33 protein-coding genes are annotated in these 40,448 nt (G+C 69.1%); 18 read left to right on the top strand and 15 right to left on the bottom strand.

Going from position 1 to position 40,448, the window contains the following annotated elements; genetic code table 11:
- Both AC1DWT_RS28755 and AC1DWT_RS28760 read right to left on the bottom strand, forming a co-directional pair.
- Positions 1-519 (bottom strand): carboxylesterase family protein (locus AC1DWT_RS28755; protein WP_477923234.1); only part of this gene is annotated, 519 nt, incomplete at its 3' end.
- Between the two features lie 63 nt (positions 520-582).
- Positions 583-2,016, bottom strand: a complete 1,434-nt coding sequence (locus AC1DWT_RS28760) for a dihydrolipoyl dehydrogenase family protein (protein WP_387485265.1) — start codon at positions 2,014-2,016, stop codon at positions 583-585.
- Between the two features lie 88 nt (positions 2,017-2,104).
- On the opposite strand from AC1DWT_RS28760, the gene AC1DWT_RS28765 reads away from it, so the two are divergent.
- Positions 2,105-2,857 carry an SDR family oxidoreductase gene (locus AC1DWT_RS28765; RefSeq protein WP_477923235.1) on the top strand — a complete coding sequence of 251 codons (753 nt, stop codon included), beginning with the start codon at positions 2,105-2,107 and terminating at the stop codon, positions 2,855-2,857.
- Positions 2,858-2,866: 9 nt separating this feature from the next.
- Positions 2,867-4,231, top strand: a complete 1,365-nt coding sequence (locus tag AC1DWT_RS28770) for an NAD(P)/FAD-dependent oxidoreductase (protein WP_072937333.1) — start codon at positions 2,867-2,869, stop codon at positions 4,229-4,231.
- Positions 4,232-4,234: 3 nt separating this feature from the next.
- On the opposite strand, the gene AC1DWT_RS28775 is transcribed toward AC1DWT_RS28770, so the two are convergent.
- Positions 4,235-5,494, bottom strand: a complete 1,260-nt coding sequence (locus AC1DWT_RS28775; RefSeq protein ID WP_477923236.1) for a hypothetical protein — start codon at positions 5,492-5,494, stop codon at positions 4,235-4,237.
- A gap of 104 nt (positions 5,495-5,598) precedes the next feature.
- Between AC1DWT_RS28775 and AC1DWT_RS28780 the strand changes: the two genes are divergently transcribed.
- Positions 5,599-6,378: an FAD:protein FMN transferase gene (locus tag AC1DWT_RS28780; protein WP_072937332.1), complete on the top strand. Its 780-nt coding sequence runs from the start codon at positions 5,599-5,601 to the stop codon at positions 6,376-6,378.
- 1 nt (position 6,379) lies between these two features.
- On the opposite strand, the gene pgi is transcribed toward AC1DWT_RS28780, so the two are convergent.
- Positions 6,380-8,032, bottom strand: coding sequence for a glucose-6-phosphate isomerase (gene pgi / locus AC1DWT_RS28785; RefSeq protein ID WP_477923237.1), 1,653 nt, complete (start codon positions 8,030-8,032; stop codon positions 6,380-6,382).
- A gap of 69 nt (positions 8,033-8,101) precedes the next feature.
- On the opposite strand from pgi, the gene AC1DWT_RS28790 reads away from it, so the two are divergent.
- Complete coding sequence (locus AC1DWT_RS28790; protein WP_179377546.1) at positions 8,102-9,556, top strand: NAD-dependent succinate-semialdehyde dehydrogenase; 1,455 nt, start codon at positions 8,102-8,104, stop codon at positions 9,554-9,556.
- Between the two features lie 30 nt (positions 9,557-9,586).
- On the opposite strand, the gene AC1DWT_RS28795 is transcribed toward AC1DWT_RS28790, so the two are convergent.
- Entirely contained in the window at positions 9,587-9,883 is a 297-nt protein-coding gene (locus AC1DWT_RS28795; RefSeq protein WP_005238528.1) for a chorismate mutase, read from the bottom strand.
- Positions 9,884-10,156: 273 nt separating this feature from the next.
- Between AC1DWT_RS28795 and pcrA the strand changes: the two genes are divergently transcribed.
- Positions 10,157-12,640: a DNA helicase PcrA gene (gene pcrA / locus AC1DWT_RS28800; RefSeq protein WP_477923239.1), complete on the top strand. Its 2,484-nt coding sequence runs from the start codon at positions 10,157-10,159 to the stop codon at positions 12,638-12,640.
- Between the two features lie 75 nt (positions 12,641-12,715).
- Here pcrA and AC1DWT_RS28805 read toward each other — a convergent pair whose 3' ends face one another.
- Entirely contained in the window at positions 12,716-13,777 is a 1,062-nt protein-coding gene (locus AC1DWT_RS28805) for a M23 family metallopeptidase (RefSeq protein ID WP_072937328.1), read from the bottom strand.
- A 231-nt stretch (positions 13,778-14,008) separates the two neighbouring features.
- On the opposite strand from AC1DWT_RS28805, the gene AC1DWT_RS28810 reads away from it, so the two are divergent.
- From AC1DWT_RS28810 to sucD, 3 genes are all read left to right on the top strand, one after another.
- Positions 14,009-15,958, top strand: coding sequence for a hypothetical protein (locus AC1DWT_RS28810; RefSeq protein ID WP_095861253.1), 1,950 nt, complete (start codon positions 14,009-14,011; stop codon positions 15,956-15,958).
- 169 nt (positions 15,959-16,127) lie between these two features.
- Entirely contained in the window at positions 16,128-17,297 is a 1,170-nt protein-coding gene (sucC, locus tag AC1DWT_RS28815) for an ADP-forming succinate--CoA ligase subunit beta (RefSeq protein WP_072937326.1), read from the top strand.
- 15 nt (positions 17,298-17,312) lie between these two features.
- A complete protein-coding gene (sucD, locus tag AC1DWT_RS28820; RefSeq protein ID WP_005238543.1) occupies positions 17,313-18,215 on the top strand; it encodes a succinate--CoA ligase subunit alpha in 903 nt (300 codons plus the stop codon).
- Positions 18,216-18,275: 60 nt separating this feature from the next.
- Here the strand turns inward: sucD and AC1DWT_RS28825 are convergent, their stop codons facing one another.
- Positions 18,276-18,902: an IMPACT family protein gene (locus tag AC1DWT_RS28825; RefSeq protein WP_477923243.1), complete on the bottom strand. Its 627-nt coding sequence runs from the start codon at positions 18,900-18,902 to the stop codon at positions 18,276-18,278.
- A gap of 636 nt (positions 18,903-19,538) precedes the next feature.
- Here AC1DWT_RS28825 and AC1DWT_RS28830 point away from each other — a divergent pair.
- The 5 genes from AC1DWT_RS28830 to purH all read left to right on the top strand — a co-directional run bounded on the left by AC1DWT_RS28830 (position 19,539) and on the right by purH (position 26,392).
- The gene (locus AC1DWT_RS28830) at positions 19,539-21,344 is read left to right on the top strand and encodes a zinc ribbon domain-containing protein (protein ID WP_072937324.1); all 1,806 of its coding nucleotides are present in this window, start codon (positions 19,539-19,541) and stop codon (positions 21,342-21,344) included.
- A 51-nt stretch (positions 21,345-21,395) separates the two neighbouring features.
- Positions 21,396-22,457 (top strand): DUF5336 domain-containing protein, encoded by a 1,062-nt coding sequence (locus AC1DWT_RS28835; protein ID WP_072937323.1) that lies wholly within the window; start codon positions 21,396-21,398, stop codon positions 22,455-22,457.
- 111 nt (positions 22,458-22,568) lie between these two features.
- Positions 22,569-24,107, top strand: a complete 1,539-nt coding sequence (locus AC1DWT_RS28840; RefSeq protein WP_477923254.1) for a cell division protein PerM — start codon at positions 22,569-22,571, stop codon at positions 24,105-24,107.
- 55 nt (positions 24,108-24,162) lie between these two features.
- Positions 24,163-24,843: a phosphoribosylglycinamide formyltransferase gene (purN, locus tag AC1DWT_RS28845; RefSeq protein WP_083395586.1), complete on the top strand. Its 681-nt coding sequence runs from the start codon at positions 24,163-24,165 to the stop codon at positions 24,841-24,843.
- Positions 24,836-26,392, top strand: a complete 1,557-nt coding sequence (gene purH, locus AC1DWT_RS28850; protein WP_072937321.1) for a bifunctional phosphoribosylaminoimidazolecarboxamide formyltransferase/IMP cyclohydrolase — start codon at positions 24,836-24,838, stop codon at positions 26,390-26,392. Before purN ends, purH begins: the two co-directional genes overlap by 8 nt.
- A 55-nt stretch (positions 26,393-26,447) precedes the next feature.
- On the opposite strand, the gene AC1DWT_RS28855 is transcribed toward purH, so the two are convergent.
- Positions 26,448-26,681, bottom strand: a complete 234-nt coding sequence (locus tag AC1DWT_RS28855; RefSeq protein WP_477923245.1) for a hypothetical protein — start codon at positions 26,679-26,681, stop codon at positions 26,448-26,450.
- 546 nt (positions 26,682-27,227) lie between these two features.
- Between AC1DWT_RS28855 and AC1DWT_RS28860 the strand changes: the two genes are divergently transcribed.
- Positions 27,228-28,322, top strand: coding sequence for an N-acetylmuramoyl-L-alanine amidase (locus AC1DWT_RS28860; protein ID WP_477923247.1), 1,095 nt, complete (start codon positions 27,228-27,230; stop codon positions 28,320-28,322).
- On the opposite strand, the gene AC1DWT_RS28865 is transcribed toward AC1DWT_RS28860, so the two are convergent.
- Both AC1DWT_RS28865 and AC1DWT_RS28870 read right to left on the bottom strand, forming a co-directional pair.
- A complete protein-coding gene (locus tag AC1DWT_RS28865) occupies positions 28,323-29,288 on the bottom strand; it encodes an alpha/beta hydrolase family protein (RefSeq protein ID WP_072937318.1) in 966 nt (321 codons plus the stop codon).
- A gap of 17 nt (positions 29,289-29,305) precedes the next feature.
- On the bottom strand, positions 29,306-29,878 hold the full coding sequence (locus tag AC1DWT_RS28870) for a DUF4126 domain-containing protein (protein ID WP_072937317.1): 573 nt from the start codon (positions 29,876-29,878) through the stop codon (positions 29,306-29,308).
- 165 nt (positions 29,879-30,043) lie between these two features.
- On the opposite strand from AC1DWT_RS28870, the gene AC1DWT_RS28875 reads away from it, so the two are divergent.
- The 3 genes from AC1DWT_RS28875 to AC1DWT_RS28885 all read left to right on the top strand — a co-directional run bounded on the left by AC1DWT_RS28875 (position 30,044) and on the right by AC1DWT_RS28885 (position 33,787).
- Complete coding sequence (locus tag AC1DWT_RS28875) at positions 30,044-30,355, top strand: hypothetical protein (RefSeq protein ID WP_072937316.1); 312 nt, start codon at positions 30,044-30,046, stop codon at positions 30,353-30,355.
- A 73-nt stretch (positions 30,356-30,428) separates the two neighbouring features.
- Positions 30,429-31,814 (top strand): ATP-binding protein, encoded by a 1,386-nt coding sequence (locus tag AC1DWT_RS28880; RefSeq protein WP_015889399.1) that lies wholly within the window; start codon positions 30,429-30,431, stop codon positions 31,812-31,814.
- Positions 31,814-33,787, top strand: coding sequence for a vWA domain-containing protein (locus AC1DWT_RS28885; protein WP_095861249.1), 1,974 nt, complete (start codon positions 31,814-31,816; stop codon positions 33,785-33,787). Before AC1DWT_RS28880 ends, AC1DWT_RS28885 begins: the two co-directional genes overlap by 1 nt.
- Before the next feature lie 50 nt (positions 33,788-33,837).
- Here AC1DWT_RS28885 and AC1DWT_RS28890 read toward each other — a convergent pair whose 3' ends face one another.
- Complete coding sequence (locus AC1DWT_RS28890) at positions 33,838-34,860, bottom strand: agmatine deiminase family protein (RefSeq protein WP_072937314.1); 1,023 nt, start codon at positions 34,858-34,860, stop codon at positions 33,838-33,840.
- Positions 34,860-35,840 carry a nitrilase-related carbon-nitrogen hydrolase gene (locus AC1DWT_RS28895; protein WP_095861248.1) on the bottom strand — a complete coding sequence of 327 codons (981 nt, stop codon included), beginning with the start codon at positions 35,838-35,840 and terminating at the stop codon, positions 34,860-34,862. Before AC1DWT_RS28895 ends, AC1DWT_RS28890 begins: the two co-directional genes overlap by 1 nt.
- Positions 35,841-36,002: 162 nt before the next feature.
- Here AC1DWT_RS28895 and AC1DWT_RS28900 point away from each other — a divergent pair, with 162 nt between their 5' ends.
- Positions 36,003-36,614: a TetR/AcrR family transcriptional regulator gene (locus AC1DWT_RS28900; RefSeq protein WP_072937312.1), complete on the top strand. Its 612-nt coding sequence runs from the start codon at positions 36,003-36,005 to the stop codon at positions 36,612-36,614.
- Here the strand turns inward: AC1DWT_RS28900 and AC1DWT_RS28905 are convergent.
- The 3 genes from AC1DWT_RS28905 to AC1DWT_RS28915 form a co-directional block, all read right to left on the bottom strand.
- The gene (locus AC1DWT_RS28905) at positions 36,574-38,154 is read right to left on the bottom strand and encodes an APC family permease (protein ID WP_072937311.1); all 1,581 of its coding nucleotides are present in this window, start codon (positions 38,152-38,154) and stop codon (positions 36,574-36,576) included. The genes AC1DWT_RS28900 and AC1DWT_RS28905 overlap by 41 nt on opposite strands.
- A 55-nt stretch (positions 38,155-38,209) precedes the next feature.
- Positions 38,210-39,100 (bottom strand): universal stress protein, encoded by an 891-nt coding sequence (locus AC1DWT_RS28910; RefSeq protein WP_072937310.1) that lies wholly within the window; start codon positions 39,098-39,100, stop codon positions 38,210-38,212.
- A gap of 34 nt (positions 39,101-39,134) precedes the next feature.
- Positions 39,135-40,448: NAD-dependent succinate-semialdehyde dehydrogenase (locus AC1DWT_RS28915; RefSeq protein WP_477923252.1), on the bottom strand; the 1,314-nt coding region annotated here is incomplete at its 5' end.

Here is a 40,448-nt window from a genome sequence, read left to right on the forward strand (position 1 = left end):
GGCCACCTGGTCGCGGAGGCCGAGGTTGGAGTCGAAAGATCTTTCGGGGGTGGAGAACTGGGTGAAGTCGAGGTATCCGAGCGATCCGAGGCGGTAGTTGATCGACACGTACACGATGTCGCCGCGGCGGACCAGCGACTGGCCGCCGTAGAGCGCGGTGGCCGACATGCCCAGCGTGTACGCGCCGCCGTGGATGAACACCATCACCGGTCGCGCCCCGGACGTGCCGGGCGTGGCCAGCACGTTGAGCGTCAGGCAGTTCTCGCTGCTCGGCTGATACTTGCCCGGCCGCAGCGCGGTGAACTTCTTGTGCTGCACGGCGGCGTCGCCGAACTCGGTGGCGTCGAGCTCACCGGACCACGGCGTGACCGGCCGCGGTGCGCGCAACCGCAGCGGACCCACCGGGGGAGCGGCGTAGGGAATTCCCCGCCACGCGACCAGGTCGCCGACGCGCCGGCCACGGACCACCCCTGCGGTCGTCCTCACCAGCGTGTCGGTCGTGAGAGTGTCAGACGCCATGTCGGCGACTATACGGAGACCGCCTGGGGAGACGCTGTCATCGCCCGCGGTGCTCCGTTCGGGTCAGCGCCGAGCCTCCAGCAGCCGCAGCCACACCTCGCTCACGGTCGGGTACGACGGGACCGCGTGCCACAGCGTGTCGAGCGGCACCTTCCCGACCAGCGCGATGGTGGCGGCGTGGACGAGCTCGGCGACGTCGGTGCCCGCGAACGTCGCTCCGACCAGGGTGTCGGTGGCCCGATCGACCACGAGTTTCGCGTGACCGCTGAAATCGTCGCGGGACAGAGACGAGCCGGCGACGGCGATGTCGACCTCCACGGTCTCGACGTCCACGCCGGCGTCGCGTGCCTCCTGCTCGGTGATCCCGACGGCCGAGACCTCCGGATCGGCGAACACCACCTGGGGGATCTGCCCGTGGTCGGCGGTGGCCCGGAATCGGGACCCGTCCAGCGGCCTGCCCTCGGCGCGGGCGGCGATCACGTCTCCGCACACGCGACCCTGGTACTTGCCCATGTGGGTGAGCAGCGCGCGGCCGTTGGCGTCGCCGACCGCGTACAACCACTCGTCGGCCGTCGTCAGATGGTCGTCGGTGGTGAGGTATCCGCGGGAGTTCAGCAGTCGCGCGTCGAGGCCGAGCGACGACGTTGCCGGTGTGCGCCCGGTCGCGACGACGATCTCGTCGACGACGAGCGGGTCCTGGCCCGCGACATCCAGGGTCACCGGGCCCCCGTGGATGCGGCCGATCCCGGTGTCCCGGGCGTCGGCCCGTTCGACGCCGCGAAGGTCCGCCCCGAACAGGATCCGCGCACCCTTCTTCTCCAGCGTGCGGGCCACCCGCTCACCGGCGAACGGTTCGTTCTTCGGGAGCAGCGCCCGGCCGCGGACCACCATCGTCAGTTCTTCGACACCCAGGTCCAGCAGCCACGTCGCGCTCTCACAGGCCACGACGCCGCCGCCGACGACGGCGACCCGGCGGGGAACCTCCCTCAGGTTGGTGGCGTCCCGCGAGATCCACGGCAACGCCGCCCGCAGGCCGGGGGTGTCCGGGACCGTGGCGGTCGTCCCGGTGGCGACCACGACGGCGTGCCGGGCGCGCAGCTCGCGGGAATCGCCGACCGTCACCGTGCGGTCCCCGGTGATGCGTGCCGATCCCCGGATGACGTCGATCCCCGCCGCGTCGGCCCACATCACCTGCGACGAGTCGTCGTGGTTGTTGGTGAACGAGTCGCGGCGCGCCAGCACGGCGTCCACGTCTAGCGGACCGGCGGACACCCCGGGCATGTTGCGGGCCGCGCCGAGGACCTCACCCGGGCGCAGCAGCGCCTTGCTGGGCATGCAGGCCCAGTAGGAGCATTCCCCGCCGACGAGTTCGTGCTCGATCAGCGCCGCGGTGCGGTCGCTGCCGGCGATGGCGTAACTCGCCGCGTTCTCACCGGCGGGACCGCCGCCGATCACGATGACATCGAACTCTTCCGCGCCGCTACCGGAGTCAGTCATACCTGTAACCGTAAGCCGGTCGGTGCGCGATGTCAGACGTTCCGGCGGGCCTCCCGCGTTGTTACCGCCGAGTAGATACTGTGTCGGGATGACACGGCAGAAGATTCTGATCACGGGGGCGAGCTCCGGGCTCGGCGAGGAGATGGCCCGCCGGTTCGCGGCCCAGGGACGAGACCTCGCGCTGTGCGCACGACGCGTCGAACGACTCGAGGCCCTCCGGGACGAATTGCAGGCATCGCATCCCGGGATCGCCGTCGCCGTCCGCGCACTCGACGTCACCGACCACGACGCCGTGATCCGGGTGTTCGGCGAACTGCGCGACGAACTCGGCGGACTCGACCGCGTCGTCGTCAACGCCGGACTCGGCAAGGGAGCCAGGATCGGAACGGGCCGGGCCGACGCCAATCTCGCCACCGCCCGCACCAACTTCGTCGGCGCCCTGTCGCAGTGCGAGGCGGCGCTCGGCATCTTCCGCAAGCAGAACTCAGGACATCTGGTGCTCGTGTCCTCGATCAGCGCCGACCGCGGCCTGCCCGGCCCGAAGGCGGCGTACTCGGCGAGCAAGGCGGGGGTCTCGGCACTCGGCGAGGCGCTGACCGCGGAACTGGCGAAGAGCCCGATCGCGGTGACCACCCTGCTCCCCGGATACATCGCCACCGACATGTCGAGCAAGGCCGGCGACAGTTCCGCGCTGACGGCAACCCTCGACGACGGCGTCGACGCGATGGTGTCGGCCATCGAGAAGGAAACGAACCGCGCTGCGCTGCCGGGCATCAAGTGGCGGGGAATCGACGTCGCGTTGCGGTTCCTTCCTCATGCGTGGACATCCCGGTTCGTGTAGGACTGACCTATGACGACCGCCCAGGAATCCTCGTCCCTCGGCTTGCAGCGTTCGCGACCGCGGGTCGTCATCATCGGGGGAGGGTTCGGCGGCATCTACGCGGCCCGCCGGCTGCGCGACGTCGACGTGGACGTCACCCTGCTCGACCGCGGAACCAGCCACGTCTTCCAGCCGCTGCTGTACCAGTGCGCGACGGGCCTGCTGTCCGAGGGGGAGATCAGCAGCCCGCTGCGCCACCTGCTGCGCGGGGTCCGCAACGTGCACGTCGCCCTCGGCGAGGCGCAGGGAATCGACGCGGTCCGCCGGGTCCTGACCGCCAGCCGCTTCGACGGCTCCACGTTCGAACTTCCCTACGACTACCTGATCGTCGCGGCCGGCATGCGGCAGGCGTACCACGGGCACGACGAGTACATCCAGTGGGCGCCGGGGATGAAGACCCTCGACGACGCCCTCGCCATTCGCCGAAAACTGATCTGCGCCTTCGAGATGGCCGAATCGCTGCCCACCGCGGAGGAACGCAGGCCGTGGCTGACGTTCGCCGTCGCGGGCGGTGGACCCACCGGAGTCGAACTCGCGGGCCAGATCCGGGAACTCGCCGTGCACGCCCTGGCCAACGAATTCCAGTCCATCGACCCCTGCGAGGCCCGGGTGCTGCTGTTCCACGGCGGCGACCGCGTTCTCCCGTCGTTCAACCGCAAACTGTCCGCGGCGGCGCAGCGGACGCTCGACAAGGTCGGCGTCGAAACGCACCTCGGTGTGCACGTCACCGACGTCTGCGAGACCAGCATCGAGACCACGGCCAAGAACGCCGCCCGCACCAAGAAGCGCTACGGAGCCCGCACCGTCCTGTGGACCGCGGGCGTCGAGGCCGTGCCGTTCGCCGCCGCTCTCGCGAATGCGCTCGGCGTGAAGCAGATTCAGGGCGGGCGCATCGCCGTCGAACCCGACCTCACGGTGCCCCGGCATCCGAACGTCTGGGTGATCGGCGACCTGATGTCGCTGAACGACCTCCCCGGGGTGGCCGAGGTGGCGATGCAGGGCGGCAGGCACGTCGGAGGGTGCATCGCCCGCACGATCGAAGGCGGAACACAAGACCGCAAACCCTTCAAATACCGCGACCTCGGCAGCGCCGCCTACATCGCCCGCAGGCATGCACTGCTCCAGGCAGGCCCGATCCGGATGTCCGGGTTCCTGGGCTGGGTGTCCTGGGGTGCCATCCACATCGCGTTCCTCGCCGGGTACCGCAACCGGTTCGGCACCCTGCTCAACTGGGCCGTCACGCTGGCGTCGCGGACGCGACGGGAGCGGGCGATCACGTACGGCGATCCGGAGTCGGCGCGGCAGCCGTACACCGATCTCAGGACCGAGTCGTAGCCTTCACCAGGCCCGCGCGGTGAGTTCGTGCCGAGCCAGGACCTCGCCCGCCCGCTGGCGGAGCGCTGCGCGGTCCGGGCTGTCCAGCGACTCGAGCGCGAGGCTGTAGCTGCCGCCGAAGCGGCTGAGGTAGGCGGACAGCCGGGTGCGGCTGGTCACGACACCCGGATGCACGGCGCGGGTGGCGATGCCGGTGGCCCGGTGGCCGTCGATCGTGGCGAGCGCGTCGGGCAGCGGTCCGATGTTGGAACACAGCACGTCCCGCTCGCCGGGATTGCCGGTCAGGGCGTGCGCCACGCGGTCGGGCACCAGTTGCAGCATCTCCTCCGGGAAACCGGCCGGGCTGGTCATCGCCGGCGCGGCGAACGCGGCGCGGCTCGCCGCCCGCACGTCCGCGACGGTGTCCTGCGGGGTCACGTCCACCTCGACCACGGCGACGGAGTTCGCGGTCCCCGTCGGGTCGCCCTGGCCGCGCAAATCCATCGGCACACTGATCGTCAGCGGCCGGGTCTCGCCGTCCCGCCGCGCCAACTCGGCCACCACGGTCAGGAACAGGCTGTTCGGGGTGCCGCCCGCCTGCTCCGCGACGGCGTCCCACCGCTCGGCGTCCACGTCCAGCACCGCCCCCACAGGTGAGTGGCAAAGTGTGCCGGGCGACGCTTTGCCACTCACGTGCAGGAAACGGCGCAGTTCCGCGCGACGGGACCCGCTCACCACCAGACCGGCGACTGCGCGGGCCGTCCCCTCGGTCACCCGGCGGGCGAGCCGGGTGGCGTCCCACATGTCCGCGACAGCGCCTCCCGCACCAACCGCGTCCGACGGCGGCGCGCCCTGCAGGGCGGCCGCGATGGCGGCCGCCAGTCCGCGCGCGTCCGCGATCACGTGGGAACACACCAGTGACAGCACCGTTCCCCCGCCGGCCGGTCGCGCGCAGGCCAGCCGCCAGCCGGGACCACGTTCGGGGTCCACCGGCAACGAGGCCTGCTCGTCCGCCCACGCCAGGACCGCCCCTGGCTCGATCTCCGCGTGTTCGACGGGAAAGGCGTCCGCGCTCGGCTCGAACCGGGGCCGCGCGCCGGGAACCCGCGGGCGCACCACCCGCCTGCCCAGCGGTCCCCGCGCGAGGTCGGCGATCAGGGAATCGAGCGTCGCGGTGTCCACCCGGCCGTCGGTGCGCCACAGTCCCTGCATCACGATCGGCGTTCCCCACCCCCGATGGGTGCGCAGGAACATCTCGTCGACGACGCTCAATCGGGCGCTCACCAGCGAAGTGTACGACCGGTCGCGTCGGTCGCCGGAGGTCGGCCTCTGGACAACCGGCGCATACTGGAAGTGCAGCGCTGTACGGACCGCACACGGAGAACACCATGGTTAGCGTCGAGAAATGGAAGGTGTGGGGTTCCGTCGTGGAGGTCGACGTCACCGAAGGCGCCGCCCTTCCCGAGGCCGCAGCGCTGATCGCGGCCGTCATCGACGAGGCCGAATCGGTCTGCGACATCCACCGCGGCGACGCCGAGATCCACGCCGTCAACCTGTCCCAGGGTGCGCCGGTCAAGGTCAGCAGGCGGATGTCCGCACTGCTGCGTTCAGCGCTGTGGGCTGCCCGGATGACCGACGGGGTGGTGAACCCGCTCGCCACCGAATCCCCCGACGAGGACCTGATCCCCACCGTGCATCCGGAACCCAGTTTCCTCGACGTCCAGATCGACGACGATGTCGTGTTCGCGCCGTGGGGCGCCTCGTTCGACATCACCGACACCGCCAAGGCCGACACGGTGGATCGGGCGGCGGAACTGGTCGCCCGCCAACTCGAGTGCGGGGCCGCCGTCCGCATCGGCGACGTCATCGCGACGGCCGGGCACTGTCCCGCCGGCGGCTGGCAGATCCCGGTGCCCGGCGACGGCGAGGTCGAACTGGTGAACGGGACGGCGATGGCGACGGCAGTCGCGCCGCCGGTCACCGAACCACCCACCACCACCGAATGGGAGACGGTGACGGTGATCGCCGACGACGCACTCTGGGCGTACGCGGCCAGCGTCGCCGCCCTCGCCCGCGGCATCGGCGCGATCCGGTGGATCGAACAGCACGAACTGCGTGCCCGGCTGGTGGACCGCTCCGGCCGGGTCTACACCACCGAGAGCTGGTGAATCAGGCCCGTCCGCGCTGACGGCGGTACCAGCGCACCAGGCTGTCCGTCGACGAATCACTCTGCGCGGCCGGTTCTTCCGCGGCGGTGAGCACCGGCTGCAGCTCGACGGCCTGGGTCTTGCCGAGTTCGACACCCCACTGGTCGAACGAGTCGATGCCCCACACCACACCCTCGACGAACACCTGGTGCTCGTACAGGGCGATCAGCTGGCCGATCACTGACGGCGTGAGCTTCGGCGCGAGGATCGTCGTCGACGGCCGGTTGCCCGGCATGACCTTGTGCGGCACCAGATCTTCGGGGGTGCCCTCGGCCGCGATCTCCTCGGCCGTCTTGCCGAACGCCAAGACCTTCGTCTGGGCGAAGAAGTTGCTCATCAGCAGGTCGTGCATGCTGCCGGTGCCGTCCGCGGTCGGCAGGTCGTCGGTAGGCTCGCCGAAACCGATGAAATCGGACGGCACGAGCCGCGTGCCCTGGTGCAGGAGCTGGTAGAAGGCGTGCTGCCCGTTGGTTCCGGGTTCGCCCCAGAAGATCTCACCGGTGGACGCGGGGACGGGGGAGCCGTCGGCGCGCACCGACTTGCCGTTGGATTCCATCGTCAACTGCTGCAGATAGGCCGGGAACCGCACGAGGTCGTTGGAATACGGCAGCACGGCACGGGATTCGGCGCCGAAGAAGTTCGAGTACCAGAGTCCGATCAAACCGAGCAGGACCGGCGCGTTCTCCTCGAGCGGCGCCGTCCGGAAGTGCTCGTCCACGGCGTGGAATCCGGCGAGGAACTCCGCGAAACGTTCCTTGCCGATCGCCGCCATCACCGACAGTCCGATGGCGGAATCGACCGAGTACCGGCCGCCGACCCAATCCCAGAATCCGAACATGTTGTCCGTGTCGATGCCGAACTCCGCCACCCGGTCTGCGTGTGTCGACACGGCGACGAAATGCTTTGCGACCGCTTCGTTTCCGAGGCCCAGGCCACCGAGCAGCCACCGCCGGGCGGCCGTGGCGTTGGTGAGCGTCTCGAGGGTCGAGAACGTCTTGGACGCCACGATGAACAGGGTGGTGGCCGGGTCGAGGCCGTTCAGGCTGCGCACCAGGTCGGCGGGGTCGACGTTGGAGATGAACCGGACACTGATGCCGACGTCGGCGTAGTGCCGCAGCGCGCGGTACACCATCACCGGACCCAGATCCGATCCGCCGATGCCGATGTTGACGAYGGTCTTGATTCGCTCGCCCGTCGCGCCGCGCCACTCGCCGGAGCGCACCCGATCGGTGAAATCGCCCATGCGATCGAGGACGTCGTGGACGTCGGCCACGACGTCCTGGCCGTCGACGACGAGTGTGGCGTCGGCGGGCAGCCTCAGCGCGGTGTGGAGGACGGCGCGGTCCTCGGACGTGTTGATGTGCTCGCCCGCGAACATCGCGTCACGGCGGGCCYCCAGGTCGACGCTGCGCGCCAACTCGAGGAGCAACCCGATCGTGTCGCGGTCGATGCGGTGCTTGCTGTAGTCGATGTACAGATCGCCGGCCGAGACGGTGAGTTCCTGACCGCGTGCCGGGTCCTTCTCGAAGAACTCTCGAAGATGGACGGTCTGAATCTGAGCGTGATGATCACGCAATTTCTGCCAGGCAGCGGTTCCGGTGATGTCTGAGCTCACGAGATTTGAGCTTAATGCCCGCGCGTCGAAACTTCCGTGCGAACTTCGGTGCGGCGCATGATGGACGTCATGGATGCTGTCGAACTCATGCGAACCGTTCCCACGACCCTCTTCCTCGGCGGCGAGAAGCGCGACGCCGAGAACGGTGCCACGTTCACCGTTTTCGACCCGGCTACCGGCGACGCCCTCACCGAGGTGGCGGACGCCAGCCCGGGCGACGCGATGAAGGCCCTCGACGCCGCGGTGGCGGTGCAGCGGGAGTGGGCGGCCACCCCGGCACGGCAGCGTGGGGAACTCCTGCGCGCGGTGTTCGAGAAGATCACCGCCCGGGCCGACGACTTCGCGCTGCTGATGACGCTCGAGATGGGCAAGGCGCTGCCGGAGAGCGCGGCCGAGGTCAAGTACGGCGCCGAGTTCTTCCGGTGGTTCAGCGAGGAAGCCGTGCGTATCGCCGGTCGCTACACCCCGGCGCCCGCGGGGAACGGGCGCATTCTGGTGACCAAGCAGCCCGTCGGGCCCTGTCTGGCGATCACGCCGTGGAACTTCCCGCTCGCGATGGGCACCCGCAAGATCGGACCCGCCCTGGCCGCCGGCTGCACGATGATCGTCAAACCCGCCTCCGAGACGCCGCTGACGATGCTGCTGCTCGCCGAGATCATGGCCGACGCGGGGCTGCCGAAGGGCGTGCTGTCCGTGCTGCCGACGTCGAAGTCGGGCGAGGTGACCGGTCCGCTGATCGACGACCCGCGACTGCGGAAGCTCACGTTCACGGGCTCGACCGGGGTCGGACGGATGCTCGTCGAGAAGTCCGCGAAGGGGCTGCTGCGCACCTCGATGGAACTCGGCGGGAACGCGCCCTTCGTGGTCTTCGACGACGCGGACGTCGACAAGGCGGTGGCGGGCGCCCTCCTCGCCAAGATGCGCAACGGCGGCGAGGCCTGCACCGCGGCCAATCGCTTCCACGTCGCGAACAGTGTGCGGGAGGAATTCACCGCGAAACTCGTCGACAAGCTGTCCTCGTACAAGCTCGGCCCCGGCACCGATCCCGACACGACACTCGGCCCGCTGATCAACGCGGACCAGCTCGAGAAGGTCGGGGAACTGGTGCAGGACGCTGTCGGCGCGGGCGCCCGGGTGCGGCTCGGCGGCGTCGCCCCGGAAGGCTCTGGCTACTTCTACCCGGCGACGGTGCTGGACGAGATTCCCGCCCAGGCTCGGATCCTGAAGGAGGAGGTGTTCGGACCGGTGGCCGCGATCGCCGGGTTCGACACCGAGGAGGAGGGGATCGCCGCGGCCAACGACACGGAGTTCGGCCTGGCCGCGTACATCTTCACCCGCGATCTGGATCGTGCGCTCCGGGTGGCCGACGCCATCGAATCGGGCATGGTCGGCGTCAACCGCGGGGTCATCTCGGACACCGCTGCCCCCTTCGGCGGCGTCAAAGCGTCAGGCTTCGGGCGCGAAGGGGGCAGTGAAGGCATCGAAGAGTACCTGGAGACCAAGTACGTGGCACTCGAACCGTGACGACCGCCGTCGGGGGCCGCTTCGGGAAACTCAGTGACCGAGGCGGCCGCGCCCGAGGCGCAGCAGCAGCATGGCAAGCGTGTGGCCTTCCTGGCCCAGCTCGTTGAACCGCTCGAGCACCTTCATCTCACGGCTGTGGACGAGGCGGGGACCGCCGGACGCCATCCGGGTGCGCCCGATGAGCTGCGAGACCTCGGCGCGGCGCTTGATCGCGGCGAGAATCTCGGCGTCGAGCTTGTCGATCTCCTGGCGGAGAACCTCGATCTCGGCCTCGCTGGTGGGAACAGCGGTTTCCTTTGCGGCTGAAGCGACGGTCTGAGTGCTCATTGGTTCGTCTCCCTCTTGTCAGAACTTGGATCGTTGTTGTGGCTCGAGTCGTTACCGATCCAGGCTCATTTGACGAAAAAAGCCCCGGATCCGGTGCGGACCTCGGGGCTCGTGAGCTGTTCAGTTCACGGGCACCGGAGGCCGGTACCCGTAAAAAAATCGCCACAGGGGGCGCGACGGCGGACTGAACATGTGTACCAGTTTGCCATGGCGGCACCGCGCAGGCCAAGCCGCTGTGACGCTGTCGGTACACGCCGGTAAGTTTGATAGTTGATGAACACTATCTCCGGCACCGCTTCTCCCCTGAGCGCCACGTCGACTCCGCACGCCGCGGCACCGGCGCGCGCAGGGTCGGACGCGCTCCTCCAGGGCCTCAACCCACCGCAACGGGAAGCGGTCGTGCACGCCGGTTCTCCGCTGTTGATCGTCGCGGGTGCAGGCTCGGGCAAGACGGCTGTGCTCACCCGCCGCATCGCATATCTGCTGGCCGAGCGTGGCGTGATGCCCGGTCAGATCCTGGCCATCACGTTCACCAACAAGGCCGCCGCGGAGATGCGGGAGCGCGTCGCCCACCTCGTCGGCCCCAGGGCCAACAGCATGTGGGTGTCCACGTTCCACTCCAGCTGCGTGCGGATCCTGCGCGCCCAGGCGGCGCTGCTCCCCGGCCTCAACTCGAACTTCTCCATCTACGACGCGGACGATTCGCGGCGACTGCTGACGATGATCGCCAAGGATCTGAACATCGACACCAAGCGCTATTCGGCGCGGTTGCTCGCCACCCACATCTCGAATCTCAAGAACGAGTTGATCGACCCGGAGCAGGCGAGTGCCGACGCCGACAAGGAGCCTGCGGAACTGCCGCGGCTGATCGCCAAGGTGTACGGGCACTACCAGCAGCGGTTGCGTTCGGCGAACGCGCTGGACTTCGACGACCTGATCGGCGAGACGGTCGCGATGCTGCAGGCGTTCCCCCAGGTGGCCGAGTACTACCGACGACGGTTCCGGCACGTGCTGGTCGACGAGTACCAGGACACGAACCACGCCCAGTACATGCTGGTGCGTGAACTGGTCGGCGGCACCGCGGACGGCGAGGACGCGGACCACCGGGTCACCCCGGCCGAACTGTGTGTGGTGGGCGACGCGGATCAGTCGATCTACGCTTTCCGCGGCGCCACGATCCGCAACATCGAGGAGTTCGAACGCGACTACCCGGACGCCCGCACCATCCTGCTGGAGCAGAACTACCGCTCCACCCAGAACATCCTGTCGGCGGCCAACTCGGTGATCTCGAAGAACACCGGTCGGCGCGAGAAGCGGCTGTGGACCGATTCGGGCGAGGGCGAACTCATCACCGGGTACGTCGCGGACAACGAGCACGACGAGGCGTCGTTCGTGGCGTCCGAGATCGACAAGCTCGTCGATTCGGGCGATGCGAAGTTCGGTGACGTCGCGGTGTTCTACCGCACCAACAACTCGTCCCGCGCCCTCGAAGAGATCTTCATCCGGCTCGGTGTTCCGTACAAGGTCGTCGGCGGGGTGCGGTTCTACGAGCGCAASGAGGTGCGCGACATCGTCGCGTATCTCCGGGTCCTCGCCAACGAGGACGACACCGTCAGCCTGCGCCGGATCCTCAACACCCCGCGCCGCGGCATCGGTGACCGCGCGGAGGCGTGTGTGGCCGTCCACTCCGAACAGCGGGGCATCAGTTTCGCCGAGGCGCTGCGGGACGGTGGGGAGGGCCGGGTGCGGCTGCTCAACACCCGTTCCCAGAAGGCCATCGCGTCGTTCCTCGAGCTGATGGACGGACTGCGGGTGCTGATGCCACCCGAGACCACGGCCGACGACATCGTCCCCGACCAGCTCGGCGACATCGGCGACGTCGTCGAGGCTGTCCTGGAGCGGACGGGCTACCGCGCCGAACTCGCGGCGAGCAGCGACCCCCAGGACGGGGCGCGCCTCGACAACCTCAACGAACTCGTCAGCGTGGCGCGGGAGTTCAGCTCCGACGCGCGGAACGCCGCCGGACTGGTGGAACCGACGGAGGACGGCGACGTCGACGCCAGGGACGGTGAACCCGACCCGGGTTCCCTCGCCGCCTTCCTCGAACGGGTGTCCCTGGTCGCGGACTCCGATCAGCTGCCCGACAACGACGAGGGCGTCGTCACGCTGATGACTTTGCACACCGCGAAGGGGCTCGAATTCCCCGTCGTCTTCGTCACCGGGTGGGAAGACGGCCAGTTCCCGCACATGCGGGCGCTCGGCGACCCCACGGAACTGTCGGAGGAGCGGCGGCTCGCGTACGTGGGCATCACCCGTGCCCGGCAGCGGCTGTACCTGACGCGTGCCGTCATGCGGTCGGCGTGGGGTCAGCCCATCCAGAACCCGGAGTCACGGTTCCTGCAGGAGATCCCGTCGGATCTCGTGCACTGGCGCCGCGAAGACCCGGGCCCCCGTATGGGTTCCGGTGGTGCGATCGGTGGTGGCCGCGCGCGTGGATCGGGATACGGGCAGGGGTTCGGCGGCGGTTCCGGTTACGGCGGCGGGTCCGCGAGCACCCCCAGCTTCGGCGCCGCACGCTCCCGCAACAACAACCTGGTCCTCGCGGTCGGCGACCGGGTCAGTCACGACAAGTACGGCCTCGGCACGGTCCTCGAGACCAAGGGGGCCGGGCCGACCGCGACGGTCACCATCGATTTCGGCAGCGCGGGCAAGGTGCGGCTGATGCTGATCGGTGGCGTCCCGATGGTCAAGCTGTAGAGCCGACGAAACACGACTGCGGCGCATGCAATGCATGCGCCGCAGTCGTCATGTGTTCGGGTGGTGCGGAGAGGGTCAGTCCATCTCGGGGCCGAGGCTGATGCCGCGGGAGGCCAGCCAGGGCAGGGGATCGATCTTGTTCTCGCCCGCGAGGTGCACCTCGAAGTGCAGGTGCGGGCCGGTGGAGAAGCCACGGTTGCCGACGGTCGCGATCTGGTCGCCCGCCATGACTTTCTGGCCGACGGTGACGGTGGAGGTGTTGATGTGGCCGTACACGGTGATGGTGCCGTCGGCGTGCTTGAGGCGGACCCACATGCCGAACCCGGAAGCCGGACCCGAGTCGATGACCTCGCCGTCGGCGACGGCCACGATGGGGGTGCCGATGGGGGCGGCGATGTCGACGCCCGCGTGCAGGGTGCCCCAGCGGCTTCCGAAGTTGGAGGTGAAGGTTCCCACGGCGGGGAGGACGAACAGGGGGCGTCGGGCAGCGGCTTCGCGGGCGGCGCGCTCTTCGCTGAAACGCTGTCCCTTGGCGAGCAGGTTGCTGAACTGCGACAGGTCGGTCGGGTTCGCGATGTTGAGGACCTGCGGGGCGTTCGAATCGGCGGCGGCGGTGTCGGAGACCGTGGAGTACTGCGCGGCCTGCGGTTCCGCGGTGGTTCCGATGGAGCTCGACTCGTCACTGGCGAGGGCGACCTCGGAGTGATCGGAGGAGCTGGACGATCCGCTGGTGACTGCGGCCTGGCCTGCGGCTACTACGGCGCCTGCTGCGACTGCGAGGACTGCGGCGCGGCCTTTGAGAGCTGAGGGGGGAGTCGGGATGCGGTGGGCTCCGCGGCGGGAGTGGGGGGGTGCGCCCTCGAAGGACTCGGAACCGCTGCGGGGGATGAAGCCGGGGATCTCGGACTCGGTGTCGACGGTCTCGACGCCGTTGCCGGTGTCGACGCTGTCGTAGGTGGAGCGTGTGGACTGCGAATTGCGGAAGAACATGCTGGAAATCTCAGAACTATCGGTCTCGGGATGATGCTCGACCGACTGTGGGGGATACGTGGGCGCGACTTCGTCCTTGTGACCCCGCAACTCGTCATCGTGGTGACTCACAAAACGGCTGGCCGTGAACTGGCTGCGATGGTGCATACGCCCGTCCGTCCTCCTGCTCGTGACCTGCCTGTGACTTAGACCTTGGCGACGGTAACGAAACGGTTGCGATGCGCGCAACCTGTAACGCGGAGGAACGGCTACATGTGACGGGCATCACAAACTGAGCTGGGGAAACGTCGAACCCGCTTTTCGTCTCGGTTCAATCTCGCCCGTGCGCACGCGTGTCACAACCCGGGGGAGGCGGTGGGTAAGCGCTAGCGTCGGCCTGTGGCGTCATCAACTCGATCCCCGGACGGGCGCAGGGCCGAGCCCGAACGCATTCCTTCGTCCGGCGGCACCGGCTTGACCGCCGTCGACGAGCCCGATCCCGTCCGCGCGCGCCGGGGCACCCTGCTCGCGGTCGTGCTGGGCCTCGTCGGAGGACTCGGGGTGGCGTCGGCGCCCGTCCTGCAGGCTGTCCGCACGGTCGACGGGGCGGCAGCGCCGTCCGCGGTCGGCGCTGCCGCGGTGTGGGCCGCCGTCTTCGCCGTCGCGGCACCGGCATTGGCCCTTCCCGCGGTTCTCGCCCGGCGCACCGCGGTGGCGGGGGCATTGCTGGCCGGCGCAGGCGCGGTGTCCGTCGGCGCCGGCGTCCTCGACACACAGCTGTGGTCGGACGCCATCGACGCCAATCGGCTCGAATTGTTCCGGCCCGAGACGGCGGCCGAGCTGGCCGCCGGGTCCGGCGCCTACGCCGCCCTCGCCGGGCACGCGTTGATCGCCTTCGCGGGCCTGCTCGGCATGGTCGCGGTCCACCGGGCTTCGTTGATGGACGGATACGGCGACGCCCGCAGCGCCGAACAGGTCGGGCGGGCGACGGGCGCCCGCATCGGGTTCCTGCCGTCCGCCGTCGCGGTGGCCGCCGCCGTCGTCCTGGTCGGCGCGCTGTTCGCTCCCGCCTTCGTGTCCGAGGATCCCGTCATCCTCGTCCCGACCGTCGTCGAGTCGGACCTCGCCGCGTCCGCGGGCGCCGGGATCCTGGCGGCGGCCGTCCTGATCGTCGTCGCCTCGGCGCTGGCATCGATTTCGCCCCCCGTGGCGTCCGGCGCCCTCGTCGGGGCAGGCCTGGCCGCGCTCGGCGTGGTCGGGACGCGCCTGGTCGCGGGGCTCGCCGCGGGCGAACGGATCCAGCCCGGTCCCGGCGCGGTGTGGGGGACCGTCGGCGCCGGCGTCCTGGTGCTCGTCGGCGCCTGCATCCCGATGGTCGACCGGGCCCGCGACGGCAGGATCCTGAAGACACTGGCCGCCTCGCCGTCCGCGGCGGCGCAGGGCGGCCCGGCGAAGCCGGGGGCGGTCACCCCGTCCGCGAAGGGCGTCGCCAAGGCGGCGCTGCGAGCCGAGGCGGCCGCGGCCCGCGCACGGATCGCGCGATGGCACGTCGCTGCCGGGGCCACCGGAATCATCACAGCCCTGCTGGCCGCCGCCGGGGCGCTGCTCCCCGTCCTCGACATCCCCGGCGACACGGCACGCCCCGACGTCTACGCCACCCGGGTCGTGCTCGTCGCGGCCCTGGTCCTCGTCGTCAGTTGCGTCTGGCTGCTGCTGTCGGAGTTCGCGTCCGCCGTCCGGCCCGCGGTCGGGGTGCTGTGGGTGACGATCCCGTACTCCGTCGCCGCCGTGTCGCAGTCCGTGGTGCTCGCCACCGACGTGCCGGGGATCGGCGCCGGAATCGGTGCCGTGCTGCTGTGGTGTGCGGCCGTCACCGCGGGTGTCACCGGGGTGCTGACGTGGTTCGCGGGCTCGGCGGAACGCGAGGAGATCGACACGTCCGACGAGCCGTCCACCTCGACCCCGGTCCTCGCGGTCGGCGGCCTCGGTGCCGTCGCCGCGTTCGTCGGACTGGGACTGCCGCTCTTCCACGGGACCGACGCACGCGGCGACGAGTACGCGCCCGCGTCGTTCGCGGAGATCCCGTGGAACCTCGACGTGTGGGGACGGGTGCTGCTCGGCGTCGCGGTCGCCCTCGCAGTGATAGTTGCCTCACGTGCCCGGCCCGACAGGGCGGTCGCGTTGTTGCTCGGTTCGGCCGTTGCCGTGGGGGTATACCTCGTGTCGTGGCCGCTGACCGTCGCCCGGGTCACCGACCCCGAAATGGGGGCCGGTGTCGTCCCGGCAACGGTGGGCATAGTGTTGATTGCGGCTGCCGCGGCCCTCACTGCACGCCGCAGAAATCGGTGAGGTCCGCCCCGTTTGCAGCGGTGAGGCCCGCCTCAGTACGTGATATCGCGTGATGTGGACCACATAGCAGACACGCGGGCGCAGACCGGGCCCGGCAACTGGTTAAAGTCCAAAACAGACCCGCTCCTACCCCTCGAGCGGGTGTCAACGCAGACGAGACGGTGAGCAGATGGATCTCTTCGAATACCAGGCGAAGGAACTCTTCGCCAAGCACGAGGTGCCGACTTCGGCTGGGCGTGTTACCGACACGGTGGCCGGCGCACGCGAGATTGCCGAAGAAATCGGCAAGCCCGTGATGGTCAAGGCGCAGGTCAAGGTCGGCGGCCGCGGCAAGGCGGGTGGCGTCAAGTACTCCGCCGACGTCGATGCAGCGCAGGCCAACGCCGAGGCGATCCTGGGCCTCGACATCAAGGGTCATGTCGTCAAGAAGCTGCTGGTCGCAGAGGCGAGTGACATCGCCGAGGAGTACTACATCTCCTTCCTGCTCGACCGCACCAACCGCACCTACCTGGCCATGTGCTCGGTCGAGGGTGGCGTCGAGATCGAGGTCACCGCCGAGGAGAACCCCGACGCACTCGCGAAGATCCCCGTGGACGCCGTCAAGGGCGTCGACCTCGCGTTCGCGCGCAGCATCGCCGAGGCAGGAAAGCTGCCCGCCGAGGTGCTCGACGCAGCGGCCGTGACGATCCAGAAGCTGTGGGAGGTCTTCATCAACGAAGACGCTCTCCTCGTCGAGGTCAACCCGCTCGTCCGCACGCCCGGTGACGAGATCCTCGCTCTCGACGGCAAGGTCACGCTGGACGAGAACGCCGCGTTCCGTCAGCCCGGCCACGAGGCGTTCGAGGACCGGGACGCCACCGACCCGCTCGAGCTCAAGGCCAAGGAAAACGACCTCAACTACGTCAAGCTCGACGGTGAGGTCGGCATCATCGGTAACGGCGCCGGCCTGGTCATGTCGACCCTGGACGTCGTCGCCTACGCAGGTGAGAAGCACGGTGGCGTGAAGCCCGCCAACTTCCTCGACATCGGTGGCGGCGCCTCCGCAGAGGTCATGGCGAACGGCCTGGATGTCATCCTGAACGACGCGCAGGTCAAGAGCGTGTTCGTGAACGTTTTCGGTGGCATCACCGCGTGTGACGCGGTCGCCAACGGCATCGTCGGCGCCCTGAAGACGCTGGGTGACGAGGCCAACAAGCCGCTGGTCGTCCGCCTGGACGGCAACAACGTCGAAGAGGGTCGTCGCATCCTCGCCGAGGCCGCCCACCCGCTGGTCACGGTCGTCGGAACCATGGACGAGGCTGCCGACAAGGCCGCCGAGCTGGCCTTCGCCGCAAAGTAAAGGGACTTAAATCACATGGCTATCTTCCTGACCAAGGACTCCAAGGTCATCGTCCAGGGCATCACCGGCGGCGAGGGCACGAAGCACACCGCGCTGATGCTCAAGGCCGGCACCCAGGTCGTCGGCGGTGTCAACGCCCGCAAGGCCGGCACCACCGTGACCCACGACGGCGGCGTCGAGCTGCCCGTCTTCGGCACCGTCGCCGAGGCCATCGAGAAGACCGGCGCGGACGTCTCCATCGCGTTCGTTCCCCCGGCCTTCGCCAAGGACGCCATCGTCGAGGCCATCGACGCGGAGATCCCGCTGCTCGTGGTCATCACCGAGGGCATCCCCGTGCAGGACTCGGCGTACGCCTGGGCGTACAACGTCTCCAAGGGCAACAAGACCCGCATCATCGGCCCCAACTGCCCCGGCATCATCACCCCCGGCGAGTCGCTGGTCGGCATCACCCCGGCCAACATCGCAGGCACCGGCCCGATCGGCCTCGTGTCCAAGTCGGGCACGCTGACCTACCAGATGATGTTCGAACTGCGTGACTTCGGCTTCTCCACCGCCATCGGCATCGGCGGCGACCCGGTCATCGGCACCACCCACATCGACGCCATCGAGGCGTTCGAGAAGGACCCCGAGACCAAGGTCATCGTGATGATCGGTGAGATCGGTGGCGACGCCGAGGAGCGTGCCGCCGACTACATCAAGGCGAACGTCACCAAGCCGGTCGTCGGCTACGTCGCGGGCTTCACCGCCCCCGAGGGCAAGACCATGGGCCACGCAGGCGCCATCGTCTCCGGTTCCTCGGGCACCGCGCAGGCCAAGAAGGACGCCCTCGAGGCTGCCGGCGTGAAGGTCGGCAAGACGCCGTCCGAGACCGCTGCACTCGCTCGCGAGATCCTGCAGAGCCTGACCGTCCAGGCCTAGGCCCTCCGGGCCCGTGCGCCTTTCTGGTTGCTCCGGCTACCAGAAAGGCGCACGGGTCGTTCAGGCGTCGACCCACATTTCCCCGGCCGGATCGAGTGTCCCCGTCCCCGACGTGACGGCAGCGACCAGATCGGCCAGCTCCGCAGAGTCCCTCGCCGCGAGGGTGAGGACCGCGGACTCCGCGTACGCCGTGTCCACCACGACGACGCCCCGCCCCCGCAACTCCGACTCGACCCGACCCGCCTCGGCGTAACCGACGGCGAGGGTGTGCAGGTGGCGACGTTCCCTCCGCACGAGCGGTGCGGCATCGACCGCGGCGGCCACCGCGCCAGAGTAGGCGCGCACCAGTCCGCCCGCCCCCAGTTTGATTCCACCGAAGTACCGGGTCACGACCACCGCGACGTCGACGAGGTCGCGGGCCTTGAGCACCTGCAGCATCGGAATGCCCGCGGTGCCACCGGGTTCGCCGTCGTCGTTCGCGCGCTCGACCCGGTCGCTGGGCCCGTTGCCGACGATGAACGCCGAACAGTGATGTCGCGCATCGGGATACGCGCTGCGACGATCCTGGACGAAAGCCTGCGCCGCCTCGGCGTCCTCGACGCGCCGCAGGGCCGCGATGAAGCGTGAATGCTTCACCTCCGTCTCGAGAGTGAGATCGGCGGCGCGGAGAGCGAGGGTGTACGGCACCGGACCATTGTCTCCTGCGCTGCTGTCGGCCCCGCACACGCGACCGACGGATATATCGTAGCTATCAGTTGTTGCCGCTATATCTGATACAGTCCAGCAGTTTATGACACTGTCTTTCACCGCGAATTGGTGAAGCTGCGGAAATTTGTGGATGGTCGGCCGTCGGGGTGCGCAAGGGCGCCCGGCGCACACGGTCTCATTACGTGTGGCACTGATGTCTGTCCGGGATAGCGGGGCGTCGAGGATTCGGATCGGCGTCTGCGGACCTGCCTCAAGGCGATTTGTGGTCGTTCACGGCGGCGCAGATGGTGTGGCGAGATCGATTGGCTCGGTTTGCCGCTGGCGCGGACTCGGCCGTACGTGTCGGAGGCCGGCGTTACAGTCAAGGCCCCGCGAGAGATGGGGTGAACAACGCTGGTGGAGGGGGTTGATGGATGACGTCAGGGCGTTGCCGACACCGTTGTCCGGCCGGTTCACTGCGCTGCGGGTGACACAGAATCGCCACCGGCTCCGGGGCGATCGCGCCGCACGGCGAGGAAAGGTGTTATCGATGAGCTTTCCAGGTGATGGCGGCGCGTTCCGGAACCCGGACGATCCGTGGTCCGTTCGGCTGCGTTTCGTTCCTGGCGGGCTGGCGTGATCGGGCCGGGAACGACTGCGCCACGGCAGTTCACGTTCACCACGCGCGCCTACATGGCGGTCGATGACGCGACCGGTGAGCCGATCGGTCTCGACGACGTGAACACCCGAGCGAGGTGGTTGCTCGACCTGGTCACGGCGGCCGGCGCCGAGTTGATGTCGCGGCTGTGGCAGCCGGTCACGTTCGACGTCCTCGCCGCCGGCCGTGACCGGCAGGATCGCAGGCTGCCCGTGCAGGGTCATGTCGCCGCGGCCCGCCTCGGCTGGAATCCGCACTACCGGGACGGGGTCTACGTGCCCTCACGGGTGAGCAGGGTGGTGACCGCGCAGGTGATGGCGACCCTGCGGACCCTCGCCTACCGGGACACCGCGATCACGGCACTGTCTGAGCGGTTCGACCCGGCCACCGGCCGGATAGCCCCACCCTCCGCCGTCGCGGACTGGGTGCCGTTGGGTTTCGCCCGGGGCGTGCGGCGCCAGCTCGTCGCACGCTCTCGCCGCATCGACGGGGCGCCGTCGGCGCGGTTGCGGATCACCGACGTCCAGGGGCCACCGCAGACGAGCGCGATGGCCCGGTTGTCTGCTGCGGATCGGCAGCTCGCGCAGCTTGCTGTCACCGGTGACGAGCTGGTGTTGACGGTGAAGCTGCCGACTTGCCCGGCCCCGGCGGGGCGGGCGCAGTGGCGCAGTGTTCGGGTGACCGCCACCATCCCCGGGCACCTGAACGGCCGGGCGGTCACCGGCTGGCATCTACCGACCCTGGCCCTCGACCGGAAAGGTTTGTTGTGGCGGTGCGCCGCGACCGAACTCGTCCCCGCCTGTGACCTGGGATCGGCCACCGTCGCGGTCGGGGTGGATTGGTCTCCGTCCACGCTGGGTGCCGCCGCGATCGCCACGCAGACCCCGGACGGTGTGGTTTCGGACTACCGGGGCTTCACCTACGATGACCGCGGCCTCGGGACGAAACTGGCGCGCCTGCAGGCGGAGGGTCAGTTGCTGCAACGCAAGTCGGCCCGGTTGACGCGGCTGGCCGCCACCGCCCCTTCCGAGGTCCGTGTCCGGTTGGAGGAGAAGATCGCCGTCCTCAACGAGCATCGGACTGCGGTGGGCGTCAAACGGGGCAAGATCAACCGGGAGCTGGGATTCCACTTCGCCCGCCAGGTCACCGACTACGCCGAGGCAGCGGGCGCGGAGATGATCGCGGTCGAGGACCTGACCACCCTCGAGCCCCGCGGGCACGGCCGGGTCAACAACAACCGGGCCGCGCAGTCGGCCCGCCGTAAAGCGACCGCCGCCCTCGCCCACACCGCCGCCGGTGTCGGCATCGCGGTGGTCACGGTGCCTGCCCGCGGATCCTCGGCACAGTGTCCGGGGTGCGACGAACCACTCGCCCGCCCCGGCGGCTACCACGACGCGTGGTGCCCGGGCTGCCGGGTCGGCGGCAACCGCGACCAGATTGCCGGGGTGAACCTGGCCAAACGCGCGCTGCTCGGTAAAAACAAGGTGACCCGGCGGCGGGGGCAGATGCCCGCGATCCGGGTCGCCGAGCACGCGCCGGTCCGCAGGTCCCGGGACAAGACCAGTCCGACACCGCGTCGGCCGCGGCATCGCCGGGTCCGCCACAGCCTGCCCACCGCAACACCGCGGATGGGGGTGACTCCGAAACAGCATGTTCCTGCACCACAAGCGTCGGTGTGGGACACGGTCAAACCCGCACCACCGCACGGTGATGCGGGTAGCCGTGACACACGTACTTCTCACCTAACAGCCACACTAGTGGCAGATAGTATGAGATCTACGTAGACGCTAGCGTCGGAAGAGCGCACGCAGACCACTTGTCGACTAGGAGAAGTCATGACGTTCACGCCCGGCGGGCCGAATTACGGTCCGCCCGCGCAACCGACTGCAGGGGGAGAATCGAAAGGCCTGGGCTTCTTCCTCCTGATCGGTGTCGCCGTTCTCGGTGTCCTCAACCTACTGCTCGGGTTCGCCCCGTACGCCACCTTGGCGCGAGAGTCCGTGAACTCGTTCGAAGCGAACACGGACGGACTCGGACTGCTGTTCCTCGGTGGTCTGCTCGCGGCGGCGTCCCTCCTCCCGAAGCAGTCCTATGCGGGTGCGGCCGCGGCGGCGTCCGTCGCGGGCTGGGTCGTTGCGTTGTTCGTCTTCCTGAACGTCGACGCGGATTCCGGTTGGGGCGCAATCCTCATCCTCGTTCTCGGATTCATCCAGTCGGCCGTGGCCGTGGCAGCCGTGCTGTTCGACATCGGCGTCCTGAAGCAGCCGGCGCCCAAGCCGGCCGCAGCCGCGGGCTTCGGTCAGCCCGGCCAGACCCCGCAGGGGTACGGCCAGGGCGCCCCGCAGGGGTACGGGCAGGGCCCGCAGCAGTCGTACGGACAGCAGCCGCAGGGCTACGGCCAGAGCGCGCCGCAGGGCTACGGACAGCAGAGCCAGTCGCAGCCCGGCTACGGGCAGCAGAGCCAGCAGGGTTACGGCCAGCAGGGTTACGGCCAGCAGGGCCAGCCCTCGCAGAGCCAGCCCGGATACACCCAGGGCTACGGACAGCCGCAGCAGCCGGGCTACGGCGCGGGCGCGGGATCCGCGTCGTACGACGCCCCGACCACCGCCTACCAGCAGCCGCAGTACCAGGGGTACTCGCAGCCGTCGACGCCGTCGCAGCCCACTGGAACGCCCAGCTCGCAGTACCCGGCCGGGACCAGTTACGGTTCGGCGCAGCACGCGGCGCCGGCGTACGGGTCGCAGGCCGAGTCCTCGCCCGTGGAGCGCACTCTCGAGTACGGCGAGCAGCCGTCCACCGAGGCGAAGCCGGCCGAGTCGGCCGAGAAGCCTGAATCGGAGGGGTACAGCGCGCCCACCCAGGCGTTCGACACGCGCGCCGACAGGGACGACAAGTAGCGGTCCATCCAGCAGGTGGCCTCTGACCGAACCTGGTCGGAGGCCACTTCTGTGCGGCGCGCCTGACCGCTGTCGCTGCGTCGGAGTGCCACTCTCGAGGGGATGAGTTCTTTGGTTGATCGTGCGCAGCGTGTCGCACAGGGTGCACGACGGCGAGCCGTCCGCGACGACGAGAGGCGAGCCGTCCGCGATGATGCGCGGCGCGCCCCGCGACAGCGTCCCGTGCCCGACGCGGACGAGATGCGGGCGCTGCTGTCGGTCGCGTTCCGGCCCGCGGGGGTCACGGTCGTCCTGCTGTCCGCACTCATCGTCGTCACGCTGGTGGCGGCGAACAGTGACCTCACGGGAACGTTCGGTGCGATCGCGGCGTCGTGGCTGGCGATTCACCAGGTGCCGTTGACGATCGACGGCACCTCGCTCGGCGTCCTCCCGCTGATCCCGACGGCGGGGATGATGTGGGCGGTCGCCCGCGGGTGCGCGGCGGTGGTGCATCCGGCGTCCTCGCGGCGGCACGCCCTGCAGGTGATCGGCGCCGCGGTGGCCGGACCGCTGGCCGTGACAGCCATCGCCCTCGCGGTCATCGCGGACGCGTCGGCGGTCATCCAGTTGTCCTCCCCGAACGCGCTCGCCGCGTTCGGGTGGGTGCTGTTGGTGCATGTGCTCGCGGCGGGGATCGGCGTGACGGTCGCGATGTGGCCGACGCTCGGTGCGGAGGTTCCGTCGTGGGTCCGGGACGCGGTGCGCCCGGGGCTGCGCGCGATGACGGCGATCGTCGGTGCCGGCGCGGTGCTGGTCACGATCTCGCTGCTGATGGAGTGGTCCACGGTCGGGTCGCTGCTCGAACGCGGGGACGGTGTCGTCGGAACGCTCGGACTGACGATCCTGTCCGTGCTGTACCTGCCGAACGTGGTGGTGGGTGCCGCGGCCGCCGTCATGGGCGGGACCGCGCAGATCGGGGACGTCTCGGTCAGCGTGTTCGGCAACGTCGGTGGTTCGCTGCCACCGTTGCCGCTGCTCGGCGCGGTTCCCGACGGGGTGTCCGGTGGCGCGTGGCCGGCGTTGCTGGTGATTCCGCTGCTGATTGGTGTGATGCTCGGACGCGACTGCGGACGTCGCGTCGCCGGGCAGGAGGCACTGCTCACCGTGCTGACCTCCGCCGCGGGTGTCGGTGTGGTGACGGCCGTGCTCGGACTCGTGTCCGGCGGACGGCTCGGCGCCTTCGGAACCGTCGAGCTGAACTGGTGGGCGTTCGGGCTGCTCACGTTCGCGTGGCTCGGACTTGCGGGCGCGGTGACGGCGGTGGTCGTCGCCTGGCATCGGAGCCGGGGCGCCGACGACGAGGCCGACACGGAGGACGAGGAACCGCACCTTCCCGGCGCGGAGGAGGTTCCGGCGATAGCCGCCCCGATCACCGAGGAGCGGGAGGTCCCGGCAGCCGCGCCCGGCCGGGTGATCGAGGCCGAACTCGTCGAAGACGCCGAAGCGCCCGCGGCTCCCGTCGCGCCGCAGGACACCGACGCCGAGGCCGAGGTCGTGGTGGACGCCGAGGTCGAGGAAGACGCGGCGACGGCGGCACCCGAGGGGCCGGTAAAGGCGGGTGAGGCCCCGGAAGCCGACCTGCCCCGAGGGCCCGCAACCCCCAGCGACTAGGCTCTTGTTCGGTCGACGATGCGACCGCCCCCTTTCGATTCACCCGGCCTTTCGATTGTTCAGGAGTAGAGCGCTGACTTCCTCGCGTGACCACCTGGGGCCCACGACCACTTCGCCGGTCGCGTCCGCGCCGGCGCGGATCGTCGTACTCGCCTCCGGTGCGGGAACCCTCCTGAGATCGTTGATCGACGCGACCCACACCGACGGGTATCCCGCCGAGATCGTCGCCGTCGGCGTCGACCGCGACTGCGACGCCATCCGGCACGCCGAGTCCGCGGGCATCACCCACTTCCGGGTCGGGCTCCGCGACCACGCGGACCGGTCCGCCTGGGATGTCGCGCTGACCGAGGCCGTCGCGTCGCACCAGCCGTCGCTCGTGGTGTCGGCGGGATTCATGAAGATCCTCGGCCCCGCCTTCCTGGACCGCTTCGGCGGTCGCATCATCAACACGCATCCCGCGTTGCTGCCCGCGTTCCCCGGCGCGCATGCGGTCCCGGATGCGCTGGCCTACGGCGTCAAGGTGTCGGGATCGACGGTCCACCTCGTGGACGCGGGGGTCGACACCGGCCCGATCCTGGCGCAGGAGCCCGTGCCGGTGCTCGACGGCGACGACGAGTCGACCCTGCACGAGCGCATCAAGACTGTGGAGCGACGGTTGTTGGCGGACGTCATCGCCGCTGTCGCCACCCGTGGAGTTGTTTCCGATGGACGAAAGGCCGTGATCCCCAGTGAGTGAACGCAAGGCAGTACGCCGAGCGCTCGTCAGCGTCTACGACAAGACCGGTCTGGTCGAACTGGCTACGGGCCTGCACAAGGCAGGTGTCGAGCTGGTGTCGACAGGGTCGACCGCAGCGAAGATCGCCGACGCCGGCATCCCGGTCACCCCCGTGGAGGCGCTGACGGGCTTCCCCGAGTGCCTCGAGGGCCGGGTCAAGACCCTGCACCCGCGGGTGCACGCCGGCGTCCTCGCGGACACCCGGAAGCCCGAGCACCTCGCGCAGCTCGAGGAGCTCGGCATCGAGGCGTTCCAGCTGGTGGTCGTGAACCTGTACCCGTTCACCCAGACCGTCGCCTCGGGTGCGACCCCCGACGAATGCGTCGAGCAGATCGACATCGGCGGCCCGTCCATGGTGCGCGCCGCCGCGAAGAACCACCCGTCGGTGGCCGTCGTGGTGGATCCGGCCCGCTACGACGACGTGCTCACCGCGATCGCCGACGGCGGTTTCACGCTGCCCGAGCGCACCGCCCTCGCCGCGCAGGCGTTCCAGCACACCGCGTCGTACGACGTCGCGGTCGCGAGCTGGATGACGTCCACGCTGGTGGACAGCGGTGACTCGCAGTTCCCCGAGTGGGCAGGCGCCACCTGGGACCGCTCGGCCGTCCTGCGGTACGGCGAGAACCCGCACCAGGCCGCGGCCCTCTACGTGAACTCCGCCGCCCCGGCCGGTCTGGCCCAGGCCGAGCAGCTGCACGGCAAGGAAATGTCGTACAACAACTACACCGACGGCGACGCGGCGTGGCGTGCGGCATTCGACTTCAGTGAGCCGGCCGTCGCGATCATCAAGCACGCGAACCCGTGTGGCATCGCGGTCGGAGCCGACATCGCCGAGGCGCACCGCAAGGCACACGCCTGCGACCCGGTCAGCGCATACGGCGGGGTCATCGCCGCGAACCGCGAGATCACCGTCGAGATGGCCGAGCAGGTCGCCGACATCTTCACCGAGGTGATCATCGCCCCGTCCTACGCGGATGGCGCGCTCGGCGTGCTGCAGCGCAAGAAGAACGTCCGCGTCCTTCTCGCGAAGGCGCCCACCGCGACGGGAATCGAATTGCGTCCCGTGTCCGGTGGGGCACTCCTCCAGGAGCGCGACGTGCTCGACGCCGAAGGCGACGACCCCGCCAACTGGACCCTGGCCGTCGGCGACGCCGCCGACAAGCAGACCTTGAAGGACCTCGAATTCGCGTGGCGCGCGTGCCGTTCGGTGAAGTCCAACGCCATCCTGCTCGCCTCCGACGGTGCGTCGGTCGGCGTCGGCATGGGCCAGGTCAACCGCGTCGACTCCGCGCACCTCGCGGTGCAGCGGGCCGGTGACCGGGTGGTCGGGTCGGTGGGCGCGTCGGACGCGTTCTTCCCGTTCCCCGACGGACTGCAGGTCCTCGCGAACGCCGGCGTCAAGGCAGTCGTGCAGCCGGGTGGTTCCGTCCGCGACAACGAGGTGATCGATGCGGCCAAGGAAGCCGGTATCACCATGTACCTGACGGGTGCGCGGCACTTCGCGCACTAGCGTTCGGCACCTCTCGAACGGGTCTCGGCATCGCGCCGGGGCCCGTTCTGCGTTGTCAGGCGGCTGCGGCCCCGTGCGCGCGGCCGGTGCCCTCGAGTTCACGCGGCGAACCGGTGATGACCACGCGGGCGGCACCGCGACTGCGGACCGCGCTGATCAGTTCGCCCAGTCCGGCCTCGTGGGCGGCGTCGCAGTGCGACAGGTCGAGGGTGACGGCGTAACCGGTGAGGTCGTCCGGCAGGTCCAGATACGGGGGAGAGGTGGACAGTTGGTTGATGCGAAGTTTCATGTGGTGCTCCTGAAAGTGAAAGGTAAAAGAAAAGGCACCCGAGGGGTTTGCCCTGGGTGCCCGAGAATGACTTGGTTGAGTCTCAACATTCTCGGGGTGCGCCGAACTTGGTGATGTGCTTGTCGGCGGAGCATCGACGCCATGCGGGTACGGACGCGAAGAGCGCGTGAAGCTGCATCATGGCCGTACCTTTCTGCGTGTCGTTGCTGGTTGGTAGATGACCGTACAGCACCGGTTGAGGGTTTGCACTTCCATTATCCGGCCACCGCGCAGGAATGCGCGGTTGAGCAGCCACTCTTGGCCCAGAGTTGCCGTCCTGTTCACATCCGCTCATCGATTCGCCGGATGCGCGGGCAATTGCGTGGGAATTCGGCGAATCGGTGCGCGTCCGTCGAATCCCACCACTTTGGTTACAGGTTGCTTTCGATCCGGACTCGAGCAGCACGAGCGCGCGGTGCAGCTGATTCACTCGGGGCTGATGTGACTCGAGTGGCACCTGTGGAAGGAGAGTGGCGCCCGGACTGCGACGGTGCGCCCATCCCCGTTATGAACCGTTTTGCAATCAAGGCCGGCCTCGGCGCCTGCGTCCTGGGTGCGTCCGTGCTCATCCCTGCTCAGGTGTCGGCGGAACCCGCTGCGACGGCGACCGGCACCGAACTGTCCGGGATGACGGTGTTCCTCGACCCCGGACATCAGGGTTCCAGCGAGGGCCACGACCTCGCGCAGCAGGTGAACGACGGCCGGGGCAACACCAAGGACTGCCAGACGAGCGGCATGACGTCGCTGGGCGGGGTGCCCGAGCACACCATCAACTGGAACGTCACCCAGCTGGTGAAGAGCAGCCTCGAGAGCCTCGGCGCGAAGGTCGTCCTGAGTCGTCAGGACGACACCGGCTGGGGCGGGTGCATCGACGAAAGAGCCCGTGCAGCAAGCGAATCGAACGCCGATTTGGCTGTGAGCATTCACGCGGACTCCACGGCGCAGGGCGAGGACGCGGGCAAGCACGGGTTCCACATGATCATCCCGTCGCTGCCCATCCCCGACGAGAAGGCGGACGCCGCGCAGTCCGGCGGCGGGCTCGAGGCGTCGAAGATGATGCGCGACGCCTACAAGTCCGACGGCTTCGTTCCCGCCAACTACGCCGGCGTGAACGACGGCCTCCAAACCCGCGCCGATGTGGCGGGTCCTGCACTGACCCAGGTTCCGCTGGTGTTCGTCGAGATGGGCAACGGTTCGAACAAGGAGGACTCCGCGCAGCTGGAGAGCTCCGACGGCCAGTTGAAGCACGCCATCACCATCACGACGGGCATCGTCACCTACCTGCTGACGGGGTCGGAGGCCGCGCCTGCGCAGGAGCTGGCGGCCGCTCCGGCCGCGACGACGGCACCGAATGCGAGCGAGGACAGCGCGTCGTCGACCACCACCACGACCCCGAAGGCGACCACACCCAAGGCGGCACCGAAGTCGACGGCGCCGGACTCGGCGCAGCTGTCCGAGCTGATGGAGATGCTCGCGCCGCTGCTCGAGGTTCAGGGGCTGGACGGGCTGCAGGACCTCGTCAACGACAAGAACCTCGGGCTCGTGTCCGATCTGGCGAGCACGTTGCTGGCCGTGATCACCGGGGCCGGTGGGGGCAACTGATCACAGTGACGCGATCCACCTGCCGAACGGTTCGGTGAACTCCGCCGAGTAGGGCAGCGGTTCCACGTAATCCGGTCCGGTGGACGGACGGTCGCCGACGTCCTTGAGGACGTGATTGGCGTTCGTCATCCGCACCGGCGTCAGCGCGGTGTGCGCGAGGGCGTCGTTCAGGCCGTCGACGTCCGCGAGTTGCACCTGGATGTCCTTGGCGGAGCAGCTCGTGAGAACCGGGAAACCGGCGGGCAGCCTGCCGGCCAGCGCGCGGGGGTCGAGGGCGTCCTCCTCCGCGAGGGCCTTGGCGTTGGCGTGCACCAGCCCGGCGTTCTGCAGGGGTTCCGGAAGGTCGTCGGGGATCGTGCCCGATGTGCGGAGCGATTCGACGGTGTCCGCGAGCGCGAGCCGCAGTTCGTCGGCCAGCTCCACCGGCAGCTGTCCGGCGCCGACCACGGCGTCGAGCTGTCCGTGGATCTGCGTGGTGAGCAGGTCGAGGAGCCGGACGCTGAGCGGTTCGAGCAGTCCGACGGCGCGCACCCGCGACTCGCTTTCCGCAGTGGCGAGCGCGAGGGCGACGAGACCGCCGTCGCTGTGTCCGATGACGATCAGCTGCGACGGGTCGACCCCGGGTTGGGCGGCCAGGAAGTCGAGGCCCGCCGACGCGGCGTCGACGAAGGTGGTGAAGCCGAGACCGCCGACCTCTTCCACCTCGTAGGGGCCGAGGGCGGTTTCGCCGCTGCCGATCTTGTCGTAGCGCAGGCTCGCGAAGCCGTGCTGTTCGAGCACGTCGGCGAGGTGGCGGAGGGTTCCGATGTCACCGGGGAGCAGGGCGCTGTCGCCGTTGCGGTCGGTCGGGCCGCTGCCGGCGAGCAGCAGTGCGGCGGGCGCCGACCCGTTCGCGTCGACGGACGTGCGGAGGCTGCCGTAGTAGGTGACGGCACCGCTGGCGAAGGTGATCTCGGTGTCAGGCATGGGGACTGTCTACCAGTTCACGTCGCGCGCAGTCGCCGCACCCGTTGCGCTCCCCGCCACGCGAACCACAGCAGGAACGCGAGCAGCGGGATGACGAGAAGCGGAAGCAGCAGGGCGATCAGCGACGTGCCGAACGAGACCACGTCCTCGATCACCGACACCACCGGATTGGCCAATCCGCCGGTGGAGGCCGTGCTCACCGCGCGGGTGCCGGTCTGCGCGGTGCTGAACGCCAGAGCGGTGGGTGCGCCGATGACGATCCCGGCGATCGCGGCCGTCGACGGGTCCACGTCGGCGAAGGCCGCCCAGGTCGCGACGACCCCGGCAAGGGGACCGGTGACGTTGCCGATCACCGACAGCGCGTTGTCGACGAACGGGATGAGATCGGCGGTCAGTTCCACGACCGTCGCGATCGACAGCGCCACCAGCGCCCCGGTGGAACCGAGCCACCGCATCGACTCGTTCAGGGTCACCCCGAGCACCTCGACGTGCACTGCGGCGCTGAGCATCAGCAACGGCAGGAACGTGCGCAGTCCCGACGCGGCGGCGAGGCCGAGGCCGAGCAGTCCGGGCAGAACCCAGGTCTCCATGCACGGCAGTGTAGGGGCCCGGTGACGACTGCAGGAGGGCATCGCGGCCGAGATCTCAGAGAAGCATCACAGAACTCACACATTCGGCGATTAGCGTCTGCATCACCAGTTGTTCCAATGGATTACGTCCGAGAACAGCTCCCGACTCCAGGAAGGTGCCGCATCATGAACGTCGTACAGTTGACCACCGGTGATTTCGTCGCCGCCATGTTCTCCCTCGACTTCGTCGACGGCGGGTTCCGCCGGGAGGCCGTCGAGCGGATTCACCGGGGCGCGATCGACGAGTGGGTGTCTGCGCTGACCGGGTCGGGTCTGTTCTCCAACCGTGCGGTCGCGAACGTGGTCCGGGCGTGGCGATCCGATCCGCACATCCTGCTGGACTCGCTTCTGACGGAGGCCGATCCGGTGACGGCCGAGCACTACCGCGCCGCCTGGGGCGAGTTGGACGCCGCGTCCTCGTACACGGTTGCCGCGTAGGCGCGCAGTGCTCAGGAGGGCCGCCGCGCATTAACCGCGTGCCGATTCGCCCGAACCCTCGTAGCGTGGAGTGGTGACGTCATCGGAACACAGACCTTCCACCGTCGGCGAGCTCCGCGAGTCGGGCCACGTTCAACGCACCGTCAAGGAAGAGATCCGCGAGAATCTGCTCGCGGCCCTACGCGACGGTCGTGATCCGTGGCCCGGCATCGTCGGTTTCGAGGAGACGGTGGAACCRCAACTCGAACGGGCACTCATCGCAGGTCACGACGTGGTGTTGCTCGGCGAACGAGGTCAGGGCAAGACCCGCCTCCTCCGCACCCTCAACCTGCTCCTCGACGAATGGACCCCGGTGATCGCCGGTTCCGAACTCGGGGAGCATCCCTATGAGCCCATCACTCCGGCGTCGATCCGCAGGGCGCAGGAACTGGGCGACAGCCTCCCCGTCGCGTGGCGCCACCGCAGTGAGCGGTACTCGGAGAAGCTCGCGACGCCCGACACGTCGGTGGCGGACCTCGTCGGGGACGTGGATCCGGTGAAGGTCGCGGAAGGCCGCAGCCTCGGCGACCCGGAAACCATCCACTTCGGTCTCGTTCCCCGCGCGCACCGGGGCATCGTCGCCATCAACGAGCTGCCCGACCTCGCCGAGCGCATCCAGGTGTCGCTGCTCAACGTCATGGAGGAACGCGACATCCAGGTCCGCGGGTACACCCTCCGGTTGCCGCTGGACGTCCTGATGGTGGCCAGTGCGAACCCGGAGGACTACACGAACCGCGGTCGGATCATCACCCCGCTGAAGGACCGGTTCGGCGCCGAGATCCGGACGCACTACCCGACCCGTCTCGACGACGAGGTCGCGGTCATCCTCCAGGAAGCGCACCTCACCGCCGAGGTGCCCGAGTACCTCCTCGAGATCCTGGCCCGGTTCACCCGCCTGCTCCGCGAGTCGACGTCGGTCGATCAGCGGTCGGGGGTGTCCGCCCGGTTCGCGGTGGCGGGCGCCGAAACCGTCAGCGCAGCTGCGGTGCATCGCGGCGCCGTGCTCGGTGAGGCCGACCCGGTCGCGCGGCCCGTCGACCTCGAAACCGTCGTCGACGTCCTGCGGGGCAAGGTGGAATTCGAATCCGGGGAGGAGGGGCGCGAGATCGAGGTCCTCGAGCACCTGCTCCGGCGGGCGACGGCCGACACGGTCCGCACCCGGCTCGGCGGCATCGACCTGGCCGAACTCGTGGACGCCGTCGAACAGGGCGACCCGGTGGTCACCGGCGAACGGATCACGGCGAAGGCGCTGCTGAACGAGTTGCCCGAACTCGAGGTCCTCGACGTGCTCGCCGAGCGTCTGGGCGCGGAGTCGGACGGCGAGCGGGCCGCGGCGGCCGAGTTCGCCCTCGAAGGGCTGTACCTGGCCCGGCGGATCTCCAAGAACCCGGACATCAACGGGCAGACGGTGTATTCGTAATGTCCCGCAAGGCGGAACGCGGGCCGCACAATGCGCGGTACGGGCCGTACGAGGGCGGTGATCCGCTGGCGGCGCCGGTGGACCTGCGCGAGGCGCTCGCCGCGATCGGCGACGACGTGTTCGCGGGCAGTTCGCCGCGGCAGGCGCTGCGCGAGATGCTGCGCCGCGGCAACCGCGACATGCGCGGGCTGGACGAGCTTGCGGCCGAGGCCAATCGGCGCCGCCGCGAGCTGCTGAAGCGGAACAACCTGAACGGCACCCTCGAAGAGGTCCGGGAACTCCTTGACCGCGCGGTACTCGAGGAACGCAAGACGCTGGCCCGCGCGCTCGACGACGACGCCCGCTTCTCCGAGATGCGCCTCGAGGAACTGTCGCCGTCCACCGCGCAGGCCGTGCAGGAACTCGCCGACTACGACTGGCGCAGTTCGGAAGCCCGTGCCGACTACGAGAAGATCCGCGACCTGCTGGGCCGCGAGGTGCTGGACCAGCGGTTCGCCGGGATGAAGCAGGCGCTCGAGGGTGCCACGGAGGAAGATCGCGAACGCATCCGGGAGATGCTCGCCGATCTCAACGACCTGCTCGACAAGCATTCCCGCGGTGAGGACACCCAGGAGCAGTTCGACGAGTTCATGGACAAACACGGGGAGTATTTCCCCGAGAACCCGCGCAACGTCGAGGAACTGCTCGACTCGCTGGCGCAGCGGGCGGCGGCGGCGCAGCGGCTGCGGAACTCGCTGTCGCAGGAGCAGCGCGACGAACTCGACGCGCTGGCGCAGCAGGCGTTCGGTGATCCGTCGCTGATCGGACAGCTGGACCGCCTCGACCAGCACCTGCAGGCTGCGCGTCCCGGCGAGGACTGGCAGGGCGCGCAGCGGTTTCGCGGGGACGACGGCATGGGCCTGGGCGAGGGCACCGGCGCGTTGCAGGACATCGCGGAACTCGAGTCGCTCGCGGAGCAACTGTCGCAGCAGTACGCGGGCGCACAACTCGACGACATCGACGCGGAGGCCCTGGCCCGGCAACTGGGCGACGAGGCGGCGGCGGATGCGCAGACCCTCGCCGAACTGGAGAAGGCGCTGCGGGACCAGGGTTTCTTCGACCGCGGGGCGGACGGTCAATGGCGGCTGTCGCCGAAGGCGATGCGCCAACTCGGTCAGACGGCCCTGCGGGATGTCGCGCAGCAACTGTCTTCGCGTGGCGGGCAACGGGAGACGCGGCGCGCCGGGGCGATGGGGGAGCCGACGGGGGCGTCCCGCGAGTGGGCGTTCGGCGACACCGAGCCGTGGGACGTCACGCGCACCATCACCAACGCGGTGCTGCGGGCGGCGTCCGATCCGGTCGAACGCGGTCGCGTCCCGGTCCGGCTGTCCGTCGCGGACGTGGAGGTGATGGAGACCGAGCAGCGGTCGCAGGCGGCGGTCGCGTTGCTGGTCGACACGTCGTTCTCGATGGTGATGGAGGGGCGGTGGGTGCCGATGAAACGCACCGCACTTGCGCTGAACCACCTGGTGAGCACCCGGTTCCGCAGCGACGAACTGCAGCTCATCTCGTTCGGCAGGCACGCGCAGGTGCTGACGCCGTCGGAGCTGGCAGGCCTGGACGGCGCCTGGGACCAGGGCACCAACCTGCACCACGCGCTGCTGCTGGCCGCCCGGCATCTGCGCAGGCACCCCAACGCGCAGCCGGTGGTCCTGATCGTCACCGACGGTGAGCCGACCGCGCACCTCGAGCCGGACGGCTTCGCGTATTTCGACTACCCGCCGAGCGCCCGGACCCTCGGTCTGACGGTCCGGGAACTCGACACCCTCGCCCGGCTCGGCGCCCACGTCACGTTCTTCCGGCTCGGTGAGGATCCCGGTCTCGCGCGGGTGGTGGACCGGATGGCCGAGCGGGTCGGCGGACGCGTCGTGGCGCCCGGTCTGGACGGTCTCGGTGCCGCCGTCGTCAGCGACTACATGCGTCGCAGGCGCTGACCCGTGAGTACTTGTCAACCGCCGGCGGTTGACAAGTACTCACGGGTGCGTCAGCGCACGGCGGGCTGGTGCTGGGTGATGCAGTGGATGCCGCCGCCGCGCGCGAAGAGCGGGCGGGCGTCGACGGAGACGACCGTGCGTCCCGGGTAGGCGGCCGACAGGATCGCGACCGCTTCCTCGTCCGCGGGATCGTCGAAGCTGCACGCGATGACGCCGCCGTTGACGACGAAATGGTTGATGTAGCTGTAGTCGACGAAGCCCTCCTCGTCGCGCAGGACCTGCGGCGCGGGGACGGTGATGATCTCCCACGACTCGCCGCGGGCGTCCGTGGTCTGCTTCAGCGCGTCGATGACGGCCTTGCTGACCTCGAAGTCGGGGTGCTCGGGGTTGCGCTGATCGTGCACGAGGACGACGCCGGGCGACGGTATCGCGGCGACGATGTCGACGTGTCCGCGGGTGCCGTAGGTGTCGGAGTCGCGGGTCAGGCCGCGCGGCAGCCAGATCACCTTGGTGGCACCGATCGTGCGGGCGAGTTCCGCCTCGATGTCGGCCTTCGACAGGTCCGGGTTGCGGCCCGGGTCGAGTTGCACGGTCTCGGTGACCAGCACGGTGCCGAGGCCGTCGACCTGGATGCCGCCGCCCTCGTTGACGATCGGCGAGTCGACGAGTTCGGCACCGGACCGCTCGACCACCAGGGCGCCGATCTTCGAGTCCTTGTCCCACTGGGCCCAGTCCTGGCCGCCCCAGCCGTTGAAGATCCAGTCGACGCCGCCGAGGCGTCCGTCCTCGGACAGCACGAACGTGGGTCCGATGTCGCGCATCCAGGCGTCGTTCAGCGGCGCCGGGGCGATGTCGATGTCGGCGGACAGGTACTTCTTAGCCGCCGGCACCTCACCGGGGTCGACGACGACGGTGACCGGTTCGAACCGGGCGACGGCGTGTGCCACCTCGGCCCACGTGGTGCGCGCCTCGTGCTGCTCCTCCGGAGTGTCGCCCAGGGAGTAGCCCGCACTGGGGTAGGCCATCCAGGTGCGTTCGTGCAGTTCGCCTTCCGCGGGCATGCGCCAGGTCATCACGCCCTCCCGAACGGGGAGGCGTGATCGACGGGCTCGGTGAGGGCGCCGTACGTGTCGGGGCGACGGGTGGCCAGGAACGGGAACAGGGCCAGCCAGTCCTCGCGCTGCTGGAGGTCGAGGTCGGCGACCAGCACCGCGGATTCGTCGCGCGGTGCCTGAGCGAGGATGCGGCCGTAGGGGTCGGAGATGAACGACGAGCCGTAGAACGTGATGAGGCCTTCGCCGCCGTGGCGGTTGGGCACCACCATGAACGTGCCGTTCGCGATGCCGTTGCCGACGATCACCTGCTGCCACAGCGGCTGGGTGTCGAACTGCGGGTGGTCGGGTTCCGAGCCGATCGCGGTGGGGTACACCAGGATTTCGGCGCCGCCGAGCGAGTAGGCGCGGGCGACCTCGGGGAACCATTCGTCCCAGCAGGTGGGGAGCCCGAGCTTGACGCCGCCCAGTGCCTCGGCGGTGTGGACGGGGTACGGGTTGTCGGCGGGGCCGCCGCGGAAGTAGGTGTCCTCGTAGTAGCCGGCGGTGACGGGAATGTGCAGCTTGCGGGTGTGCGCGAGCAGTTCCCCGGACGGGGCGACGAGGATGGCGGTGTTGAAACCGAGTCCGTCCTCGTACTGCACGCCGTTCTCGGAGTCGTTCCGCTCGTACAGGGACGCGTGGACGAGGACGCCGTGTTCGGCGGCGGCCTTGGCGGCGAACGTGAACGTCGGCCCCGTGAGGAGGTCCTCGGCCTGGCGGCCGGGGTTGTCACCGCCTTCGACGAAGGCGGGGTACCGGCTCAGCGTGAGTTCGGGGAGGAACACCACGCGCGCCCCGAGCTTGGCTGCCGCGGCGATGCCCTCGTCGAGTTCGGCCCGCAGATCCTGCTCGTTCTCGTGCCAGCGGTGCTGGACGAGTCCGACGCGGAGCGGGGTGCGTCCGGTCTCGCGCGTCCTCGACAGGGACTCGGGAGGGGTGAGGGCGGTGATCGTCAACATTGTGATTCCTCGGATGTTCGGTTCGGCGAGCGCCTAAAACGAATTGGATTCGTTAAGTATGGTGGGTAAATGCTCGGCGATCAAGGGGCGGGGAGACACGATTTCGATTCCTTCGGTATCCACCCTGGTCGCCGGTGACACACACCGACCAGGAGGGCACCCATGCCACGGCCATCACAGCGACTGCTGTCGCCGGAGATCATCACCGAAGCTGCCATGCGCATGGTGGACCTCACGGGTGATTTCACGATGCCGGGTCTCGCCGAACGGCTGAAGGTGCGGCCCTCCTCGCTGTACAACCACGTGTCCGGGAGGGCGGAGATCATCGAACTGATGCGTGCCCGCATGATGGCGGGCATCGTGGTGGCGGACCCCGACGGCAAGTGGAGCGAGACGGTGGCCGGCCTGGCGCGCGAATATCGGCGCAACTACGCCGAGCATCCTCGGCTGATTCCCCTGTTCACCGCGCACACAGTGCAGTCCGGTGTGGCTTTCGCTCTGTACAACGCGCTGGCGCAGGCATTCTCGGACGGCGGCTTCACGCCCGAGGAGATTCTGCACGCCATCACGACGGTCGACAGTTTCGTGCTGGGGTCGGCGCTGGACCTCGCCGCACCCGAAGTGGTCTGGGCGACCGCGCCGGAGGCGAACGAGTCCATGCGAGCCGCCCTGGCCACGTCCGGGCCGAACCCCGGACGGGCGGATGCAGCATTCGAGTTCGGGCTGCGGACGCTTATCGCTGGCTTGGTGGCGCAGGCTCCGATCGAGCCGTGAGATCGCCCTCGTCGCGCAGAGCGGACGTCTCGCGGTTGAGGGTCTCGCCGCGGAAGAAGGCGGGACTGCGGAACCGCATGACCACCATGAGGATCGCCCCGAGCAGCAGGATCCCGAAGCCGAGGAAGAAGACCAGGCCGATGCCGCCGATCGACGCGCCACTCGCGTTGTCCGGGTCCATGCTCTCCTCGATCGAGATCACGAACACCGCGAGCAGCATGAGGCCGCCGAGGAGCGGGAACGCGAACCGGAAGACGATGTTGCGGAAACTCGTGAACAGGCTGTCCCGGAAGTACCAGACACACGCGAACGCCGTGATGCCGTAGTACCAGCAGATCATGATGCCCAGTGCGGCGATGGTGTCGAGCAGCGTGCGTTCGGACAGGAACGTCACCACCGTGTAGAACACCGCGGTGATGACGCCGGCGACGACCGTGGCGTACGACGGGACCAGGAACCGGGGGGACACGTCGGCGAGTTTCTTCGGGAAAGCGCCGTACGCGCCCATCGCGAGCATGGTGCGGGCCGCGGGCAGGAACGTGGTCTGCAGGCTCGCGACCGAGGAGACGAACACGGCGAGGAACAGCAACATGCCGCCCCAGTTCCCGAGAACCGGATCGGCGAGGGCGCCGAAGACGTTCTCGGAGTTGTCCGGGTTGCCCAGGCCGAGGCCGTCTTCGCCGACGCCGGCGTACATCATCGCCGCGACCGACACGAGCAGGTACGTCAGCAGAATCGTGATCACGCACAGCAGTCCGGCGCGACCGGGGGTCTTCTTCGGGTTCTTCGACTCCTCGCCCAGCGTCAGGCACGTGTCCCAGCCCCAGAACGCGAAGATCGAACCCGTCAGGCCGATCACGAACGCGCCGACGGCCAGTCCCGTGAACGGGTTGAACCAGCTCAGGTCGAACGACAGCCCGGCGGGGGCGTCCCCGTTACCGACGTGGACCAGTGCCACCACCGCGAACGCGATGAGCAGGACCATCTGGAAGCCGACCAGCGCGAACTGCAGCTTCTCGCTGGTGGTGATGCCGCGACTGGCGATCCACGTGGCGAGTGCGATGAAGAGCAGGGTGGTGCCCACATTCACGAACTTGTTGCCGGGCAGGTCCGCGATGCTCGGTGCGTCGAACAGTTTCGCGATGAACAGATAGAAGAACTGGACCGCGATCGCCGCGAGGTTCGAGAGCACGATGATCGTGGCGATCACCATGCCCCAGCCGCACATCCAGCCGACGTACGGACCGAACGCCTTCGTCGACCACGTGAACGACGCACCGCAGTCGGGTGATTCGGAGTTGAGCTCACGGTAGGCGTACGCCGTGAGGAACATGGGAATGAAGCCGGCGATGAAGATGGCGGGCATCTTCAGCCCGACCGCCGCGACGATCAGTCCGATGCTGGCCGTCAGCGTGTAACCCGGTGCCACGGAGGAGATCCCGAGGACCGCCCCTGCAAAGGTCCCGACCGCACCGGTGGCCAGCCCTTTGGTGCTCACGGCAACGCCGGCCGACGCCGGTGCGCCTTCGCTGTTCGTCATGTCTGAACCTCCGGTCGGGTGCGATCGTGGATCCGGGGCGGGTGTCGCGGACGGTTTACTCACTGTTGGGGAACTCCTGCTTGGGGACGACGACCATGGGCACCGGCAGGACGCGGAGCATCTTGGCCGCGGTGGATCCCAGGAACAGTCGACGAGGTTGGGCGAGGCGGCTGGAGCCGACCATGACGAGGTCGCCGTCCTGCCAGTCGAGTTTGCGGACCGCCGATTCCACGGAGGATCCGTCGGCGATCATCACGGAGACGGGGAAGTCTTCGGGTAGTGCGGACTTCGCCTCGTCCAGGGTGGACTGTGCATGGGCGACCGCGCGCTCGCGGACGCTCTCGGAGGTGTCCCGATGATCGCGAAGGTGGTGGTGCGGGTCCAGTTCGACGAGGGACACCAGACGCAGCGGGGTCTCCATCCGCTTGCTGGTCCGCACGGCGGTTCGCAGCAGCACGTCCGCACCGACGCGCGTCCCGAGTGCGCACGTGACCTCTCGGATCTTCTTTGCGGAGGAATGCCGATGGCCGCGGGGTGCGAGGCAGAGCGGCACGTGCGCGGAGTGCAGCAATTCCGTCGACACGGAACCGACCGAGTGCCTGCCGAGCAGGCCGTCACCCGCGGCGCCGACGACGATCGCGTGCGCGTCGAGGCGGGTGACCTCGTCGAGGATGCCCTGTGCGAACGATTCGTGGAAGCTCAGGTGGACGTCCACGTCGATGTCGCTCGGCACCGACGACTTCGCCTCGTTCAGCCAGCGCTGTGCGCGGGAGGCGAGGATGTCGTCGAAGCCGGTCTCTGCCGGAACTCTCGCCGGGACCGTGCGGTCCGGCGGGAGAACCATGCAGATGTCGAGCTGTGCGCCGAGACTTCGGGCGAGCTGCGCCCCGAGGGCCAGACCGTCCTCCCCGCTGGGAGTGGCGAGATATCCAACGACCAATCGCATGGTGACGGTTCCGATCTGTCTCGGGGCGGGTGGGTTACGCGAAGCCGACGTACTTGGTCTCGAGGTACTCCTCGATGCCTTCGGTGCCGCCTTCGCTGCCGAGTCCGGACTGCTTGACTCCRCCGAACGGCGCGGCGACGTCGGAGATCACTCCGCGGTTGACGCCGACCATGCCGCTCTCGAGCTTGTCGGCGACGCGGAACGCSCGGTCGACGTTCTGCGTGTAGATGTAYGCGGCGAGACCGTATTCGGTGTCGTTSGCGGCGGCGACGCCCTCGGCCTCGGTGTCGAATCCGGTGATCGCGGCGACGGGTCCGAAGATCTCCTCGCGGACGATGCGCGCGTTCGCGGGYACCTCGTCGAGGACGGTGGGCTGGAAGAAGTAGCCGGGACCGTCGACGGACTTGCCGCCGGTGCGGACCCGGGCGCCCGCGGCGACGGCGTCGTCGACGAGGGACGCSACGTTGCGGCGCTGCTTCTCGTTGACGAGGGGGCCGACGTTGGTGCCGTCCTCGCTGCCCGGTCCGACGGTGAGCGCGGCGATCCGGTCGGTGAGCTTGGTGGTGAATTCCTCGCGCACCGAGTTCGCGACGATCAGGCGGTTGGCGGCGGTGCASGCCTCGCCGCCGTTGCGCATCTTCGCGGCCATCGCGCCCTCGACCGCGGCGTCGATGTCGGCGTCGTCGAACACSACGAACGGYGCGTTGCCGCCGAGTTCCATCGACGTGCGCAGAACCTGCTGGGCGGACTGYTCGATGAGGATCTTGCCGACSCGGGTGGAYCCGGTGAACGTCACCTTCCGCAGCCGCGGRTCSGCGAGCAGCGGTTCGGTGACGGCGGCGGCGTTCGACGCGGGCAGCACCGACAGCACACCGGCGGGCAGGCCKGCCTCGGCGAAGATCTCGGCGAGCAGCAGCATGGTGAGCGGGGTGTCCTCGGCGGGCTTGACGATGATCGTGCAGCCTGCGGCGAGCGCGGGGCCGATCTTGCGGGTGCCCATCGCGAGCGGGAAGTTCCACGGSGTGACGGCCAGGGTGGGTCCGACGGGCACCTTGGTGACCATGATCCGTCCGCTGCCCGACGGYGACGTGGTGTAGCGGCCCTGGATGCGGACGGCTTCCTCRCTGAACCAGCGCAGGAACTCGGCGCCGTAGTTCACCTCGCCGCGGCTCTCCGGCAGGGCCTTGCCCATCTCCATCGTCATGAGCAGCGCGAGGTCGTCGGTGCGCTCGATGACCTTCTCCCACGCCGACCGCAGGATGATCGACCGCTGCCGGGGTGCGGTGGCCGCCCATTCCTCCTGGACCGCCGCGGCGGAGTCCAGTGCGCGCATCGCGTCCTTGCCACC

Source organism: Rhodococcus sp. P4_B6, assembly GCF_056402215.1.

Coding starts and splice junctions, on each gene's coding strand:
- AC1DWT_RS28885 (WP_095861249.1), top strand. CDS start 31,814: ATGTCCCGCAAGGCGGAACGCGGGCCGCACAATGCGCGGTACGGGCCG.
- AC1DWT_RS28780 (WP_072937332.1), top strand. CDS start 5,599: ATGGTTAGCGTCGAGAAATGGAAGGTGTGGGGTTCCGTCGTGGAGGTC.
- AC1DWT_RS28770 (WP_072937333.1), top strand. CDS start 2,867: ATGACGACCGCCCAGGAATCCTCGTCCCTCGGCTTGCAGCGTTCGCGA.
- AC1DWT_RS28860 (WP_477923247.1), top strand. CDS start 27,228: ATGAACCGTTTTGCAATCAAGGCCGGCCTCGGCGCCTGCGTCCTGGGT.
- AC1DWT_RS28835 (WP_072937323.1), top strand. CDS start 21,396: ATGACGTTCACGCCCGGCGGGCCGAATTACGGTCCGCCCGCGCAACCG.
- AC1DWT_RS28875 (WP_072937316.1), top strand. CDS start 30,044: ATGAACGTCGTACAGTTGACCACCGGTGATTTCGTCGCCGCCATGTTC.
- AC1DWT_RS28905 (WP_072937311.1), bottom strand. CDS start 38,154: ATGACGAACAGCGAAGGCGCACCGGCGTCGGCCGGCGTTGCCGTGAGC.
- AC1DWT_RS28890 (WP_072937314.1), bottom strand. CDS start 34,860: ATGACCTGGCGCATGCCCGCGGAAGGCGAACTGCACGAACGCACCTGG.
- AC1DWT_RS28870 (WP_072937317.1), bottom strand. CDS start 29,878: ATGGAGACCTGGGTTCTGCCCGGACTGCTCGGCCTCGGCCTCGCCGCC.
- AC1DWT_RS28790 (WP_179377546.1), top strand. CDS start 8,102: ATGGATGCTGTCGAACTCATGCGAACCGTTCCCACGACCCTCTTCCTC.
- AC1DWT_RS28855 (WP_477923245.1), bottom strand. CDS start 26,681: ATGAAACTTCGCATCAACCAACTGTCCACCTCTCCCCCGTATCTGGAC.
- sucC (WP_072937326.1), top strand. CDS start 16,128: ATGGATCTCTTCGAATACCAGGCGAAGGAACTCTTCGCCAAGCACGAG.
- AC1DWT_RS28895 (WP_095861248.1), bottom strand. CDS start 35,840: ATGTTGACGATCACCGCCCTCACCCCTCCCGAGTCCCTGTCGAGGACG.
- AC1DWT_RS28910 (WP_072937310.1), bottom strand. CDS start 39,100: ATGCGATTGGTCGTTGGATATCTCGCCACTCCCAGCGGGGAGGACGGT.
- AC1DWT_RS28795 (WP_005238528.1), bottom strand. CDS start 9,883: ATGAGCACTCAGACCGTCGCTTCAGCCGCAAAGGAAACCGCTGTTCCC.
- AC1DWT_RS28765 (WP_477923235.1), top strand. CDS start 2,105: ATGACACGGCAGAAGATTCTGATCACGGGGGCGAGCTCCGGGCTCGGC.
- sucD (WP_005238543.1), top strand. CDS start 17,313: ATGGCTATCTTCCTGACCAAGGACTCCAAGGTCATCGTCCAGGGCATC.
- AC1DWT_RS28805 (WP_072937328.1), bottom strand. CDS start 13,777: ATGCACCATCGCAGCCAGTTCACGGCCAGCCGTTTTGTGAGTCACCAC.
- AC1DWT_RS28865 (WP_072937318.1), bottom strand. CDS start 29,288: ATGCCTGACACCGAGATCACCTTCGCCAGCGGTGCCGTCACCTACTAC.
- AC1DWT_RS28900 (WP_072937312.1), top strand. CDS start 36,003: ATGCCACGGCCATCACAGCGACTGCTGTCGCCGGAGATCATCACCGAA.
- AC1DWT_RS28760 (WP_387485265.1), bottom strand. CDS start 2,016: ATGACTGACTCCGGTAGCGGCGCGGAAGAGTTCGATGTCATCGTGATC.